The sequence below is a fragment of the Bacillus sp. D48C genome (assembly GCF_053345735.1).
In genome coordinates this window covers 1-52,181 of the sequence record NZ_JBKFAQ010000020.1, presented here as the reverse complement: position 1 = coordinate 52,181, position 52,181 = coordinate 1, and the positions used below count along the sequence as shown (strand labels likewise).

General features: G+C 35.5%; 79 protein-coding genes and 3 pseudogenes. 73 read left to right on the top strand and 9 right to left on the bottom strand.

Features of this window, described 5'->3' with window-relative positions; all coding sequences use genetic code 11:
* The first annotated feature begins 824 nt into the window (after nucleotides 1-824).
* The 43 genes and pseudogenes from ACLBXA_RS28290 to ACLBXA_RS28080 all read left to right on the top strand — a co-directional run bounded on the left by ACLBXA_RS28290 (nucleotide 825) and on the right by ACLBXA_RS28080 (nucleotide 28,946).
* Nucleotides 825-1,034, top strand: coding sequence for a hypothetical protein (locus tag ACLBXA_RS28290; RefSeq protein WP_345742617.1), 210 nt, complete (start codon nucleotides 825-827; stop codon nucleotides 1,032-1,034).
* Between the two features lie 33 nt (nucleotides 1,035-1,067).
* Nucleotides 1,068-1,262: a hypothetical protein gene (locus ACLBXA_RS28285; RefSeq protein WP_098039933.1), complete on the top strand. Its 195-nt coding sequence runs from the start codon at nucleotides 1,068-1,070 to the stop codon at nucleotides 1,260-1,262.
* Nucleotides 1,263-1,863: 601 nt separating this feature from the next.
* On the top strand, nucleotides 1,864-2,112 hold the full coding sequence (locus tag ACLBXA_RS28280; protein ID WP_100651078.1) for a helix-turn-helix transcriptional regulator: 249 nt from the start codon (nucleotides 1,864-1,866) through the stop codon (nucleotides 2,110-2,112).
* Nucleotides 2,113-2,129: 17 nt separating this feature from the next.
* Nucleotides 2,130-2,312, top strand: coding sequence for a hypothetical protein (locus ACLBXA_RS28275; RefSeq protein ID WP_447617680.1), 183 nt, complete (start codon nucleotides 2,130-2,132; stop codon nucleotides 2,310-2,312).
* A gap of 37 nt (nucleotides 2,313-2,349) precedes the next feature.
* Nucleotides 2,350-2,772, top strand: a complete 423-nt coding sequence (locus tag ACLBXA_RS28270; RefSeq protein WP_447617679.1) for a DUF1064 domain-containing protein — start codon at nucleotides 2,350-2,352, stop codon at nucleotides 2,770-2,772.
* 253 nt (nucleotides 2,773-3,025) lie between these two features.
* Complete coding sequence (locus tag ACLBXA_RS28265; protein WP_447617678.1) at nucleotides 3,026-3,409, top strand: ArpU family phage packaging/lysis transcriptional regulator; 384 nt, start codon at nucleotides 3,026-3,028, stop codon at nucleotides 3,407-3,409.
* 20 nt (nucleotides 3,410-3,429) lie between these two features.
* On the top strand, nucleotides 3,430-3,630 hold the full coding sequence (locus tag ACLBXA_RS28260; RefSeq protein WP_447617677.1) for a DUF1653 domain-containing protein: 201 nt from the start codon (nucleotides 3,430-3,432) through the stop codon (nucleotides 3,628-3,630).
* A gap of 1,027 nt (nucleotides 3,631-4,657) precedes the next feature.
* A complete protein-coding gene (locus tag ACLBXA_RS28255) occupies nucleotides 4,658-4,993 on the top strand; it encodes a hypothetical protein (RefSeq protein ID WP_447617676.1) in 336 nt (111 codons plus the stop codon).
* Between the two features lie 242 nt (nucleotides 4,994-5,235).
* The gene (locus ACLBXA_RS28250) at nucleotides 5,236-5,472 is read left to right on the top strand and encodes a hypothetical protein (protein WP_447617675.1); all 237 of its coding nucleotides are present in this window, start codon (nucleotides 5,236-5,238) and stop codon (nucleotides 5,470-5,472) included.
* 90 nt (nucleotides 5,473-5,562) lie between these two features.
* Nucleotides 5,563-5,784, top strand: a complete 222-nt coding sequence (locus tag ACLBXA_RS28245) for a hypothetical protein (RefSeq protein WP_335390784.1) — start codon at nucleotides 5,563-5,565, stop codon at nucleotides 5,782-5,784.
* A gap of 62 nt (nucleotides 5,785-5,846) precedes the next feature.
* On the top strand, nucleotides 5,847-6,041 hold the full coding sequence (locus tag ACLBXA_RS28240; protein WP_447617674.1) for a hypothetical protein: 195 nt from the start codon (nucleotides 5,847-5,849) through the stop codon (nucleotides 6,039-6,041).
* Between the two features lie 12 nt (nucleotides 6,042-6,053).
* Nucleotides 6,054-6,242 (top strand): hypothetical protein, encoded by a 189-nt coding sequence (locus tag ACLBXA_RS28235; protein WP_447617673.1) that lies wholly within the window; start codon nucleotides 6,054-6,056, stop codon nucleotides 6,240-6,242.
* A 276-nt stretch (nucleotides 6,243-6,518) separates the two neighbouring features.
* Entirely contained in the window at nucleotides 6,519-6,767 is a 249-nt protein-coding gene (locus ACLBXA_RS28230; protein ID WP_447617672.1) for a hypothetical protein, read from the top strand.
* Between the two features lie 36 nt (nucleotides 6,768-6,803).
* Nucleotides 6,804-7,064, top strand: coding sequence for a hypothetical protein (locus ACLBXA_RS28225; protein ID WP_447617671.1), 261 nt, complete (start codon nucleotides 6,804-6,806; stop codon nucleotides 7,062-7,064).
* A complete protein-coding gene (locus ACLBXA_RS28220) occupies nucleotides 7,061-7,378 on the top strand; it encodes a hypothetical protein (RefSeq protein ID WP_447617670.1) in 318 nt (105 codons plus the stop codon). The genes ACLBXA_RS28225 and ACLBXA_RS28220 overlap by 4 nt, the downstream gene beginning before the upstream one ends.
* 21 nt (nucleotides 7,379-7,399) lie before the next feature.
* Entirely contained in the window at nucleotides 7,400-7,603 is a 204-nt protein-coding gene (locus ACLBXA_RS28215; protein ID WP_098282746.1) for a hypothetical protein, read from the top strand.
* Nucleotides 7,604-7,609: 6 nt separating this feature from the next.
* Entirely contained in the window at nucleotides 7,610-7,822 is a 213-nt protein-coding gene (locus ACLBXA_RS28210) for a hypothetical protein (RefSeq protein ID WP_447617669.1), read from the top strand.
* Nucleotides 7,823-7,865: 43 nt separating this feature from the next.
* Nucleotides 7,866-8,168, top strand: coding sequence for an HNH endonuclease signature motif containing protein (locus ACLBXA_RS28205; protein WP_447617668.1), 303 nt, complete (start codon nucleotides 7,866-7,868; stop codon nucleotides 8,166-8,168).
* Nucleotides 8,169-8,170: 2 nt separating this feature from the next.
* Nucleotides 8,171-8,359, top strand: coding sequence for a hypothetical protein (locus ACLBXA_RS28200; protein WP_447617667.1), 189 nt, complete (start codon nucleotides 8,171-8,173; stop codon nucleotides 8,357-8,359).
* A gap of 102 nt (nucleotides 8,360-8,461) precedes the next feature.
* Nucleotides 8,462-8,836 carry a hypothetical protein gene (locus ACLBXA_RS28195; RefSeq protein ID WP_000985225.1) on the top strand — a complete coding sequence of 125 codons (375 nt, stop codon included), beginning with the start codon at nucleotides 8,462-8,464 and terminating at the stop codon, nucleotides 8,834-8,836.
* A complete protein-coding gene (locus ACLBXA_RS28190) occupies nucleotides 8,823-10,514 on the top strand; it encodes a terminase large subunit (RefSeq protein ID WP_447617666.1) in 1,692 nt (563 codons plus the stop codon). The genes ACLBXA_RS28195 and ACLBXA_RS28190 overlap by 14 nt, the downstream gene beginning before the upstream one ends.
* A 15-nt stretch (nucleotides 10,515-10,529) precedes the next feature.
* Nucleotides 10,530-11,741, top strand: a complete 1,212-nt coding sequence (locus ACLBXA_RS28185) for a phage portal protein (RefSeq protein WP_325764574.1) — start codon at nucleotides 10,530-10,532, stop codon at nucleotides 11,739-11,741.
* Entirely contained in the window at nucleotides 11,707-12,291 is a 585-nt protein-coding gene (locus ACLBXA_RS28180) for an HK97 family phage prohead protease (protein WP_070179834.1), read from the top strand. Before ACLBXA_RS28185 ends, ACLBXA_RS28180 begins: the two co-directional genes overlap by 35 nt.
* 13 nt (nucleotides 12,292-12,304) lie before the next feature.
* Nucleotides 12,305-13,471 carry a phage major capsid protein gene (locus ACLBXA_RS28175; RefSeq protein ID WP_447617665.1) on the top strand — a complete coding sequence of 389 codons (1,167 nt, stop codon included), beginning with the start codon at nucleotides 12,305-12,307 and terminating at the stop codon, nucleotides 13,469-13,471.
* Nucleotides 13,472-13,507: 36 nt separating this feature from the next.
* Entirely contained in the window at nucleotides 13,508-13,798 is a 291-nt protein-coding gene (locus ACLBXA_RS28170; protein ID WP_025921820.1) for a hypothetical protein, read from the top strand.
* Nucleotides 13,799-13,800: 2 nt separating this feature from the next.
* Complete coding sequence (locus ACLBXA_RS28165) at nucleotides 13,801-14,073, top strand: head-tail connector protein (protein ID WP_033695359.1); 273 nt, start codon at nucleotides 13,801-13,803, stop codon at nucleotides 14,071-14,073.
* Nucleotides 14,070-14,369 carry a phage head closure protein gene (locus tag ACLBXA_RS28160; protein ID WP_447617664.1) on the top strand — a complete coding sequence of 100 codons (300 nt, stop codon included), beginning with the start codon at nucleotides 14,070-14,072 and terminating at the stop codon, nucleotides 14,367-14,369. The genes ACLBXA_RS28165 and ACLBXA_RS28160 overlap by 4 nt, the downstream gene beginning before the upstream one ends.
* Nucleotides 14,362-14,718, top strand: a complete 357-nt coding sequence (locus tag ACLBXA_RS28155) for an HK97 gp10 family phage protein (RefSeq protein ID WP_447617663.1) — start codon at nucleotides 14,362-14,364, stop codon at nucleotides 14,716-14,718. Before ACLBXA_RS28160 ends, ACLBXA_RS28155 begins: the two co-directional genes overlap by 8 nt.
* Complete coding sequence (locus ACLBXA_RS28150; RefSeq protein WP_447617662.1) at nucleotides 14,715-15,044, top strand: hypothetical protein; 330 nt, start codon at nucleotides 14,715-14,717, stop codon at nucleotides 15,042-15,044. The genes ACLBXA_RS28155 and ACLBXA_RS28150 overlap by 4 nt, the downstream gene beginning before the upstream one ends.
* The gene (locus ACLBXA_RS28145; RefSeq protein ID WP_098013652.1) at nucleotides 15,045-15,614 is read left to right on the top strand and encodes a major tail protein; all 570 of its coding nucleotides are present in this window, start codon (nucleotides 15,045-15,047) and stop codon (nucleotides 15,612-15,614) included.
* Nucleotides 15,615-15,618: 4 nt separating this feature from the next.
* Nucleotides 15,619-15,981 carry a hypothetical protein gene (locus ACLBXA_RS28140; RefSeq protein ID WP_447617661.1) on the top strand — a complete coding sequence of 121 codons (363 nt, stop codon included), beginning with the start codon at nucleotides 15,619-15,621 and terminating at the stop codon, nucleotides 15,979-15,981.
* 241 nt (nucleotides 15,982-16,222) lie between these two features.
* Nucleotides 16,223-17,449, top strand: a pseudogene (locus ACLBXA_RS28135) (hypothetical protein); the annotation flags it as partial.
* A gap of 260 nt (nucleotides 17,450-17,709) precedes the next feature.
* Nucleotides 17,710-18,978 (top strand): annotated as a pseudogene (locus tag ACLBXA_RS28130) (tape measure protein); the annotation flags it as partial.
* Nucleotides 18,979-19,206: 228 nt separating this feature from the next.
* Nucleotides 19,207-20,646 (top strand): annotated as a pseudogene (locus ACLBXA_RS28125) (phage tail protein); the annotation flags it as partial.
* Entirely contained in the window at nucleotides 20,643-21,452 is an 810-nt protein-coding gene (locus tag ACLBXA_RS28120; RefSeq protein ID WP_447617660.1) for a distal tail protein Dit, read from the top strand. The pseudogene ACLBXA_RS28125 and the gene ACLBXA_RS28120, both read left to right, overlap by 4 nt.
* Before the next feature lie 13 nt (nucleotides 21,453-21,465).
* The gene (locus tag ACLBXA_RS28115) at nucleotides 21,466-23,019 is read left to right on the top strand and encodes an SGNH/GDSL hydrolase family protein (protein WP_447617659.1); all 1,554 of its coding nucleotides are present in this window, start codon (nucleotides 21,466-21,468) and stop codon (nucleotides 23,017-23,019) included.
* 75 nt (nucleotides 23,020-23,094) lie between these two features.
* Nucleotides 23,095-23,835, top strand: coding sequence for a GDSL-type esterase/lipase family protein (locus tag ACLBXA_RS28110; RefSeq protein ID WP_447617658.1), 741 nt, complete (start codon nucleotides 23,095-23,097; stop codon nucleotides 23,833-23,835).
* 75 nt (nucleotides 23,836-23,910) lie between these two features.
* On the top strand, nucleotides 23,911-25,854 hold the full coding sequence (locus ACLBXA_RS28105) for a phage tail spike protein (protein ID WP_447617684.1): 1,944 nt from the start codon (nucleotides 23,911-23,913) through the stop codon (nucleotides 25,852-25,854).
* A gap of 38 nt (nucleotides 25,855-25,892) precedes the next feature.
* Entirely contained in the window at nucleotides 25,893-26,384 is a 492-nt protein-coding gene (locus ACLBXA_RS28100) for a hypothetical protein (protein WP_447617657.1), read from the top strand.
* Between the two features lie 28 nt (nucleotides 26,385-26,412).
* On the top strand, nucleotides 26,413-27,378 hold the full coding sequence (locus ACLBXA_RS28095; protein ID WP_447617683.1) for a tyrosine-type recombinase/integrase: 966 nt from the start codon (nucleotides 26,413-26,415) through the stop codon (nucleotides 27,376-27,378).
* 46 nt (nucleotides 27,379-27,424) lie between these two features.
* A complete protein-coding gene (locus ACLBXA_RS28090) occupies nucleotides 27,425-27,913 on the top strand; it encodes a phage holin family protein (protein WP_088008832.1) in 489 nt (162 codons plus the stop codon).
* Nucleotides 27,914-27,915: 2 nt separating this feature from the next.
* Nucleotides 27,916-28,128 (top strand): hypothetical protein, encoded by a 213-nt coding sequence (locus tag ACLBXA_RS28085; protein ID WP_240383943.1) that lies wholly within the window; start codon nucleotides 27,916-27,918, stop codon nucleotides 28,126-28,128.
* Complete coding sequence (locus ACLBXA_RS28080; RefSeq protein WP_447617656.1) at nucleotides 28,128-28,946, top strand: GH25 family lysozyme; 819 nt, start codon at nucleotides 28,128-28,130, stop codon at nucleotides 28,944-28,946. Before ACLBXA_RS28085 ends, ACLBXA_RS28080 begins: the two co-directional genes overlap by 1 nt.
* A gap of 33 nt (nucleotides 28,947-28,979) precedes the next feature.
* Here the strand turns inward: ACLBXA_RS28080 and ACLBXA_RS28075 are convergent, their stop codons facing one another.
* The 3 genes from ACLBXA_RS28075 to ACLBXA_RS28065 all read right to left on the bottom strand — a co-directional run bounded on the left by ACLBXA_RS28075 (nucleotide 28,980) and on the right by ACLBXA_RS28065 (nucleotide 30,929).
* Complete coding sequence (locus ACLBXA_RS28075) at nucleotides 28,980-29,321, bottom strand: YolD-like family protein (protein ID WP_447617655.1); 342 nt, start codon at nucleotides 29,319-29,321, stop codon at nucleotides 28,980-28,982.
* Complete coding sequence (locus ACLBXA_RS28070; RefSeq protein ID WP_447617654.1) at nucleotides 29,318-30,583, bottom strand: Y-family DNA polymerase; 1,266 nt, start codon at nucleotides 30,581-30,583, stop codon at nucleotides 29,318-29,320. Before ACLBXA_RS28070 ends, ACLBXA_RS28075 begins: the two co-directional genes overlap by 4 nt.
* Nucleotides 30,584-30,695: 112 nt before the next feature.
* Nucleotides 30,696-30,929, bottom strand: coding sequence for a helix-turn-helix domain-containing protein (locus ACLBXA_RS28065; RefSeq protein WP_098832733.1), 234 nt, complete (start codon nucleotides 30,927-30,929; stop codon nucleotides 30,696-30,698).
* Nucleotides 30,930-31,230: 301 nt separating this feature from the next.
* Between ACLBXA_RS28065 and ACLBXA_RS28060 the strand changes: the two genes are divergently transcribed.
* The 6 genes from ACLBXA_RS28060 (at nucleotide 31,231) to ACLBXA_RS28035 (ending at nucleotide 35,152) form a co-directional block, all read left to right on the top strand.
* Nucleotides 31,231-32,526: an FtsK/SpoIIIE domain-containing protein gene (locus tag ACLBXA_RS28060; protein WP_447617653.1), complete on the top strand. Its 1,296-nt coding sequence runs from the start codon at nucleotides 31,231-31,233 to the stop codon at nucleotides 32,524-32,526.
* Nucleotides 32,498-33,043 carry a replication-relaxation family protein gene (locus ACLBXA_RS28055; protein ID WP_447617682.1) on the top strand — a complete coding sequence of 182 codons (546 nt, stop codon included), beginning with the start codon at nucleotides 32,498-32,500 and terminating at the stop codon, nucleotides 33,041-33,043. The genes ACLBXA_RS28060 and ACLBXA_RS28055 overlap by 29 nt, the downstream gene beginning before the upstream one ends.
* A 19-nt stretch (nucleotides 33,044-33,062) precedes the next feature.
* Nucleotides 33,063-33,551 (top strand): hypothetical protein, encoded by a 489-nt coding sequence (locus ACLBXA_RS28050; RefSeq protein ID WP_098322630.1) that lies wholly within the window; start codon nucleotides 33,063-33,065, stop codon nucleotides 33,549-33,551.
* A 68-nt stretch (nucleotides 33,552-33,619) separates the two neighbouring features.
* On the top strand, nucleotides 33,620-33,781 hold the full coding sequence (locus ACLBXA_RS28045; RefSeq protein WP_447617652.1) for a hypothetical protein: 162 nt from the start codon (nucleotides 33,620-33,622) through the stop codon (nucleotides 33,779-33,781).
* Nucleotides 33,782-33,884: 103 nt separating this feature from the next.
* Complete coding sequence (locus ACLBXA_RS28040) at nucleotides 33,885-34,472, top strand: DUF3967 domain-containing protein (protein ID WP_447617651.1); 588 nt, start codon at nucleotides 33,885-33,887, stop codon at nucleotides 34,470-34,472.
* 101 nt (nucleotides 34,473-34,573) lie between these two features.
* On the top strand, nucleotides 34,574-35,152 hold the full coding sequence (locus ACLBXA_RS28035) for an ABC transporter permease (protein ID WP_447617650.1): 579 nt from the start codon (nucleotides 34,574-34,576) through the stop codon (nucleotides 35,150-35,152).
* A 170-nt stretch (nucleotides 35,153-35,322) separates the two neighbouring features.
* Here the strand turns inward: ACLBXA_RS28035 and ACLBXA_RS28030 are convergent, their stop codons facing one another.
* The 3 genes from ACLBXA_RS28030 to ACLBXA_RS28020 all read right to left on the bottom strand — a co-directional run bounded on the left by ACLBXA_RS28030 (nucleotide 35,323) and on the right by ACLBXA_RS28020 (nucleotide 37,009).
* Nucleotides 35,323-35,646 carry a hypothetical protein gene (locus ACLBXA_RS28030; protein WP_447617681.1) on the bottom strand — a complete coding sequence of 108 codons (324 nt, stop codon included), beginning with the start codon at nucleotides 35,644-35,646 and terminating at the stop codon, nucleotides 35,323-35,325.
* 165 nt (nucleotides 35,647-35,811) lie between these two features.
* Nucleotides 35,812-36,186: a hypothetical protein gene (locus tag ACLBXA_RS28025; protein WP_447617649.1), complete on the bottom strand. Its 375-nt coding sequence runs from the start codon at nucleotides 36,184-36,186 to the stop codon at nucleotides 35,812-35,814.
* Nucleotide 36,187: 1 nt separating this feature from the next.
* Nucleotides 36,188-37,009, bottom strand: a complete 822-nt coding sequence (locus ACLBXA_RS28020) for a ParA family protein (RefSeq protein ID WP_447617648.1) — start codon at nucleotides 37,007-37,009, stop codon at nucleotides 36,188-36,190.
* 1,642 nt (nucleotides 37,010-38,651) lie between these two features.
* Between ACLBXA_RS28020 and ACLBXA_RS28015 the strand changes: the two genes are divergently transcribed.
* Together ACLBXA_RS28015 and ACLBXA_RS28010 are read left to right on the top strand one after the other, a co-directional pair.
* Complete coding sequence (locus tag ACLBXA_RS28015) at nucleotides 38,652-39,755, top strand: DUF4238 domain-containing protein (protein ID WP_447617647.1); 1,104 nt, start codon at nucleotides 38,652-38,654, stop codon at nucleotides 39,753-39,755.
* Nucleotides 39,756-40,037: 282 nt separating this feature from the next.
* Nucleotides 40,038-40,502 (top strand): SHOCT domain-containing protein, encoded by a 465-nt coding sequence (locus tag ACLBXA_RS28010; protein ID WP_098331237.1) that lies wholly within the window; start codon nucleotides 40,038-40,040, stop codon nucleotides 40,500-40,502.
* Nucleotides 40,503-40,527: 25 nt separating this feature from the next.
* On the opposite strand, the gene ACLBXA_RS28005 is transcribed toward ACLBXA_RS28010, so the two are convergent.
* The gene (locus ACLBXA_RS28005) at nucleotides 40,528-40,989 is read right to left on the bottom strand and encodes a DUF3862 domain-containing protein (protein WP_447617646.1); all 462 of its coding nucleotides are present in this window, start codon (nucleotides 40,987-40,989) and stop codon (nucleotides 40,528-40,530) included.
* Nucleotides 40,990-41,181: 192 nt separating this feature from the next.
* The gene (locus ACLBXA_RS28000) at nucleotides 41,182-41,526 is read right to left on the bottom strand and encodes a helix-turn-helix domain-containing protein (RefSeq protein WP_047387689.1); all 345 of its coding nucleotides are present in this window, start codon (nucleotides 41,524-41,526) and stop codon (nucleotides 41,182-41,184) included.
* A 499-nt stretch (nucleotides 41,527-42,025) separates the two neighbouring features.
* On the opposite strand from ACLBXA_RS28000, the gene ACLBXA_RS27995 reads away from it, so the two are divergent.
* The 3 genes from ACLBXA_RS27995 to ACLBXA_RS27985 all read left to right on the top strand — a co-directional run bounded on the left by ACLBXA_RS27995 (nucleotide 42,026) and on the right by ACLBXA_RS27985 (nucleotide 43,642).
* A complete protein-coding gene (locus tag ACLBXA_RS27995; RefSeq protein WP_447617645.1) occupies nucleotides 42,026-43,156 on the top strand; it encodes an AimR family lysis-lysogeny pheromone receptor in 1,131 nt (376 codons plus the stop codon).
* Nucleotides 43,157-43,196: 40 nt separating this feature from the next.
* The gene (locus ACLBXA_RS27990; RefSeq protein ID WP_447617644.1) at nucleotides 43,197-43,349 is read left to right on the top strand and encodes a hypothetical protein; all 153 of its coding nucleotides are present in this window, start codon (nucleotides 43,197-43,199) and stop codon (nucleotides 43,347-43,349) included.
* A gap of 158 nt (nucleotides 43,350-43,507) precedes the next feature.
* Entirely contained in the window at nucleotides 43,508-43,642 is a 135-nt protein-coding gene (locus ACLBXA_RS27985) for a hypothetical protein (RefSeq protein ID WP_447617643.1), read from the top strand.
* 26 nt (nucleotides 43,643-43,668) lie between these two features.
* On the opposite strand, the gene ACLBXA_RS27980 is transcribed toward ACLBXA_RS27985, so the two are convergent.
* On the bottom strand, nucleotides 43,669-44,010 hold the full coding sequence (locus ACLBXA_RS27980) for a helix-turn-helix domain-containing protein (protein ID WP_000142636.1): 342 nt from the start codon (nucleotides 44,008-44,010) through the stop codon (nucleotides 43,669-43,671).
* Nucleotides 44,011-44,184: 174 nt separating this feature from the next.
* Here ACLBXA_RS27980 and ACLBXA_RS27975 point away from each other — a divergent pair, with 174 nt between their 5' ends.
* From ACLBXA_RS27975 to ACLBXA_RS27885, 19 genes are all read left to right on the top strand, one after another.
* The gene (locus ACLBXA_RS27975; RefSeq protein ID WP_447617642.1) at nucleotides 44,185-44,406 is read left to right on the top strand and encodes a helix-turn-helix transcriptional regulator; all 222 of its coding nucleotides are present in this window, start codon (nucleotides 44,185-44,187) and stop codon (nucleotides 44,404-44,406) included.
* A gap of 17 nt (nucleotides 44,407-44,423) precedes the next feature.
* A complete protein-coding gene (locus tag ACLBXA_RS27970) occupies nucleotides 44,424-45,218 on the top strand; it encodes a phage antirepressor KilAC domain-containing protein (protein ID WP_447617641.1) in 795 nt (264 codons plus the stop codon).
* On the top strand, nucleotides 45,219-45,341 hold the full coding sequence (locus tag ACLBXA_RS27965) for a hypothetical protein (RefSeq protein ID WP_255259228.1): 123 nt from the start codon (nucleotides 45,219-45,221) through the stop codon (nucleotides 45,339-45,341). It abuts the gene before it with no gap.
* On the top strand, nucleotides 45,331-45,471 hold the full coding sequence (locus ACLBXA_RS27960; RefSeq protein WP_176518775.1) for a hypothetical protein: 141 nt from the start codon (nucleotides 45,331-45,333) through the stop codon (nucleotides 45,469-45,471). Before ACLBXA_RS27965 ends, ACLBXA_RS27960 begins: the two co-directional genes overlap by 11 nt.
* Nucleotides 45,472-45,666: 195 nt before the next feature.
* Complete coding sequence (locus ACLBXA_RS27955; protein ID WP_176518776.1) at nucleotides 45,667-45,843, top strand: hypothetical protein; 177 nt, start codon at nucleotides 45,667-45,669, stop codon at nucleotides 45,841-45,843.
* 17 nt (nucleotides 45,844-45,860) lie between these two features.
* Nucleotides 45,861-46,778, top strand: a complete 918-nt coding sequence (locus ACLBXA_RS27950) for a conserved phage C-terminal domain-containing protein (RefSeq protein WP_257132382.1) — start codon at nucleotides 45,861-45,863, stop codon at nucleotides 46,776-46,778.
* A complete protein-coding gene (locus ACLBXA_RS27945; RefSeq protein ID WP_098021144.1) occupies nucleotides 46,729-47,610 on the top strand; it encodes an AAA family ATPase in 882 nt (293 codons plus the stop codon). Before ACLBXA_RS27950 ends, ACLBXA_RS27945 begins: the two co-directional genes overlap by 50 nt.
* 13 nt (nucleotides 47,611-47,623) lie before the next feature.
* On the top strand, nucleotides 47,624-48,097 hold the full coding sequence (locus ACLBXA_RS27940) for a hypothetical protein (protein WP_447617640.1): 474 nt from the start codon (nucleotides 47,624-47,626) through the stop codon (nucleotides 48,095-48,097).
* On the top strand, nucleotides 48,084-48,275 hold the full coding sequence (locus ACLBXA_RS27935) for a hypothetical protein (RefSeq protein ID WP_146738596.1): 192 nt from the start codon (nucleotides 48,084-48,086) through the stop codon (nucleotides 48,273-48,275). Before ACLBXA_RS27940 ends, ACLBXA_RS27935 begins: the two co-directional genes overlap by 14 nt.
* Nucleotides 48,272-48,724 carry a cell division protein SepF gene (locus ACLBXA_RS27930; protein WP_447617639.1) on the top strand — a complete coding sequence of 151 codons (453 nt, stop codon included), beginning with the start codon at nucleotides 48,272-48,274 and terminating at the stop codon, nucleotides 48,722-48,724. Before ACLBXA_RS27935 ends, ACLBXA_RS27930 begins: the two co-directional genes overlap by 4 nt.
* Nucleotides 48,708-48,992 (top strand): hypothetical protein, encoded by a 285-nt coding sequence (locus ACLBXA_RS27925; RefSeq protein WP_447617638.1) that lies wholly within the window; start codon nucleotides 48,708-48,710, stop codon nucleotides 48,990-48,992. The genes ACLBXA_RS27930 and ACLBXA_RS27925 overlap by 17 nt, the downstream gene beginning before the upstream one ends.
* Nucleotides 48,993-49,004: 12 nt before the next feature.
* Nucleotides 49,005-49,322 (top strand): hypothetical protein, encoded by a 318-nt coding sequence (locus ACLBXA_RS27920; RefSeq protein ID WP_447617637.1) that lies wholly within the window; start codon nucleotides 49,005-49,007, stop codon nucleotides 49,320-49,322.
* A 14-nt stretch (nucleotides 49,323-49,336) separates the two neighbouring features.
* Nucleotides 49,337-49,792: a nucleoside permease gene (locus ACLBXA_RS27915; RefSeq protein ID WP_447617636.1), complete on the top strand. Its 456-nt coding sequence runs from the start codon at nucleotides 49,337-49,339 to the stop codon at nucleotides 49,790-49,792.
* Nucleotides 49,789-50,196 (top strand): hypothetical protein, encoded by a 408-nt coding sequence (locus tag ACLBXA_RS27910; protein WP_447617635.1) that lies wholly within the window; start codon nucleotides 49,789-49,791, stop codon nucleotides 50,194-50,196. The genes ACLBXA_RS27915 and ACLBXA_RS27910 overlap by 4 nt, the downstream gene beginning before the upstream one ends.
* Before the next feature lie 8 nt (nucleotides 50,197-50,204).
* Entirely contained in the window at nucleotides 50,205-50,339 is a 135-nt protein-coding gene (locus ACLBXA_RS27905; RefSeq protein WP_447617634.1) for a Fur-regulated basic protein FbpA, read from the top strand.
* Nucleotides 50,332-50,559: a hypothetical protein gene (locus ACLBXA_RS27900; RefSeq protein ID WP_447617633.1), complete on the top strand. Its 228-nt coding sequence runs from the start codon at nucleotides 50,332-50,334 to the stop codon at nucleotides 50,557-50,559. The genes ACLBXA_RS27905 and ACLBXA_RS27900 overlap by 8 nt, the downstream gene beginning before the upstream one ends.
* 67 nt (nucleotides 50,560-50,626) lie before the next feature.
* Nucleotides 50,627-50,794, top strand: a complete 168-nt coding sequence (locus tag ACLBXA_RS27895) for a hypothetical protein (RefSeq protein WP_447617632.1) — start codon at nucleotides 50,627-50,629, stop codon at nucleotides 50,792-50,794.
* Nucleotides 50,795-50,807: 13 nt separating this feature from the next.
* On the top strand, nucleotides 50,808-51,314 hold the full coding sequence (locus tag ACLBXA_RS27890; RefSeq protein ID WP_098331248.1) for a dUTP diphosphatase: 507 nt from the start codon (nucleotides 50,808-50,810) through the stop codon (nucleotides 51,312-51,314).
* Between the two features lie 378 nt (nucleotides 51,315-51,692).
* The gene (locus ACLBXA_RS27885; RefSeq protein WP_447617631.1) at nucleotides 51,693-52,097 is read left to right on the top strand and encodes a YopX family protein; all 405 of its coding nucleotides are present in this window, start codon (nucleotides 51,693-51,695) and stop codon (nucleotides 52,095-52,097) included.
* Nucleotides 52,098-52,181: the final 84 nt, after the last annotated feature.

Below are 52,181 nucleotides of genomic sequence, written 5' to 3'. Positions count from 1 at the left end.
TGGACAAAATAGTTATTTTGAGAAGATGGAAAATTAAAGTGTTTTATAAATTTTAGACTTATGTATAGAAAGAGTAATCATAAAAAGAATATTGCATACAAAAATGATGCGTATATAATCCAGCCGAATAAAAGTGCGGTATATTTTAAGGTTTTCATGATTACTCCTTTTTGGTTATAGAGTGCTCTATCCAGAAGAAATTTATTAATACTTAAACAAAATTCTTATTTAATTACAAATAAAGAGCGCCATAAAAGGCGCTCAATGACTACTTCTGAGTTGATCATGATTATTTTATGTCGGTTTCTAGTATAGGTGCGTTTTTTATAAAATCTTTATTTAAATATAAAGAGCGCTTTAAAAAGCGCTCTCTGACCAAGATTTTTAATAGAAAATAGGTGTCAGCTCACAAGGCCTAATTTGTAAGCATGAATACATGTGCAACCCATATTAATATATGTATTTTCTTATGAAGTGTGAAAAAACATATATAACAAAATCGTTATTTGAAAATAAATAAAAAAGAGAGCACACATATAAGTGTGCTCCTAGTTTAAAAGGTTTGAACTTATGGAATGGAGTGTTTCCATACAATAACATATGCTTGTCTGATTAAAAGGTGAAAAATTTTTATATAAAAACGCTATTTTATTAGAAAAGGAGAATGAATGATGAAAACATTTACTGTAACGTATACGGAAACTAAGGTGTATGAGGGAATTGTAGAAGCAGAAACATTAGAACAAGCAGCCGATCGTGTTCGTGATGGATATGTCGAAGAAGAGGTGCTAGTTGAAAAAGACATAACTATCGATGAGTTAAAACTGGAACAAACGGAAGAACCGGATAACGTTCGAAGTTTGGTTATAAATTACGGAGAACTTAGTTTTACGAATTTTGAACATGCTGTAAATGTTCTCGCAGAAGAGTATGGATATGAAGGTGAAGCTTGGGAAATGGTTGTGGCGAGTGGAGACTTAGAAATATTATGTGAGTTTCTAAGCGAAGATGGCATAAACGCAGAAATTGAATAAAAACTTCATTTTAGTAGAAACGAGGAATGAGAAATGAACTTAAAGGAGTACGTCGTTTATAAAGGTGAATCATTCGTATGTCTCGGGACCATAAAGGAATGCGCTCAACATATGGGCGTACTTCCTGAAACGGTTAAATATTACACAACACCAACTTATCAGAGAAGGTTAGCAAAACGGAAGAGAGCTAGGAATTACTTAACTGTTACGGTTCTTGAGGAAGATTAGTATAAAAATTTCATTTTGTCATAAATAAAAAGGCGGCTGTTTCCGCAACCGCCTTTTTATAAAACAGAGCCACTTTTTCATATATAACATATGTATGATTCTTGAAAAAAGTTATAGGATATAACGCTATTTTTATAACGAAATTGACGAGCTTAAGTTATAAGGACGGACTGGATATATTATATGAAATCTTGTCTAAAGTGTTCGCAAATAAAAGAGCAGCTAGCAAAATCTAACTGCTCGATACAGATAAGAAGTGAAGGAATACATGGACGGTTAAAAGAGTTCTGGCTTATCGCCCATATATAGTATGTGTTAAATATTAAGGAATATTCGGATGTGTAAAATTAAAAAAGAGCACCTTCGAACAGTGCTCTTTCTCGGAGTGAATTTAAAACATTTAAGCAGGCCTTATGAAGGTGTATTGAAAAGTGTTCAATACAAAGTATGCCACTTTATAAAAAAGGTGATGAAAAATAAAAGAACAGTTAGCAAAAGCTAACTGCTCGGTTCTCCAAGGGGAACAAGGAGAAAGTAACTTAATGGGTTGTCTACAGTATTGACGCGATATTGAGTTTTATTCAGAAGGGACTGAAATATTTTGAGTAATTTTAACGGGGAGAAGTTAACGGAACTTCGGCATTTATTCGGAATGACTCAAGGACAAGGTGCTGAATTGTTAGATGTTGATGTTAATAAGTTGATTGAGATAGAGCGATCAAGAATCACCCCAACATTTAATCAAATACAAGTACTTTGCAAGAGGTTTCATGTTAAACCAAAGTATTTTTATAGCGAATCATTTGTAACTAGTGTGGTAAATCTGAGTTATATTTCTTTTCGATATTAATAAGGAGGTAGAGGTAAATGATTGAGATTAATCTTAAAAGCGGAAGAAGTTTAGGGTGGATATTTGACACTGAACAGGAAATGCAAAAAGCGTGGGAACGAATGGGGACAGTGGATTATACCAAGAAAGGTGCTATTGAATGTAATGGAACTTTAATTCCTTATAGTAGTATTGAATTTCTAAAAATAAAGAAAAACTGAACAAAATAATCCTTTGAATAGAAAGTGAGGTTACTAGTTGATTAGAAAGAGAAAGGCAACAGCTAAGAAAAAGAATGCGCCACGAATCAAACAGAAGAAAGTTACTTATGACGGAATTAACTTCGATTCACAGTCAGAGATGAACTATTACAAGTACTTAAAAAGCAGGGGTGACGTCACTCATATAGAGTGCCACCCTAGTTATATATTAATCCCTTCTTTTGAGATTAAGAGCAGTATAACGAAGCGTGGTAAGTCTAAAAAGCCAGCCTCTAGGTTTACACCAGATTTTAAAGTGACGTACTCAGATGGTCGTGTAGAGGTTGTAGATGTTAAGGGGCATAAGAAGGCAATTAATGAAGGATTCCCATTAAGAAGAAGATTATGGGAGTTTCAAAATCAACAGGAGTTAATCGTTGTGATATGGGACAAGAAGTTAGGTGAATGGACAAGATCATAAAGGAGCTGAACGGATGACAAAGATATATGTTTGGGATCGTATTGAAGGTAACGATAGAGTTATAGATGTGTATTTTTCTAGACCAGCTAAATTTAGTTATATCGATTGGATTTAATGGATAGTGGAACCATGACTAACAGTGTGGTGGGGGCTGTATTGTAGTCATCGTTCCCTTATTCAACAAAGAGATAGTAAAATTTCACGTACCTTACGTGATGTTAAAAAGACAAATTCAAAAATAGGGGGATTACAGATGGAGCAATTAGCATTCTTTCCAGAAATCGACGACAAGACGCAAAAGACAATTGAAAAAGAGGTAATAAAGGTACTGAAAGAATATCGAGCTTTAAAAATTAGAATGGAGAACCAACAGGAAAACAGACTGGAAGGAATCAGCTTATTCCCTGAAATTAGAGATACAAGAAAGATAAGTGATATTAAGTTCAGACAAATAGATAAGGCGTTAACGTATTGTTTAGATGAAGACGAGAGCGAGATCATCAAGAAGAAGTATCTGAGTAACAAAAGATTAAAAGACGAGGTTATATATGAAGAAATCGGATTGTATAAGAATGCGTACTATGCGAAAAAACGAACAGCGCTACGCTTAATCGCTACATCATTAGGAATGATTTAAATAAGAAAGGAAGATGAAAAATGTTATATAGACACTACAAAGGTGGTTTGTATCGTACATTATCAGAATTTGCTTATCACAGTGAAACAGGTGAAGAAATGGTTGTATATATTTCTGTTGAGACAGGGAAGGTTTGGGTTAGACCATCAAAAATGTTTCATGAATCAGTTTTAGATGAAAATGATGCAATAGTACCTAGATTTAGGGAGGTTTTTGAGTGAAAAAGTGGGAGAAAAATAGGACAAAATTAGAGAGTTTTTTAGAGAACTTTGATAGTCAAATCAACAGTATTCTTAATGTACAAGCCCTTTGACAACCGCATATCGAAGAGGATTAGTACACCTATAAGTGAAACGTTCTTATGCGAGAATGTCACGGTAACGTATACCGCATAGTAGGGCGGGCAAGGCGGTAAGAACCCGCGTTAAGACGAAAAGACCAATTAAAACAAATGAAGACATATTCCAGTGTGGCGGGTGTGAAATAACTCGCATTCGTCATGCTGTTTCTAATTTGTATCTATCGTTCAACATAGAAGCCACCTTCTGCGTTGAAAATAGATATAAATCTATTATTCCTGTCATGTTGATTTCTACGAATGGGGGTGTTGCTCATGATTGAGTGAACTCGTTCTAGAAAATCTATATGTTTTGGATTAATACATTTTAAAAGATCTGCTGTATACGTAGCCTGATGATAGTTCATATAGTAATTACTCACGATTCTTACTACATGGGCGTGTAGCCAGGGTGTAAAGAGACTAGTCACCTCTTTACTACAGCCAATATACATCCTGTCGTGTTTAATCCCCTTTTCACGATACATCCCCTATATTGGTTGTAGTAAGGCGGTGGAAAAAGGCAATACCGTCTTGATGTGAATATAAAGATTGATTCCCTTTATATTCGACAATATTTATATCTCATCTGTCACGGGACGAAATATAATAAAAAAAGGTTTGCGAAGGCCATGCGACAGCCGAAGTATTGACCGACTCTACGGAGTATAAACGAGAAGATTCCTAGTCTTCTCCTAGCCACCGAACGTAAAGCGCGTAGCTAATAAGAGCTAAAAAATTATATGATGCGGTGGCTTGGAGAAGGTTGGGAGTACTCAGCCTTGATCTAAGAGAAACTTTGCTATTTGTTTTCTCTCTTTTCTCCCATCCCCTTTATAAAAAGACAAGGAATTATCTTTGTCTTTTTATTTTTGTTATAATTTGAATATAAAGACAAAGGGGCTGATAAGATGGAGAAAAAAGATTTTGTTCATGAAGAAATGAAGAATTGGAAAAGTACATTACAATCAGAGCAAAAAGATCGGTTGGAGGATTTAGAGGTCCTAAGATTACAATTAGAGGTTAGTAACGCTAAGATACATTGTTATAATGTTCTTTTAAACGAAGTGGATGGTAACACCTTTGAAGGTGCAAAGACAGCGCAAGAAGTTAATGATTTGTGTATGGGAGAAGAACAAAATAATAGAGAAATCATTGAAGAAATCCAAGAAATTGAAGAAAAAGTATTAATGCATGGAGCTTTAAATCAAAAGTTAATATCAATAATAGACAATAATTTACAATAAAGCATCCATTATGGATGCTTTTTTATTTGTTATATAGAAATTACACATTAAACAATAATGCGGTGGCGGAATAGGTAGACGAACACATGTAACAGTGTGGAGTGCGGTGTCATCACTCTGACAATGAACCTTGTTAACAGGTTTAATAAACTGACACTATAATCATTGTCATGTAAGGTGCAAATCCTTACCCGCATATAAAACTGAACAAAATGGACATTTGGTTAGGAGGATAATTATTAATGGCTAAGAACAAACTTACTATTAAGGTAGATGCCGACACTCAAGAAGCATTAAAACAAATGAGAGAATTAACTGAAGTGGCAAATGAATGTGTTAGTGCATTCGAGAAGCTAGAAAAGGTCATGAATAGGTTCGAAAAGAAACCAGTACAAATGGTTAATTTTAATCCAGTAATTAAGAATGCTACGAGTGCAAAAGAAATAGCTACAGCAATATGTAGAGGCACTCAAATATAAGTATGATTAAACCAATAGCAATTATCGTAGGCGCTACCGTGTTCTGGGTGGTGTCTTGTTTGTTGTTAAGGAAAGATAAGGGGTGAGGTAATGTTATACGGAGAAAAGTTGCATAAAGAGATTTCGAAGTTTCTTGATGATGTCGAAAATGGTGCTGAAAGACGACCAGATTTAATCGGTCAAACCGGCACTATTACACGTAACATCGAAATAATTGACGCAACAGAAACCGAGCATGGTGTATCAGTACGTGTGAGTGATAATGTAGGTGAGGTATATTGGACAGATTTGAACGATGTTGAGTTGAATTAAGGAAAGATAAGCGCAAACGTGTTGCATTTCACAAAACAAACGAAAATAGAGGAGGGTAACAGATGGAATTATTAAAATGTGATAATTGCGAGAAGGAAATGACACATAACGATAGGTATTACGAAATGAAATTTCATGCTGAACGCTTCTGTGGTCAAATTACGCATAACGAGACTTATTATAATTTCATTAATGGCGGTCCTCCTGTTTATCATTTTTGCAATAAGGAATGTGTATTAGAATGGGCACAAAAATAGAGGAGGAGGAAAATGGACTTAGAGTTATTTAAAGAGGAAGTTAATAAAAGAATGATGGAAAAGCATGCGTTAATGCCACTTGATAAAGACGGGTGGGTAACTGTTATCTATGAATGCCTTTATGTATATAGCGAGAACCGTGAAAAGGAAATATGTAAATCTGTTGCAAAAGAGATGAGAACTGCACAAAAGTATAGGTAGTTAATAAGGTTAAGTTTATGCAGGAAATAACGGTGATTAGATGCTGAAAACCCGCTAAACTACGTTGTGTATAAAAACATGCATAAAGAACTGGTATTATATGTTACAGGAAGTTAGTGTTATCAACGATTTCCCATAATATCGGTTTTTAAGAACTGCCGATAACAATAATTATGTAAACTAAATATAAAACTAGATGCATAGGATATTAATTTCCCTGTATAAATTGAATTTGACTATAAATAAATGAAAATGAGATTCTTTTGAGGTGATAAAGTGCTGATCTATACAGTTATGATGTGGGACCATGCTGATACGGATATTATGTTAGCTACCGCAGATAGAGAAGAAGCGTTAAAAGAATTCGAATCATGTGTAGCATTCTCCTTGCAGGTTTGGGAAAAAGGCGAAGTACTAATTGAAATAATAAACAGTGAAGGTGAATACTTTGCTGATGGTGGATTAGAAAGATATTCAGAAAAAGGGCAACAGTTATTTAATGAGATAGTTGAACAATTACAGTAGCTAATAAGCTGCTTTTTATTTTGTAAGGAGGATGAGATGACGGATTTTGAAAAACACATATTTGAAGAAGTTAAATTTAAAAAGAGAATCGAGTATTTAACTAATTTAGCTATGGAAAATGAAGAGTTAAAAGAATCAGTCAAATCATTATCTGCAACTGTGGATGAACTAAAAAAGAAAGTTGATATTTTAAGTGTACAAGTAAGTGAAAGTAATAGCGCAGATAATATCTTAGGTACTCTCGAGTACGCACTTACAAGAATGAGGGAATCTGAATTAATGGAGGATGAAGGATGAGCGAGATTAATCTCAATGTAAAACTCGGTATTCGTGAATGGTCTCAACCGATTCTTGAAGTTGTAGGTGAATCCATTCAACGAAGAGTAGGGTATGTATTGGATGAGGAAAATGCTATCGAGATGATAAATGGAATTGCTGAAGTTATTGTTAAACATGCAACATTTGTGGAGGGTCCTGTTTATATAAATCCTTATAAACATGATATTTCTATTAGTCCGAACGAATGGAATACTGGTCCTACAAAGACAGCAGGTGGTGGCTCTGGTAGTACTTCTTCTAATCCAAGAACGGTTTTTACTTCTAAAGCTTAAAGAAAGATAAGGGATGAGTAAATGGAAAGATTTCTTAACTCACTAGTAGTTATTTGTTTCATATTAGTTATTCTTGCGTTTATTGGCTTCTGTATAAGTGTGAAAGAGTGCCATGATAAAGGTGGGAAGATGGTTGGTACAGGAGAATATACAACAACAACTCAAATAGTAAACAATCAAGTAATTGTTAGTACGACTGAAAATATGGTTTGTGATAAGGAGTGAAGTTAGATGAAAGGGAGTATTCAAATCTTAAAAGAGATTCCACTTGTAGAAGGTCACACGGTAACTGAGAACGGAAAGAGAAGTACAATATCAGATGCTAAGATCATTATCTATAAAATAAATGAACATAAGGTTGGTACACCAATATTAGTAAAGTCTATGAAAGAAGAAGATTTGTATGCAGATAGTGATGATACCGAAGATTATAACAAAGATTAATTAATCACTAAATTTACAGAAGAGATTATCGTGAGGTGGGTGAATGGCTAAGGAATACAGTAAAAAGTTTTATAAGTCAACAGTATGGGAGAAGTGCAGAGAATCATACATCGCTACAACGTTAGATGGCATGTGTGAGCATTGCAAAGAAGTACCGGGATATATCGTTGACCATATTGTTGAGATAACACCAGAGACTATAGACAATCCAGATATCACATTGAATCATGAGAACCTACAGTACCTATGCTTACCTTGTCATAACACTAAGACGTTTGGTAAAGCTGTATTGATTAGAGAAGATGTAATGTTTGATGAGAATGGTGATTTGATTAGGAGGGATTAGTAATGAATCAATACAAAGTAAAACTTAGAGGTGAACAACCTATGATTGTAGTTGGAAATATTATTTTATTTGATAAAGCATTACCACTAAATAGAAAAGATATAACTCATTATTTTAATGTGGATGATGTTATTAGCATCATTGATATTTCAAACGAAAAAATATCAGATAGCCCCCCCTATCAAAAATAAACTAAGGGTCTATAGGGGGACCGAGAGGGGAGCTTCGTGTAACACACAGGTCATTCCGCGTGACCCCCCTACCCCAATACGAGAAAAAGTGAGGTGTTATTGATGGCAATAAAGAAAGAATTAACAAAAGAAGAACGAGTTAAGAAGGAAGTAAACAGACTTAAACGGATTTATAAAGAGATGCCAAAAGATACCCTCATGGTTGTAGAGGGGTTAATTGTTGAAGCAGCAGACTTAAGGGTTCGGCTAGAAGATATTAGAAAAGATCTTGATGAGAACGGTTATGATGAAATGTTCTCGCAATCAGAGAATCAAGAACCGTATGAAAGAGAGCGTCCACAAGCTAGGCGTTATATATCGATGAATAAAAACTACCAATCTATCATGAAACAACTTGGCGATTATGTTCCTAAAATACCACCAAAACCCAAGGAGAATAGCGACGGGTTTGATGATTTTGTAAATGGCCGTGATTAAGTACCCTCTATCTTATAATCCAATTTTGGAATACTGGTACAAAATAAAAACTAAACAAGAAATTGTATCAGACAAAGTAAGGCGGGTTTATAAAAAGCTCGTTACAGACCTTAGTAGTACAAAAAGTGAATGGGAATATAACGCCAAACGTGCAAATCATGCAATAGAATTTGTTGAGAATTTTTGCAAACACAGTAAAGGTAAAATGGGTGGTAAACCATTCTTATTAGAGTTGTGGCAAAAAGCTATGACAGCTGCTTTATTTGGGTTTGTTCATAAAATAGATGGTATAAGAAAATACCGTGAGTTTATGTTAATTGTTGCCCGTAAAAACGGAAAATCGGCTTGGGGTTCAGCAATTGCGCTTTATTTAATGGTTGCTGATAATGAACCAGGTCCAGAAATCGTATCGGCAGCAACTAAAAAAGACCAAGCTAAGATTATTTGGTCTGAAGCAAAGAGAATGGTGAAAAAATCACCAATCCTTTCTAAAAGAATTCGTACGTTAGTAGCTGAAATGATTTCAGATTTTAACGATGGTTCTTTCAAACCTCTTTCAAGCGATTCAAATACACTTGATGGACTTAACGTGCATTGTTCATTAATAGATGAACTACATGCTATTGAAGACAAGAATCTTTATGACGTTATTGTTGATGGTATGACGGCCCGTGAACAGCCAATATCAATTATTACAACAACTGCTGGTACGGTTCGTGAAGGGATTTTTGATATCAAATATGAAGAAGCTGAACGTATTATCAATGGTTACGATGATCCAGATGGTTATAAAGATGAACGAGTTCTTCCTATTATTTATGAATTGGATAAACGCGAAGAGTGGACAGAAGAGTCTAGTTGGAAAAAAGCGAATCCAGGATTAGGTACAATCAAAAATTTAGACCAATTAAGAAGCAAAGTTGAAAAAGCAAAAGCAAATGCTATGCTTGTTAAGAACTTACTTACAAAAGATTTTAATATTAGAGAAACGTCAACAGAAGCATGGTTAACATTTGAACAATTAAATAACACTGCAATATTTGATATTGCAGAATTAAAACCTTCCTATGGTATTGGTGGTTGTGATTTATCTTCGACAACCGACTTAACTGCAGCGAAGGTTATTTTTATGCTTCCAGATGACAAAAACATATATGTGAAGCAAATGTACTGGTTACCTGAAGATTTATTAGAGCAAAGAAGTAAAGAAGATAAAATACCATACGATTTGTGGTATGAACAAGATCTTTTAAGAACTACTCCAGGAAATTCAGTTCATTATAAGTATGTTACTGAATGGTTTTTAGAAATTAGAGATGAATACGGCATTTATCTCCCTTGGATTGGTTATGATAGATGGTCAGCGAAGTATTGGGTTGAAGAAATGGAAGGTTATTTTGGTAAAGAAGCTATGGTTCCAGTTGCACAAGGTAAACAAACACTTTCAAGTCCAATGAAATTATTAGGGGCTGACTTGGAATCAAAATTGGTGAATTACAACAACAATCCAATTGATAAATGGTGTCTTTCTAATACCGCTATTGATATCGATAAGAACTTAAATATACAACCAAATAAGACAAAGAACCAAAGACGCCGTATCGATGGAACGGCAGCGCTTTTAAACGCTTATGTAATCCTTCAAGAGAAGAGAAATGATTATCTCAACATGATTTAAGAAGGAGGTGAGAAATTGGGATTATTCGATAAGATATTTGGGAAGAAACAAGCTCCTACAACAACTCGTTTTGAAATGATAAACGACAATGGCGGAGGCTTTTTCTCATGGCATGGCGATATTTATCAAAGTGATATTATACGAGCCTGTATTCGCCCTAAAGCAAAAGCTGTTGGAAAACTTATTGCGAAACATATTCGTGATAATGGTAATGAATTTAAAATTAATCCAGAACCATATATAAGATTCATATTGGAAGAGCCTAATCCTTTAATGACAGGACAAATGTTTCAAGAAAAAATGGCCATTCAATTAGAGTTGAATCATAATGCTTTTGCCTATATTAAGCGTGATGATTATGGTTATGCTACCGAGATATATCCTATCCCCTGTACAACAGTAGAAGTAGTTGAAGGAGCATATGGAGATATCTTTTTGAAGTTCTACTTTAAGAATGGTAAACAAATGACTATACCGTATGCAGATGTAATTCATTTGCGTAAGGACTTTAATGATAATGATTTTTTCGGAGAACATCCAGGAAACGCATTGTCACAGTTAATGGAGATTGTTACAACTACTGATCAAGGTATTGTTAAAGCGATTAAAAATAGTGCAGTAGTAAAGTGGATTCTTAAATTTAAATCAGTATTAAAACAAGAAGATATTGATAATCAAGTTAAGAATTTCGTTAATAACTATTTAAATATTGCTAATGATGGAGGAGCAGCTTCTTCTGATCCACGATATGATTTAGAACAAGTTAAACCGGAAGCGTTTGTTCCAGACTCAAAGCAAATGCAAGAAACCGTACAGCGTATTTATAATTTCTTCAATACAAACGATAAGATTATACAAAGTAAATACAATGAAGACGAGTGGAATGCCTATTATGAATCAGAAATAGAACCATTTGCGATGCAGCTTGCTGGAGAATATACCAGGAAGCTTTTTTCACGTAAAGAAAGAGGATTTGGGAACAAAATCATTTTTGAATCTTCTTCTCTCCAATACGCTTCTATGAGTACAAAAATGAATCTAGTTCAAATGGTAGACAGAGGTTCGTTAACGCCGAACGAATGGAGAGCAATTTTATCGCTTGGTCCAATTGAAGGTGGCGATAAACCTATTAGAAGGCTGGATACAGCACTAGTTAAAGAAGGAAAAGTCGCTGATGAAGGAGGTGATAATAATGAACCAAACGGAAAAGAGGGAGCTACTGAGTAGTAACCTAGAAATAAGAGAAGTTGAAGGCGGTCTTCGAACAATTGTCGGATATGCAGTTAAATGGGAAATGAAGTCTGTGACAATGGGTTACTGGAGACGATTTAAAGAACAGTTTAAACGCGGAGCTTTTACAGATTCTTTAACACAGGATGATCAATTAGCGTTATGGAGCCATGATTATTCTCAAGTTTTAGGTAGAACTAAGAATGGGACTCTACGATTGTTTGAAGATGAAATTGGACTTCGATTCGAATTAGATTTAGCTGATACAACGCTAGGTGATGATACGTATAAAACTATTAAGCGCGGTGATGTTGACGGCGTTTCTTTTGGCTTCCAAATGGTAAAAGAAGAATGGGATGAATCTGATCCAGATAACATTGTACGTAGTGTTACAAGGGCGAAATTAGTTGAAATTAGCCCTGTCGCCTTCCCAGCTTATCCAGATTCTCAAGTCTCAGCCAGAAGTCATGATCCATATAAACAATTTGTAGATGAACGTAATCAAAAAGACTTACGAAAAAAACTAATTTTAAAAACTTACTTATAAGGGAGAGATTTATTTGAAAACACTACAAGAAATTTTAGCTAGAAAAGCAGAAATTCGCACTTTACTACAAGGTGACCAAGAAGTTGATTTAGCAGCATTTGAAACTGAATTACGTGAACTTGACGAAGCGCAAAAACAAATCGAAACTCGTCAACGTTTACTGAAAGAAGCTGAGGTTATTAATAACAATGCTGAAACAGAAACGCGTACAGTAGTTGAAACATTTAACAATGAGACACCTCAACCAGATGTAGAGTTAGAAGCTTCAGAAAAACGTGGACAAGCATTGATGGAAAACCGTGCTGTTACTGTAGGAAGCGGAAATGTAGTATTACCAAAACATAGCGCTTCAGATATTCGACCTACTTTTAATGAAGTTTCTACACTGATTGATCGTGTATCTACAAAAACATTAAAAGGTGGAGAAAGCTACCAACAACCATACCTCGAAAGCTATGGTGAAGGTGATTATACAACTGAAGGTAGTGATTATGCTAATACCGAGACAAAATTTGGATATGCAGACATCACTAAAGCAAAGGTTACAGCTTATTCAGAAGACACAGAAGAGCTTCAAAAGTTACCAGCAGCTGATTACGATGGTGAAGTAATGAAAGGTATCACTGTAGCTACTCGTAAAAAGTTAACTCGTGAAATTTTAATTGGTACAGGTGCAACTAATCGACTTGTTGGTATTTTTTCAGCAGCAGCTAAAGCGATTGATCCAGCAACAGATTTAGAAATCTCAAAAATTGATGCTTCCACTTTAGATGACATTATCTATAGCTATGGTGGAGATGAAGATGTTGAAGATGCAGCTGTTTTAATTCTGAATAAAAAGGATTTAAAATCATTCGCTAAACTTCGTAGTTCTGATGGTAAAAAAGTGTACAACGTTGTTTCTCATGGCAACTCCGGAACAATTGATGGTGTACCGTTTATTATTAATAGTGCATGTAAAGCAGTATCTGATGCAGCAACTACAGCTGGTCAATTTAATATGGCTTACGGTCCATTATCAAACTACCAACTTACTATCTTCTCTGATATGGATGTGCAACGTTCAACTGACTTCAAATTTAAGCAAGGTATGATCGCTCATAGAGGTTCAGTATTTGCAGGTGGTAATGTAATCTCTAAAAATGGATTCTTACGTGTTAAGAAAGCGGCTACTGTTTAATAGCCGCTTTTTCATTTGAATTAAGGAGGTATTTTTATGTCTGAAAAGAAAATGCAAGAATTTAAAGTAATTACAGCGTTCCGCGATAAGTTCTCCTATGTGCATTATAGTGTTGGAGAATCATATAAAACAGATGACCAAGAAAGAGTAGAGTTCTTACAAAAAGAAGGATTCTTAGAAACCGAACCAGTTGTTGATTATAAACCAGTTGTTCCTGAAATCGTCCATGTTGGCGGAGGGTATTATGAACTTCCTAATGGAGAAAAAGTTAAAGGAAAAGAAGCAGCACTTAAAGCATTAGAAGAACTTGAACCAGTTGGTGAATAAACATGATGCTTGAAGTGGTAAAAAAGGCATTGCGCGTTTCGCATAATGCTTTAGATGACGAAATTGATGATTTAATTGAAGCGGCCCGAACTGATTTGAAGTTATCTGGTGTTTCTGGTTTTAAATCAAATGATGATACAGATCCATTAATTAAACGAGCAATAATTATGTATACAAAAGCTAATTTTATTGCTGATGCTAAGGAAGCAGAGCGATTCCAATTATCGTATAACATGCTCAAGAATCATCTTACTTTAGCGGGTGATTATAAATGAACGATATTCTACACTTCCCAATAGTTACAGTCATGGAAGACGATTTAGGACAAAAAGAGGAAGTAAGAACGTTTAATAGACAAGTATTTTGTAAAAAGAAATCTGTCCCTCAATCAGAATTCTTCCAAGCTGGTCAAAGTGACATTAAAGCGAGTTGTGTTTTAATCGTCCACATTTTGGATTATCAAGATGAACGTGAAGTTATGTACCGCGAAAAAGAATATAACATATACCGCACATACGAACGCGAAGATGAAAAAATCGAATTGTATTGTGAGGTGTTAGCTGGTGGCTAGTATTGATAGTCTAGCAGATGATATTGCTAGAGAACTACAAAGGTATGGAAAAGAAGTAGAAGAAAAGTTAGAAGTTGAAAAAGAGGTAGTTGCAAATAATCTAGTGAGTGATTTGAAAGAAAACAGTCCTAAAAATACAGGTAAGTATGCCAAGGGATGGCGTAAGAAGAAGGAAGGCAATGGTTTTATTGTCCATAACGCATTAAAGCCTCAGCTTACACACTTATTAGAAATGGGCCATGCACAGGTAAATGGTGGGCGTGTTCCAGCTAAAGTTCATATCGCTCCAGCTGAAGAAAGAGCAGTAAACGAACTTTTAGAGCGAGTCGAAAGGGCGATTCAGCAATGACATTAAGTGAATTAAAGAAGATTCTAGATGCTACAGGTTATCCTGTGGCTTATTCGCATTTTACGGCTACAATAGTCAATCCTGTACCTAAACCGCCTTTCATTTGTTATCTTGTAACTGGTTCGCCAAACATGATTGCTGACAATAAGGTGCATTTAAAAATAAGCGATGTAAACATTGAGCTTTATACAGCCAAAAAAGACTTGGTTGCAGAATCCAAACTTGAACAAGTATTGGATGACAATGAGATCCCTTATGAGTCATCTGAAATTTATATAGATTCCGAGAAACTATTTCAAAAAATATACGAAACGAGGTTGATATGAATGGAGAATAAAGTTATTTTCGGTCTAAAGAAAGTACATTATAGCGTGATTACTGAAGATGAAACAGGGAAAATCACATATGGAACACCAGCTAAATTACCAGGTGCGGTTGAAATGAAATTGGAACCAAAAGGTGAACAATCGGACTTTTATGCTGATGATAGCAATTACTACACTGAATCAAGTAACCAAGGTTATGAAGGTACTTTAAATCTTGCTAAGCTCACAGAAGCTTTTCGAACTGAAGTGTTAGGAGAAGTTTTAGATGAAACTGACAAGGTAATTTCAGAAGTTGCAAATGCAAAAACAAAGAGAATTGCTCTTATGTTTGAATTTGATGGCGATGTAAAAGCGATCCGTCATTTACTTTATAACGTGACTGTATCACGCCCAGGATTTGGCTCTTCTACAAAAAGCGATAAAACAGAGCCAACTACAACAGAATTGAAATTCGTTGCATCACAGCATCCAGGAACATTAAAAGTGAAGGATTCAACAACTGTTGCAACACCAGCTGGTATTTACGACGCTTGGTATACAAAAGTATATGAGAAAGTTGTGGGGGCGTAACTAGATGGAAAAAACAATTGTAATCGATGAAAAGGCTGTGCTTTTGAAAAGTACTGCCGGTACAGCTATTCGCTACAAAGCCCAATTTAGGCGCGATATGTTTGCGGATATCCTTAGTTTAGGGGTGCTTTCTTCATATATTTCAACGGATGGCGACAAAAATAATATCGACCTTTCACAGGTTGATTTAAGTAAATTAGATTTTGAAGTTATTTATAACTTAGTATGGGCATTTGCTAAAACAGCAAATAAAGAAGTCCAAGACCCATTAACTTGGCTGGATACATTCGGAGAATTTCCGATTGCTGAAATTATCACCGAAATTCAGGACTTAATTAAAAGCACGGTTCAGTCAAAAAAAAACTAACAGAAAATGAACAAGAGCAAGGACGTAATGATGGGAAAGGTGGATTTTCCGTTGATACATTCCTTGCTCTTTGTTATTCATGCAAATTAGCAAAAGATGATTTAGAAGATATGACAATAGGTGATTGCTTGGATTATATCGATGAGTATGTTGAATTACGAAATCCGAAGAAAGAACAAGAAAATACAAGAACAGCTACACAAGATGACTTTAATAATTTCTAAGCAAGTAAGGTGATAACATGGCAGGAAGAATTAAGGGAATAACGATAGAAATTGGTGGGGAAACCACCGGTCTACAAAATGCCTTGAAAGATGTTAATAAAAGAAGTGGTGAACTATCTAAAGAGCTAAAAGATATTGAACGACTCTTGAAATTCAATCCAGGTAATGTGGAGGCACTAGCGCAAAAACAACAATTGCTTACACAACAAATTGAGAATACAACGAAAAAATTAGATAGCTTAAAAGCGGCTCAACAGCAAGTACAAGCACAGTTTGAAAGTGGCGCGATTAACGAAGAGCAATATCGAGCGTTTAGGCGCGAAATTGAATTTACAGAAGGGCAACTTAATGGATTCAAAAACAGTCTTGCAGGATTAAAGGCTGAGCAAGAAAAAGCAGCAAGTTCAACAAGACAATTAGAGACTTTATTTAGCGCCACAGGAAAAAGTGTTGATGATTTTGCGGATGCATTAGGGAATCGTCTTGTGAATGCAATTAAAAACGGTACGGCATCAAGTAGGCAGCTAGATCAAGCTATTGAGATAATCGGAAGAGAAGCACTAGGGGCCGAAGTAGATATTGGCAGGTTGCAACAAGCTCTTCGTTCTGTTGGTGATGGTAATTCTATTCAAAACATTAGAAATGATTTAAATCAGCTCTCTCAAGAAGCAGAGGAAGCTGGCGAAAGCGTTAAGGGATTAGGTGTTGAGTTAGAAAACGTAGTAGCTGGAATAGGTGCCGGTCTAGGACTTAAAGAAGTGGTCGAACAGGCTCTAGATATGTCTGAGTTAAAGACAAAAATTGATATTACTTTTGACGTTCCAGAATCCTCAAAGAGATCCGTGGAGGATGCAGTTAAAACTGTCACAGCCTATGGCGGTGATGCGGAGGAAGCATTGGAAGGTGTACGAAGACAATGGTCATTGAATAAAGATGCTTCTGATGCAGCAAATACGGAAATTATAAAGGGAGCAGCTAGTATAGCTAGTTCCTATTCGCAAATTGATTTTACAGAATTAATACAAGAAACTAATGAAATCGGTAGCGAATTAAATATTTCGAATAAAGAAGCACTAGGCTTAGTTAATTCACTCTTAAAAATCGGATTCCCGCCAGAACAACTCGATATCATTGCTGAATATGGCGCGCAGTTAAGACGAGTTGGTTATACGGCACAAGAAGTACAAAGTATTATGGCAAGTGCAGCAAAGGAAAAATCTTGGAATATTGATAACTTATTGGATAAACAATTGTCCCTATGAGTGGTGACATTCATAGTAAACTCCTCTAATTCGGTGAAACTCTCACATAAGAGACAATACCGAGCCAAGCCTATAAATAGGAAGTGTGTAACGACTAGTCGAAAGACGTAGGGTGTAAGCTAATGACATCCGAAATGGGGAGCATCTTATACAAAGATGATGATATAGTCTGGTCTGTATAGTGATATACAGAAGTTCATAAGAGAACTGGCAGGGACTTGCGAATCCTGTTGAACATATCGGGTTTAAAAGAAGGACGTATCCGTTCTGTTGAAATGTCGCGTGGGTTAAGTAATTCTATGAAGGATGCTGTCCGTGATGCTGTAGACGATACTGAAAAAATGTCTGATGCACAGATATCAGCGATGCAAAAGGGATTTGCTAAACAAGAATCTGCACTTGCGAATTCATTTAGTAATCAAGAAAAGGCACTTTCTAAAAGTCATAGTCAAAGACAAAACGCATTAGCTAAAAGTCTTGATGCTGAATACAATGCAGTTTCTAAAAGTTATGAAAATCAACAAAAGAATTTAGAGAAGAAACTTAGCGCTGAATATGATGCAGCATCAAAAAATTATGATAGACAACAAAAAGCACTTGAGAAATCGCTCGAAGCGGAAGTTAAAGCATTTGAAAAGTCGTCTGAACAGAAATTAAAGCTCATCGATAAAGAATACATGGAACGTATGAAATTAATTGATGAGGAAAAATATAATCGTCTTAAATCGGTAGACGATCAAATTAATTCTTTAGATGCGAAAACAGCAGCTGAAGATAAATATTTTAAAGACCGTGAGAATGCTGAAAAACGTGCTGATCTAAAAGTTAAAATAAGTAAAGCGAAAAATGAAGAAGAACGACAGGCGGCAATCAAAGCATTACAAGAACTTGAAGAAAAAATGCGTTTGGATAAGATACGTGAAGAACGTAAAAGTCAAATTGATAGATTGAAAGAGGAAAAAGACGGCATAAAAGAAGCGTCTGATGCGAAAAAAGAGGCACTGAAATCAGAGATAGATAGTCGTAAAGAACAAGTTAAAGAGCAAATAAACAATGAAAAGGAAGCTTTAAAAGAACGACAGCAAGAACAAAAAGAAGCTTTTCAGCAAAGTAAGCAAGAAAACTTAAAGGCTATTAGCGAATCAAATAAAGCGCAACTCGATTCATTAAGAGAAGTAAATCAAGCTAATTTATCAGCTTTAAAAGAAAATCATAATGACCGTAAACAAGCGTTAAGTGAACGTTTAAGTGATGAAATGGACGCTGTTCGCGAATCACATAGAGCTGAATTAGAGTCTTTCAAAGAAATGAATGCACAGAAATTAGAACTAGCAAAAAATCCACCAGATAGCGCAGCAGTACAAGAAATATTTGCTCAATTAGAGGGTTGGGGTAAAGCAATTGCTAAAGGTGGAGAAGAAGGTAAACAAGCATTTGTGGATATGGTTAAATGGCTAGATCAAATCCAGGATGCAGATTTGAAAGAAGCAATTGGTGTAGAACTTTTCGGTAGATGATAAATTGTGCCGAATTAAAATTGCGGTATGAAGCAAGAAGGGTGAGATTCCTGACTTGAACCGAAGGCTATACGAAGTATAGTCAGGGGCAGAGCATAGAGGGTGAAAAGATATAATCCCTCCACGAGACCGCGACACTTTATAAGTGAAAACGTATGCCGAGCTTGCATGAATAGGAAGTGCAAGAAGTAGAGGATAAAAAGCCTTTACGATAACAAAATGACAATGTGGGAAGACCAAGGTCAAAAAATCATAAATACTATTTTACAAACTGAACAAAAACAAGCCGACTTAAAACAAGGCATAGATGATTTACAACAGTCCGTAAGTAAAACGGATGCATCACCGATGGTCAAGTTGAAAGAGGCCATGAACGATTTAAAAGAAGCTCTTGAACCCGTGTTACTTGTAGTAGCTGATATTGTTTCTAAGGTAGCTGAATTTATCTCTGCTCACCCGGTGTTAGCAGCTGCTATTACAGGGATAGTTACTGTATTAGGGATAGTTCTTGGTCTGTGTGCTGCATTAGCACCACTACTTTTATTAATCACTACCCAAACTTTAACTTGGGCAGGAGTTATGGCTGTATTAACAAGTCCAATTACTTTAGTGGTTGCAGCCATCGCTGGATTAATTGCTATATGGGTATTATTCGGCGACAAAATCATGGCCATATACAACGAATATTTCAAGCCGACGATAGATCAAATAGTATCTATAATCACTGAAACACTGCAACCAGTGTTTGATAAAGGCTTCACAATCATAAAAGATATTGTCAAAGATGCATTTGATATTATCAAACGAGTTTGGGAAGAAATACTTTCACCTGTTTTTTCGAAAATTTCATCATTCATAGAAAATGTACTGTTACCAGCTTTTAAATTTGTGTTTAGTGCTATTGGTAGTGTTGTATCAGATGCATTTGATGGAATCAAAGTTGTGTGGGATACGGTCTTAAAGCCGATTTTAAACGGAATTATCGATTTCATTTCTGGTGCTTTCTCAGGAGATTGGGACAAAGCATGGAAAGGAATTGTGAAAATATTTGATGGAGTATTTAACGGAATAGAATTAGCAGCAAAAGCGCCAATAAATGCTGTTATTTCAATGATTAACGGATTAATTGAAGGTATAAATAGTATTGAAATGCCTGATTGGGTTCCATTTGCGGGCGGAAGTAAACCAAATATCCCTACAATACCAATGTTAGCGACAGGTGGACATGTTCTTGGTGATGGTTCATTTATTGCCGGAGAAGCTGGACCAGAGTTATTTACTAAAAGAGGTAATCGCGTTTCGGTAACGCCTTTATCGTCAAATGAAAAATCACTTGGTATTACAGGCACCATGAGTCGATTAATTGGCGATATGAGTTATTCGATGGCTAATTCTATGAAAGAGTTATCTGGATTAAAAAGTGTCATGAGCAATGTATATGGCAGTCTGGCTAACAGTTCAGAAGCGATGAGTCGAAACGCAAGCCAAAGAAATGGGGATGGAAATTCCTCTTCAAATGCAAATAAATCAGACTCCTATAACTTTGCTGATATGTTTAGAGGTTCTACTTTTGTAATTAGAGAAGAAGCCGATGTACAAAAATTAGCAGTCGAATTAGGAAAACATATTAAAACATCAGGAAGAAGGGTGGGGCAATTATGAGTTTAACTATAGATGGTAAAAGACTAAATGAATTAAATTTAGCTCTTTTATCAGGATTCCAACATCCAGCCGCTCCGCCAATTCGTGATTATACAGTATCTATTCCTGGGCGCCCTGGTGCTTATTATTTTGGTTCTGATATTGACCCATTACAGTTTAATTTACCATTAATCATTAAACCGCAAGAAGATAGACATAAATTAGCGGTAGCTATCAGAAAAATGGTAGCTGCTTTTATTGATCCTTATGGAAAACCAAAAGAAGTGAAGTTGATTTATGATTATGAGCCTGATAAATATTATCTCGCTCGATACAGTGGTTCAATTCCAATTGATCGTTATTTTAGAATGGGAAAGTTTGAATTACCTTTAACCGCATATGATCCACACGCCTATTCTATTTTGGAAAGTACGAAGGGAATCAAATGGGGTGACCGTATCCCTTGGATGTCTCAAATACCTATTGGTCTTGGAAGAACATCCTATACAATTACCAGCCCACAAACTTTATCAATTAATAATTACGGGTCGCTTGTTGTAAGGCCGACAATAGAGATATCGGGTAGTGCAACTTCATTAACTCTCACTATAAAAGGTGAGAATTTTTCTTTTGGAACTTTTGCAAATTCCACAATTTTAATAGATGCAGAAAGATATGCAGCAATAAAAAACGGTCAGAATTTCTTATTCCAACTACAGGGGAATTTAGAAAAATTAGAGTTTATGACAGGCGCTAATGCAATACAAATAGGCGGTTCTAACCTAAATATCAACATTGCATTCAAATACCGCGCTAAATATATATAAGGTGGTGACATAAATGGCTGATGCGCCTAAATTAAATGGTAATGAATTTCTTGATGAAAGTTATTGGAAAATAAACCAAGCTATAGAAAACGCGAATGTGTCCCTTAATCAAACGATTAAAAATACAGCAGATATCGTTAAGACGGAAATCTCGATTTTAAATTTAAATCAATTCGATGTAGTGAGTAATAACCTCATAAATAAAAAAGCTTTCCGTTTAGGTGGATACTTTAATGAAAGTGGTGTATGGGTAAACAATGCGGCCTTTGCCGTTTCGAATTATGTTGCTATGGTTGAAGGGCAAAGTTATACAAGCAAAGTAGATAAAGTGGTTACTTACTATGATAAAGATTATAAATTTTTAGGTGGTCGTCCTCCTGGGTTAGGGAAAACTATAACAATACCAGCAGGAAGCGGGATAGCGTACGCTATATTTACATTCGATATAAGTGATAGTACACCACAAGTCAATAATGGAAAAGTTCTATTAACCTATGATGATTATGCAGTCAAACAGAAAAGTTTGAAAGTTGTACAGGGGAATATTGAGACCCCTTCCGCCTTACCAAATATGATCTTAACGCCTTCCGAAAATTTATTTGATAAAACGAAGGCCATATTTGGTTATTACGATAGCACTGGTGCTTTTATTAATGACACAGGTTGGATGACTTCTGATTTTATTGAGGTTATTGAAGGTGAAACTTATACACAACTTTCATCTGGTTACCGTTCGTGCTGGGATAGCAATAAACAGTTCGTTCAAACAATACAAGGTAATCCACCTTTCGTTATCCCCACAGGGAAAGGGATAAGGTATATTCGTATTATCACTCAGATTGGAAGGTTAGATACAGAAATGTTTGTGAAGGGGAATGTATATCCATCTCAATACATCCCGTTCAGAAAATATAGTTTTGATCCTAATATTTATAACATCAATCCTACTTTAAAGAAATCTAAAATCGATGGACTTACATGGAACGCATACGGAGACAGTATTACAGATAATTTCCGTTCAGATAACTATGTTGCTTTAATCTCTAGATCACATGGTGTTATACCGAGAAATTACGGTTTGAGTGGAAGGACAATTGCATCACGTCCTGCTCAAGACCCTCAATATCCACCAGCTGTAACGGATTACGTAAATATGATTAACAATGCAGATGTTATTACGGTATTTTGTGGAACAAATGATTACGGGAACCAACTTGCATTAGGGACGATTAATAGTACTGTAAAAACAGAATTCTATGGAGCTCTTAATATACTAGCGTTGGGATTAATTGAGAAATTCCCTGGTAAGAAGATAGCTTTTATTACTCCTATGCAAAGACGCGGGCCTTCATTAGCTGTTCCTTTGTCTACCTATGTGAACGCAGTTAAAGAAATTGGTACGAAATACGGAATCCCAGTTCTTGATCTATACAACAACTGCGGACTTTATCCTAATTCGGATCTAATTAATAACACGTACTTTAGTAATCAAGATGGATTGCATCCAAATCCAGAAGGTTATAAAGTATTCGCTCCTAGAATTGCGACATTTTTAGAATCATTATAATAGAACATTATATTAATACATTGTTTTGTGTGGTAAATTTAACTTAACGCAATAAAATTAGGAGGATTTACCAAAATGAATTTAAAAAAGATAGCTATTATATCTATTGTATTTAATGTAATGTTTATTCTTTTTGGCGGTTATCTTATCTATTCAAAAGGAGGGATATCCTTCATCACCAATAAATTTTCAACAGTATTAGCAAATAGTAGCAGTGATAAAAATGAAGGCTTTTCTCCAGCTCACAAAGTGCGAGCATCTGTATTTGACAATGCTAAACCGATTGAAGACAGTGTTGTATTTTTAGGTGATAGTTTAACTGATAATAATGAATGGGTAGAGGCATTTTCAGATGTTAAAACATTTAATCGAGGAATCGGTGGTGATACAACGGTTGGAGTGTTGGATCGTATAGATCAAGTTATTTCACTTAAACCATCAAAAGTGTTCCTTATGATTGGGATTAACGATTTTTCTGTTAAAACTCCCAAAGAAGACGTATTACAAAACTATGATACTATTCTCAATCGTTTAAGTGCAGGTACACCTGATACAAAGGTATTCATTCAAAGTATACTTCCGATTATGAACATACAGGAATTATCAACTATAAGTAATAAAGATATTAATTGGACAAATGAGAAACTTAAAAAAGTTGCATCAGAAAAAGGATATACTTTCATAAACTTGCATCCTTTATTTTTAGATGGAAAAGGTGAATTAAAGAAAGATTTAAATGTAGATGGATTACATCTAAACGGTAAAGGTTACAAGGTGTGGGAAAATGAAATAAGAAATCATGTTATTAGTGATTAAATAAAAAGAGGGACAATCGTCTCTCTTTTTATTTTGAAAGCAGGTGATACATTGCTAAAACTCTACAACAAACAAATGCAACTCAAGGCATATCTTGAAAATGCATATAATATAAAATATAACCCGCCACTCAATGAACTTTGGACGGCGGGTTTTTCATTGCCATTCACTGACCCAAAGCGAGAAGAAATTGAAACGTTTGACTATGTAGAGATATTTGATAATGGCAAACGTATCGGAATGTTCCGTATTATGGACAGTGATGAAGAAAGGGAAGTACATGAAAAAATAATAACGTATGACTGTGAGCACGTTCTATCCACACTAATGGATAGCGTGCTTTTTGGTTATCACGAAAGAATTAATTTATCCACAAGGGAGAATATCGAGTATCTTCTTAGCAAACAAAGAATAAAGCATTGGAAACTTGGTCGATGTGATTTCACAAAATACTTTTCATATAGTTGGGAAAATGAAGATACTATATTAGGCCCTATATATAGTATTCCGAAGCCGTTTGATGAGAAATTCCAGTGGACTTGGGATGATTCTTCTTATCCTTGGACTTTAAACATCATTCGATATTCTGAAGAAATTACAGGTGAGCTCCGATATCGGAAGAATATGAAGGGCATTAAACGAAAAGTAGAAGCTAAAGATGTTATGACAAGGATTTATCCGCTTGGTTATGGCGAGGGAGTTAATCAGCTAACAATCAAAAGTGTTAATAATGGTCTCCCTTATATAGATGCTCCTGATTTTGTTAGAGAGTTGCATGATGGATTTGATTATATTTGGGTGGATAGACGATTTGAAGATGCACAATCGCTTTATGCCTCCGCTAGATCAATGTTGCTAAAAGCATGCATGCCAAAAGTTACGTATGAAATTGATGCAATTGATTATGAGTTAATTGATCCATACAAAATAGAAAAGTATGAGACTGGCAAGCTAGTACGCTTATATGATGAGGATTTTAATATATTTGTTGATTTACGGGTGATGGACCGTCAAAAAGATGATGTCACTGGAAATCCACTTGAGGTAAAGCTTGTGTTAGAAAATAAAGTAACTGATTTAGGGACGATACAAGCAGATATTGAAAAACGTCAGAAAGTTAATGAAGTGTATTCTCAAGGTACAACAAATATTGATAGTCGAGATTTCCAAGATAATTGCGACCCTGAACATCCGGCCATTATTAGGTTTCAAATACCTAACGATGTTAAGAATGTGAATGAACTGTTACTGACATTTGAGATATTAAGATTTAGAGCATTTGAACGCGCTATTAAAGGTGGTGGCGCTGTTGTAGGTTCAACAAGTGCTGGTGGAGCGACAGTTGGTTCAACTCAAGCGGGAGGCGCTAATGTAAGTTCCACAACATCAGGAGGTGCAACGGTTGGTTCAACAAGCGCTGGCGGTGGTACAGTAAAAGCTTCAAGTAGTGGAGGAGATCATGTTCATCAAATGTTTCTTGGTGGCGGGATTGTTCCTGCCGAACCTCCAACGATAGGATTGTATACGGCTTTTTCTGATCCTGGAAGAAATACATCAGCTTCATTTTACGCAAAAGGAACTGGTGCAAGCTTATACACGCATGGTTCTAGCGGAAATCATACGCATGATATTACATTACCAGACCATAGTCACAGTATCAGTATACCGAATCATAACCATAGTATTAGCATCCCTAACCATACGCATGACATCAGTATTCCAAATCATACACATAGCATAACATTACCGGACCATACACACGAAATTGAGTTTGGTATTTTTGAACTATATCAAACCCCATCAAAAGTGACAATTGAAGTAGATGGAAATACATTACCGTTTGATTCGATAAGGGGACAAGATATTAATTTGATCCCTTATTTAGCAAAGGATTCCGACGGGAAACTTCAGCGTGGCCGTTATGTTGAAATTAAAATAACGCCGAATAGTTTAGCTAGAATTAACGCTACTGTTACAGGACGCTTGTTTATTCAGTCCAGAAGTGGCGGTACGTATTAAGATAAATGATTAAAAATAGAGAAGGAGATTGATAACATATGCAAACAATCGAAATTCATACACAAGGCGGATTGAAACATACAGTACAAGCCGGAAAATACGATGCACAGGTGCTAAACGAACAATTAAATAGTAATGACCTAATCACCGTGCTTATCGGTGATTTTATTATTCAAAGAATTGATGTAAAACGTATTTTACCAATCAATTTACCTACTGTAGAAGGTACTAAGAAGCTAAAAGTTCATACAAACGGCGGGAAAGAAATTGAAATTGTAACAAATGATTATGATCCAATCTACTTAAATGAACAATTGAACAATAGTAATACCATTACAGTTGTAATTGGTGACTACATCTTCTCTCGAATCGATGTAAAACAAGTCGTTCCTGTAAAAGAAGAACCAAAAGAGCCGGAACTACCACCAGTAACAGAACCAGAGAAACCGACAGACCCGGTTGAACCGCCAAAAACTGAAGAACCATCAGAAGGAACTGGTGAAGAAACGGAACCTACAGAGCAGAAATAATCTGTTCTTTTTATTTTATCAGGAGGTGCTGATTATAGTTAAACGAATTGTAGATTCTGTAGTTTATGATAAACACGTTAGTTCAGATAATAAGAACCTAGTTAGAGACTTCCTGATTGAAAAGAAAGCGCAAGGAAAGGCAAAGAGTACTTTAAAGCAATATCAGTGGGACCTAAGAATCATAATGTATTTGCTTTATCAGCATTTTGATAACAAAAGAATCACAGAACTAACAAGAAAAGATATCCGCAATCTTTGTATTGTATTTCAAGAAATGGACATGTCTAATGCTCGTGTCAATGGATTAATGAGTGCATTACGGTCCACACTTGAGTTTTGTGCAGATGACGACGATTATGATTATGAATTTAATATTGATTCTAGGGTAAAAGGTTTACCGAAAAATCCAGTTAGAGAAATCACATTTTTAAAAGAGGAACAGATTGAATGGTTACTAGATGAACTAGATAAACAGAACCAGATACTTATCGCTGTATATCTCGCTATATCATATTACAGTGCAGCAAGAAAGAACGAAGTGCATCAGGTATTAAAGGACGGATTGGCTGAACGATATTATACAAACACCGTTATTGGCAAAAGAAGCAAGAAATTTAGGTTGTATTATAACGAACGTACTAGATTATTAATTTCGAGGTACCTTGAAGATAGAGGAGAAGATAATATTAATCAGCTATTTGTAAAGATATATGGCAATGGTCAAAAGAGAGTAGTTAATAAGAGTACCTTTAATTACTGGTGTGAAATTTTAGCCGGCATGTTGAGTAATAAGGAAGGTAAAACAATTTCAATTAATCCTCATGCTTTCCGTCATTCAAGGCTTGATAATCTACGTGAGCAAGGTATACCACTTGAAAAATTAAAGTCACTTGCTAATCACAGTGACGTATCAACAACAGAATCTTATTTATCTGATCGTAGCGAGAATGATATTGCAGATATATTTGGTATGGATGTTAGTTGTTTTAAGTAGGGACACAAAGGTGTCTTTTTTTTATTACGTAAAAGGAGGTGAACAATTGGAGCGAGTTCATGATATTTTCAGAAGTCTTAATATAATCGATATTTTTAATACGGCACAATTTAAAGCTGCTTCATTTGTAAGTGGCGGAGTAGGAACATTTTTAAGTCTGGTGTATGGAAAAACCAATCTTATCTGGATTTTTATCCTAATGATGGTTGTTGCTTTAGATTGGATTACAGGAAGCAAAGCTTCAAAATTAGATGGTTCGTATTCATCAGCATATGGAGTAGAAGGCATCGCGCGTACCGTGGTGCTTTTTTTATTGCCATGTTTGGCGCACATGTTTGATATCGCATTTAAATTACCAGATTTCTTTTTCTTTATGGTAACTGGCGGTTTAACATATCACATTTTCAACAGTTTCACTGCTAACTGCGTTCGTGTCGGATGGGACAAATGGATCCCGACATGGTTACTAGAAAGCGTAGCAAGTGAAATTGAAGCGAAAATAAAACGTTCTGATACAAGGAAACGGAGGAAGTAACGATGCAAGAGAAATTCAAGAATTATGGATTGTGGGTAGCGTTGTTCGCGCTTTTAGGGATGGTATTAATGGATACTGTGCCTCATTTTAACGCAGGTCGATATCAGGAATATGTAGATATGATTCTATACATTTTAATTGCTGCAGGTGTTGTATCTAACCCTACAGCAGGTAAATGGTTTGCGGATAAACGAAACAAAGGAGCGGATAAATAATGGGTTATATTGTTGATATGTCTAAGTGGAATGGTAGTCCCGATTGGGATACAGCAGCAAAACATCTAGATTTCGTTATTGCTCGAGTACAAGATGGTTCTAACTATGTTGATCCGGTGTACAAATCTTACGTCGCCGCCATGAAATCTCGAAATATCCCTTTTGGAAACTATGCATTCTGTCGTTTTGTTTCTGAAAATGATGCACGTATAGAAGCTAGAGACTTCTGGAATCGTGGAGACAAGAGTGCGACAGTCTGGGTTGCAGATGTCGAAGTGAAAACAATGAATGATATGAGAGCAGGCGCGCAAGCGTTTATCGATGAGCTACGCCGATTAGGTGCTCAAAAAGTCGGTTTATATGTCGGCCATCATATGTATGCTCCATTTGGAATGGCAAATGTGGTTGCTGACTTTGTATGGATTCCACGTTATGGTGGAAAAAGACCAGCTTACCCATGCGATATTTGGCAATACACTGAAACAGGAAATGTACCTGGTATCGGCAAATGTGATTTGAATGAATTAATTGGAAGCAAATCTTTAGCTTGGTTTACGGAAGTGCATCAGTCAGAACAAAACGTTTCTAATGGTGGATATCAATATGTTAAATCTGGTGGATTTGGCGTTTCATTAGTTCCGGAAGTATTAAATGCTATGGCAGAACGCGGAACCAAAGGACAAGTTATTTCTGATCCATCAACCGGTACAGCATACTTACAAACGGAAGTGTTACCCAATGCTGAATTAGATAAGATCACTTGGTGGATGGATACTCGACCAGATGGAAAGTGGTATTACGAGTATATTAAGAAGTAAACAACAAAAGCCGTCCTGTCGGGCGGCCTTTTTTCATTTTGCATCAACAATATCAATGAATTTCAACGTCATGTTATTGTAAAATGCATCCGTACAAATTATAGATTTATTCAACGGATCAATATCAATGACGGTCATATAGCTAGTAAGTAAAAATCCATCTTCATAATATGTAATCAATATTTCTTCTTCAGAAAGTAGCGAACATAATAGCGTATTCTCAATAAGTTCTTGTTCATCCTGGGTTAATGTAGGGCGTTCTACTTTTGTCTTGTCTTTAATAATCTCACGGATACCTGCGAACTGTTCTGGCATCGCTGCGAATGGAGTCCATTTAACCATTCCTCTTCCTTTTGGCATACTAGCGTTGTTCATGCTTTATGTCCCCCTAACAATGTGTTTCTGTATCTTGCTGTTGCACTATTTGTATACGAAATTCCTCTTAATATGCTGTTCTTACCAAATTTAGTGCGTATTTCATCCATTACTTTAGTTAGTCTCATTTCTTTTTCTCGTTGTACTACATTATCGAATAGTGAGATTTGTTCTTCGCCCTCATTGATTAAGTTAGTTAAAGAAACATTGATGGATCTAATGGGTTCTCCAGTGTAAAACTCGTGTAAAAAATATGTACAAATCTTATATATATCCATTGTTAAATTGGTCGGTCGGTTCATAGTGTGAGTTTTTCTGAAGCCACCAGCGTAATTTTTGCTATAACCAATGGAAAAATGAATAGTTTGAGCTAGTTTGTTTTGTCTTCGCATTCGATAACAAACTTCTTCTATATGCTCCAGTAGAATAATTGGAAACTCTTCTATTGTGTAATCACGCATAAGTATTTGACTCTTACCAATAGAAGTTGTTGCTGGAATGTATTTTTCTGATATGCGGCTAAAATCTATGCCGTTACTATGTAAGTGTAGTTCTTCGCCAATGACCCCAAAGCTTTGCTTTAGATATTTGAGTGGGTACTGCGCTAAGTCTCCAATTGAATGAATTCCTTTTCGGTTTAACTTCGCTTCTGTCTTACCCGAAATCCCCCAAAACTTACTAAGTGGTCGTATTGGCCATAATTTTATGGGTACATCTTCGTACTTCCAGTATGCTATGCAATCTTTCGTTTTCTTTGCTTCCACATCTAAAGCAACTTTACTCATTAAAGGGTTAGGACCAATTCCTATCGTGCATTCGATTCGTGTCTTTGCATATATTTCACGCTTGAATTTCAAGGCGAACTCATACGGATCGTTAGCAAACAAATGAATACTATCCGTAATATCCATAAAAAACTCATCGATGGAATATTGGTGGAAATCCTCAATAGGCACGTATTGCAAAGCTAATTTCGTGATAAAATTAGAGCATTTTATGTAAGTGCTCATAATTGGGTTCACCACAAGAATATCTTTGCGACGTGGTATCTCGTATAATCTTGCCATTTTCTTAACACCCAACGCTTTTAATGGTGGAGTTGCAGCCAAAACAATCGAACCACTCCTATTCACATCACCGACTACAGCTAATTTAGTATGAAGTGGGTCTAATCCCATCTTGATGCAACTGACTGAAGCATAGAAGCTACGAAGATCTACACATAAAACAATTCGGTTTGGCAATATTGAATAGTCATACACCGTTATTCCCCCTAAATAACAGAACGTTAGTTCTTATTATATACGAATGTATGTTCTTTTATGAAGAGGTTTTTTCAAAAAAAATAAAATAGCCCCACACGTTTAAGTGAAGCTACATCCAAAATTCATCTTCTTTTATGTTTTTACCTAACTTCTTTAATCCTTTTGTGATTTGAACTACAGTTGAAAATTTTGGTCTATACGTATGGTCATTACACAATTTTGAAATTGTTGCTCTACTCAACTTTGATTTTTCTCCTAATTCGGATTGAGAAATCCCTTGTCGATCTAACCACTTCCCAAATTTACTTCTATTGGTTTTCCCTAGTTTTAGCCAATCAAACATTACTGTCACCTCGGTAACAGCATGTACAAGAGTTAACTTTTTTATACGAGTGCAAAAAAAGATGCATATCAAACAAACAGTATGAAATACCTTTTACCATACCAAACAAATTACGATTCTCAGTTCCAATTTGATAGCCTTTTAAAACTTCGGTTCACCTATTCCAAATAGAATGCGTTCACAGAATATCGCTTCAGACATTTAAAGATTAGTATTTTCAACGATTCATAGTTGTTTTTATCTCTTCTAATCTTCAAGGACTATTCTTGCAGAATACATAAAGAAGGGTGGTGTTTTAACATTGATATTTGAATTAGTAAGTTCAGCTGCTGTCGGTGGTGTAGTCTTTCTATCGAAAATGCATCAAAAAGGAGCAACAAATGATGCCTCCAAGATTCAAAGGATCTGTGCTAACTGTGGATTAAAAGTAAAAGAAGGAAAAGAGACTAGGACTATACAGTTGCTTCGCAAAACAAGAAATGATTGGGGAGTTGAATATGCGTATAGAATTCCACTTGGTCTTAGTTTCTCCGATTTTGAACAAAAGATACAACATTTAGAAGATGGATTAAATCATAAGAGCAAAGTTTATGATTTTAAACTACAAGACTTCAAATCTCTTCGACTGCGAAAAGATATCTTAAAACAAATACAAAACATCATAAACAAGAAAAAACTCGTTAGAAAGGAAATTGAGCTGTCTTACGATGGGTTACTCAAAATACGAGTTTACGAGAAGGGGATTCCTGTTTTTGTGAAATTTGAGGAGGAAATGATGAGGCAGTGCAGAGGCTGGGAAGTTCCTATTGGTTATACAAGGGATGGATTAGTAAAACACGACTTTGACCAGTTATCACACATGATCTCGGCCGGCATGACGGATATGGGGAAATCAAATGTATTAAAGCTTATCATTACATCCCTGGTACGCAATCAATCAGAAAATATAAAGCTATTCCTTATCGATTTGAAGGGTGGTCTCTCTTTCAACCGATACCGATTCCTAAATCAGGTCGAATCAATTGCGAAGAATCCAGAGGAAGCCCTTGAGACTCTAAGGGAATTGCAAGATAAGCTGAATGCTAGAAACGAATACTTACTAGAAAAAGGATACGAAGATATAAAAGAAGCCGGGGATCCAGTACGGTATTTTGTAATCGTGGATGAAGCAGCCGACATAGCGCCATATCAGGAGTGTAGGGACATCATTGTAGATATAGGTCGTCGTGGCAGGGCAGCGGGATTTCGCTTGGTATACGCAACGCAGTACCCGACCAATGAGGCACTGCCGTCACAGCTAAGACAAAATATTGGTGCTCGTGTTTGCTTTAGATTACAGACGGAAGCAGGGAGCCGCGCTGTGTTAGACGAGGGCGGCGCAGAGAGCCTTCCTAACATAAAAGGAAGGGCTATATATCAAACGAACGAGAAAAAGGGCCTACAGACAATCTATATCGATAATAAGCAAATTGATAACATCATAAAGCCACACATCAATATCAGAGCGAGGAAGGAGCATCAAGATGCAAAAACTAGCCATGAAGGAAGCGAGAACGGAAAGTATACTCTTGAGCTTGAAGAAACTCGGCTTTCTTAGTAGAAAGCAAATCCAGGTACTTCACGATCTCGGTGGTGATAGGAATGCTTCTCGTGTAATGAAAGGTCTTGAAGAATATGTATCTAGCTTTAGAGATGGCGAGAAAATTTTCTATTTGAACAAGGAAGGGCGCGAGCGTATCGGGAGTAAGAAAATACTCAAGCGTTCGAATCAATTCCGCCATTATATTATGAGGAACGACATTTACATCGCTTACGAATGCCCGAAAACGTGGAAACAGGAAGTTAAGATGAATGTGAAAGGTATCGTTTCTATAATTGCAGATGCACTATTTACGGATAATGGCCGTTACCACATTGTAGAGGTGGATCATGAGCAAAAGATGAGCGCGAATCGTATCAAGATGCAGAAGTATCGCAAATTAATCGAATGTAAAGTATTTGAAAAGACACCTAAGTTTATTTGGTACACCACGACGGAATATCGTAGAAAACAACTCCAAAAACTTTGTGAAGGATTGGATTGTAACATATTTACGGTTACTGATTTCCATTAAAAACAGGGAGATGGTTCATATGGCAACTGAGACGATGAGCATCAAAGATTTTATGGATGGTAACTATGGAGCGAAGAAAAAGTGGAGCTTGTTCAAAAAGAAAGCAAAAAAATACGCACCCGTGGCGGCGCGAATAAGTATTGTGATCGGTAGTGCTATTATATTCAGCAATGTTATAGATATTCCTCATGTATTTGCTGATGGAAATAATCCAGACGTGAATGAAGTATTTAAAGATGTGCAGTCCAATGACGGGGCAATAAAAAATTATATAGATGGCCAGTTATACAATCGTATTGTAAATGCGTTTGAACCGGTTATCTTCTTGATTAAAGCAGTATCCTATCCTATAGCATCCGTTGTAGCGTTATGCGGTGGGCTGTTCATAATGGTTGGTAGCCAGGAACGGGGATTCAGTTTAATTTCAAGGGCTGGGATTGGCTATATAGTGGTTCAAATGATTCCATTGTTTATGAGGCTACTTGTTGAGATAGCTAAGGCTATATGACTTTTAATGGAATTTATATTAATTAAATAGATTATAATTGATGTATAAACAAGTTGAGGGGGATAAATTTGCCGATTTTCGTTATGTCACTTATTATTTTGGCAGGTGTATTTCTTATATTAGTGGGTTTAAATGCTAATAGATGGGGATATTACATTGGGCAACCAACAATGGGGTGTGGGATAGTACTTATTCTTTTTGGTGTAGTTCTTATAATTATATGGCCTTAAATATAACTTCTTAACAATTGAGCCCGATGCATACAGGGCTTTTTTCTTTGCAGGAAATTCTTAACCGTCATGGAATACTCTCACTAGGAGGTGTTGTGACGTTATGACGGACGAAATTGTTTATTCTGCTAGTGAAGTATATAAACGACTAGGAATTTCCGATAGCACCCTTAGAAAGTATATGGAAGTTTTACAGCGTGAGGGATTCGCAGTAAAGAAAGATAATCGCGGCAGACGCCAGTACACAGACAATGACATTATGGTGATTGAAAAATTAATTGAACTCAGCAAGCATGACGGTATGACGCTAGAAAAGGCAGCGAAGATGATAGCGCAGCAAATAGAGAAAGTTAATCCGGATCTGATTCAAGAAGAGTCTGAGGAAACGGACTTAGTGCCATTCCATATTAAACAGCAACTACAGGAACAGTACAGCGTTATGGCGCAAGAAATGAATCAGAGTATGTTAGCGATGGAGAAACGATTAAGTGAGCAGGCGAAGCAAAGTAACGAGGAAATCAAAGCGAGTGTAGAAGCGCACAATGAACGAGTGGAAAAACGATTGGAATCTAGGGACGAGACATTGATGAAGACGCTACGTGAGATGCAGGAAACGAAGAAAATGATGCAGGAATTTCGTGATGACGTTGCTGCTGCGAAAGAGAAGAAGCCGTGGTGGAAGTTCTGGTAAGAGATTGTACCTGAGGTATAGAAGAATCGATGGAATGATTCTTCTATACCTTTTAATATGTTAAAATTGTATTATATATATAATCAATATCGGAGGTAACTATGAATAAAACGCTTAAAATAACACTTACAGGATTATTGGCAACAACGTTACTTGTTGGTTGCGGTTCAAAAGAAGAACCTAAAAAGGAGCACTTGAAGCAAGAAGCTAAACAGGAATCTAAGAAAGATAATAAGAAAGACACTAAGTCTGACGCGGAGAAAGCTGCCATTGCTGATAAATTTCATCCTGCTGTATATCCTCGTAAGAAAGATGGAACAATTGAATTATCTGTGTGGATGACTAGAAAAGAAAAGATTGAGTTATATAATTATGTGGAGAAGAAAGCTAAAGCTGAAGGAATGACTCCAGAGGAATATAGTAAAGTTAAAGGCGAGGAGAATGACCAGAGAGCTAGGGAACAAACTCAAGCTCAACAGGAACAAAAAGCTCAAGAAACACAGACTAAGACACAAACTAAGACTGATCTCACCCAAGATCAGTGCGATACTGTAAAATCAGAAAATGAAATGATGAAAAAGGCAATTAATCAAGGGAGCAGTAATAGTACGAGCGCAAGTGAATACACAAAGAATCAACAAAAATTAGAATTATGTAAGAAGCAGGGGATGGTTGAGTAAAGAACGTTCCTATGCGTTTACATGTTAGCAAGCACGGGATGAGGTTGCTGCGGCGAAAGAGAAGAAAAAGCCGTGGTGGAGGTTCTGGTAAAAATCTAATCGTTTAAAACAATAAGCCCTACAGAAAGCAGGGCTTATTTTCTTGCAGAAATAATTTTATACACTCATACCTATTCTTGACTTTTCTTTACTTCAAGTACTTGTTTTACAGCATTTCTTACTAGATTTTGTTTTGGTGCAGGTAATGCGGCAACTTTTTCTTCGATTAACATATTTATAACTTCATAAATTTTCATATCTTCAATTGTAGCAAGTGTTGAAATTGCTGTATGTGTTTCTAATGATACACGGAAAGATTTCGGCAACTCTTTCGTAGTAAGTTTTCTCTTAGGCTTTTCAAAAAGCTTGTCTTCTTCTGGGGAAGTTCGGTCTTGCTTTTCCTTTTCCATGTCAGTATGGTCGCTTTGAATAGTTAAATCTAAACTTTCGGCAATAGGCGTCAAAGTCACTACAAAAGAATTACTCTTATTTTCCACAGGTACCACTCCTATTTAGTTTTTTATCTTAAACTGATAAAGCTATTTTGCTTGTTATATAGAGGGGGAGGACGGAAATATAGAAATATCCCTTTATAGAAATAGGGATATTTCTATATTTTTTTAAATCTCTGTTAAGAGTTTGAATTTCCTTTTCTGCTCAGGTGTTAGTTCGTTTTCTACATATCTATCTATAAGCAAGTCGATGATTTCATAAGCGAATTTTGTGTTTGTAAGTTTCATTAATACTTCTAGTTCTTCTTTTGATTGATTAGAAATTTTAATGCTGCCTTGCTGATTTTTAAATTTCTTTTTTGATTCAGTTTTTTCGTTTCTTTTTTCTTTTCGAGTTACTTGTTTTTCTTCAGTCTTAGATTGAGAAGGAGTAGCTAGAACCTCGTTTTTTTCCACTACAGCTTGTCCTTGCTCTGGTACATAAGGCTCAGTAGGTTCAAAGTTACTTTTCTTTCTACCTAGTAAACCAGGAGTTCTCGTCATTTTACACACCAACCTTCATTTTTTCGAACATGTCGATACGAGATAATAACTCATCACTAATTGTTTCGTATAGTTCAATTACATTCATATCATGTCTGTCTTTTTCAGTAATACCATTCACATCAAATCGTTTAATACGTTCCATTTGCGGGACAATGTTTTTGAATAGGTTTTCTTCACCGAAAATTTCACGAGCGTTTTCCATGATATATTCGTCAACCTTACCGTTGTTTTTTAACAGGACAGGAAGAACACCAACTACTTCAATATCAAGATCATATTGCTCTTTTAGTTTAATAAGTTCATTAACATAATTCTCAGCACCAGTTAGAGAACGTTCTTGAGTTTGCAAAGCAATTAGAACATAATCAGAAGCAACAACGGCGTTCTTTGTAACTTCTAGTGACATTGGGGGCACATCGATAAATATGTAGTCATATTTATGCTTTATCTTTTCAAGCAATCCCTTAAAGTAATGATCTTCTTCAGCTTCCGAAGAGCAATTTTTATAAAGGAATTTCGCGAAATCCTGAAAATCAACATAAGAAGGAAGTAAATGTAAGTTATCCATAATTTCCACTTCTAGGCCATCTAAGTTCCCCTCTTGTATACCTTTCATTAATGTTTTTTCAACAGTAACAATTTCATCAGGGTTAAGGATTGATTTTGTTAACATTAAGGACTTTGTTGCGTTACTTTGTGGATCAAGGTCAACAAGTAATGTACGTTTGCCTTTTTTAGCAAATTCATAAGAGTTCAATACAGCATTAGTGGTCTTACCGACGCCACCTTTGTAATTACCTACCGTAATTGTAATAGCCATTTTTAACACTCCAGTTATATTATTTAAAATTTCCCTATATCCCTTTATAGAAATAGGGAAAAATAGAAATAGGGAATTAGGGATATTTCTAACTATAGAAATAGGGATATTTCTATATCTTTAAAGAAATTATAACAATGAAGTACGGTATATGCAATAGAATCATAGAGTTAGTAATTAATAACAAAAACGTTGGTATCAAAAGGTTCTTCTGATGTATGAAGTAGAAAGAGTTAAGAAATAAATATGTAATTTCATAGAGAAGTTAGTAGATAAAAAAATAATGAAAATAGGGAAATATAGATATAGGGAAAAGGGGAAATATCCCTATATCTATAAGTGGAAATAGGGAAATAGGGAAATAGGGATATTATTCGGAAAGTGCGCGAATTCGCTGTTTACAAAGGATAATGCTTGTTGTAACGTAATAAACAACAAGCAACATTCTACAAAACTAAACATAGTTTGATATTTTACATAAACGAAGAACGATACAACAATTGAATATGAACACAAAACAAAAAGCCACTCCCATATGCTATTGGCGCCAACCATTAGCGGGAATGACTTATCTAGCTAGTGTACCACCACTTGGCTAGAAACGAACTGTATTCAACCACAGTGTTAACGTTTAAGTAGTGCACCAACACTATCCTTAAACAACTATGCCTTTTCACGAGGCTTCTTTGATATACCCATTTTATCTATTGTTTGACTAAAATTCAACTAGTAAATGCTAGAATTGTATTTTTTGCAGTCAAAAGATATATAGCGGGCATCTCTAAACCTAGAAGTCTTGTGGATCTACAGGCCATTTAGGAATTGGGATGCCTTTTTGTTTTTTGTTCGCGTGGAATTGCCTGATACCACGTAAATAAAAACTGATAAGCCGTAATTCCGTGCTGCTATACATATAGGAGGAACGTATTACGTGCGTGGCTAGCTGTTGGTCGTGCAGGGGGTACAGAGTATACGCCTACAAAAACAGCACCCCTCATTGGAATCCTGTTCTTCTGGTGAGGGAGGGCGAGAACTTGCCCAGGGACGAATCCCTAAAAGGTTCGGGTGGTTATCGTTAGCATCAAGGTGCTAGGGAGTACATTCAGTTTGTCGTGTAGGGACGATATTACAAGGACAAGCCATAGTAAAAGGATGTATGCGGTGAAAATCGCTGAGTGAACAGGGTCTATACATACGGATACCTTATAAGTGCCCGCATGGCGAAAACAAGACGCTTATCCATCTATTTTGATCGATTACTTTTTTGTAGTCTTTCAAAGTAGGGGATAAATCTGCCTTCCAGCCGTATTCCATAATCGCTCCCACATGATAAAAACCATCAAGACCTTCAGTCAAGTTTAATTACGAAGAAAAGTAGAAATATATGAGATTGTTTAAGATCTGGGGGAATTACTTACTAAGATAGAGGAATAAATAAAGGATTTACTACTTACTTGGTTAGAGCATAAGGGAATGGATGGTAGAATAGGTCTTATTGCTGAATTTGATTTAATACAACATGTATAGTACGTGAAATTATTGGATAATATAATATTATATCTTTAATATGTGTTTTAATGTTATGGGATATGTTGGTTTATTATAAGGTAGTAAATATATTTTAGTATAAGGTGGGGGAATTATGGCAGAAAAAAATAGACAACATTATGTTCCGCAATTTTATTTAAGGAATTTTTCGAATACAGGTAAAGCTATTGGTACTTTTCATATCGCTAGGTCTAAGTATATTCCAAATGCTTCAATAAAAGATATGTGTCAAAAGCATAACTTTTATGGTTCAGATAATGAAATTGAAAATTTTTTAGATAAAGAGATTGAGCGAAAAGCTGCGATTATATTAAAAGGGATATTGGAAACTGATACTTTTCCTAGAAAATCTACAGAAGAATATAGACATTTAATTAGATTTTTACTTGTCAGTGAAGGCAGAAATTTAAAATTTGCAGATTCACATAATAATATTGTTGATTTTATTATGAAATCTATACTGAAGGAAACAACAGAATTTAAAGATAAAAATTTGGATGATATTAAAATTGGATTGAAACAATCGCCTGTATTAGGTATACAGTATTCGTTAGATATGGTTCCTTTTTTAATGGATTTAAAACCACTTTTAATTGTAGAGAAAACAGGAGCAAGAAAGTTTATAACATCGGATAATCCTTTAGTTAGGTATAATCCATTTTATATAAATAAACGTTATGAATGTGGTTTTGGCTATCCAAATAGAGGTATACAATTGTTTTTTCCTATTTCTCCTGAAAAATGTATTTTGTTATACGATCAGTATGCGTATGATATTCCAGAGGAGAATAATGGAGTTTTGATATTAAAGAAGGCTAGAGATGTAGATAAGTTAAATGAGCTATTTTATTTAAATGCTTATAATAATATATTTTTCAATCAAATTACAAAAAGGAATTTGATTGATAGAATTCACACTGAAAATAAGAGTGAACCAAAAACTAAAGAATTAGAAAGAGAAATTTCTACTCTTAAATCTACTGATTCAAATAATGAATTAATGCTAATTAGTAAAAATAGTGTGAGAAAAGATATTAATTTTGCATGGATGAAGATTTCTGAGTATGCAAATAGTTTAGAAATCCCATCTCATATGGGTGGAATTCACAGAATGGAATCTAGATTTATTAGGGATAATTTAAAACGAAGACAGCAAGAATATAAGGATTTTAAACTGTCTTTTGACAATTTAATTTAAGGAATTCAAAACTGTTCTATCTTTTAATCGATAAACTCCTTAGTATATGAATGCTTAGGAGTTTTTTTATAATAAATAAAGAAAAGACACCCTAAGGTGCCTTCCTCCGACTTGAACCATCTTAATTTTAATAATATGTATTGGACGCCAATCCAAATATTATTTTACCACGTTAAGTTGTTTTGTACATTGAGAAATGTTATTAAAATCTATATTTTGTAAATAAAGATTCAGAGTTATAATATTTGAGTAATACATTATATAATTATAGGGGTGGAGAGCTTGGATAGAACTTTTGAGTTTAAAGGGGCAGGGAAAACAGTAGTAAGAATAGAGGGTAACTTCATTCGACTGAAGCGAAGAGGAGCCTTGAACTTTTTAAATCATGGATTAGATGGCGAAAAAACAATTGATATTAACAACATGACTGGTATCCAAATTAAAAAAGCCAATTTCTTCACAAATGGTTACATACAATTTATTTTCATGGGTAGTCAAGAAAGTAAAAAAGGAGTTATGGCTGCAGCTGCAGATGAAAACACAGTTATGTTTACAAAAAAAGAAGAAAAAATGGCTGTAGAAATTAAAGAGTATATCGAGAGTATCTTAGCTAATAAAAGTAAACCTCAAGTTTCTGCATCAGTAAGTGGGGCGGATGAAATATTGAAGTATAAAGAGTTGTTAGATCAAGGAGTTATTTCTGAAGAAGAGTTCCAAGCGAAGAAAAAGCAATTATTAGGAATTTAAAAAAGCACTCATATGAGTGCTTTCTTTATTTTAAACCGAATTGAGATTTATTTTGTAATTTACCTTCTTGGAACATGAAGTTCGCATTAGCGCCAAATCCTTTTTCTCCATCCCATTTATACATAATTGTATGGAATTGATCGCCGGCTTGACCTGTTTCAGATAAAACTTCCCCGTCACTACCAATAATAGCTTTAACTTCGTCATAACTCATTCCGTTTTGAATTTGATCGAACTCAGCTTTGCTAATTCCAGGTTTGTTCTTCGGAGCTTCTTCTTTCTTAGGCTCCTCCTTTTTAGGTTCTTCCTTTTTTACTTCTTCTTTTTTAGGCTCTTCTTTAGCAGCAGGAGTTTGTGTTTCTTGTTTTGGTTCAGTAGAAGCCTTTTCTTTCTTGTCGTCGTCTCCTCCGCTTAATGCCGCTCCAATAGCACCAAGTACGATTAAAGCAATGATTCCTAAACACCCAAACTTAAAAATTTTCCCCATTATGTAGTCCCCCAATGATAAAATGTAAGATTTTCGTGTTTATCATAACAGAAACAGTTACAACTATTATGTCATATTTTGTCGAAGAAAAATAAAAAACAGGACTAAATAGTCCTGTTGGTAGGATTGGTAAAATTATGTAAAATTTTACCTCTTTCCTTTGGAAAAGATTTCTTTTATGATGAAATCAAATCACAATATTTCATTATTCTCACCTAAGAACTTTACATAATGATCAAGTTGCTTACAGAAGTTCTCTCTTTGGCTTTCAGATAACGCCCCATACGTTTTTTGAACACCAATCAGAGTATTATGTAGCCTTTCATCATCAGTAGCGTCAGTGCGACCAGTAAGCGCATCTAGCGATACATTAAAGAAGGAGGCGAGACGAAACAAAGTTGTAAGATCTGGTTCAGAAAAACCATTTTCATAGTTGTTAATTTGACTACGACTAAGGTTTAGCTCATGAGCCAAATCAGCTTGTCTAAGCGAACGACTTTTCCTAAGATTTTTTAAAGTTTCACCTAAAGTTTTCATACTATTAGTATAGTTATAGACATATCGATATACTATAAATGATAGATATATTGTCTAATGTAGTATAATGATAGAAAAATAATCATAATCCCAAAATAAAATAGAACAAAAGTTCGATTTTGTGGTAAAATATGCATGTGAGGTCTTTATTACATTACATGCATAATTGCATATTTTATTTTCATGTCAGCTGATAAACGTTGGTATATAACGGTTTTACAACTTTCTCAACAATTATCAGATAACTGCATGACTGAAATTTGCCAAAAATGTGATATTATGAAAATAATAAAATAAACGGACGTAAAAAAGACTCACAGCGTGTATAAGTAGTGTTAGCGCACTCTTATACCGCTTTCCCTACCTCAGCTAGGGAAAACACTTACTGCAAGTCTTACATAAATTATAACACATCTTTTGAATGTAGTGACGCGTTTTCCTCTAAATGTAACAAAATGGGTATAACGTGTCTTTTTGTTCCGACAAGGGGGACAACATCTTGCAAGAATTATTAAATAGTCTTAAAGGGGATTTGTGTTTAGCTGGAATTACGAATGGTAAATTAGCTACATGTTGGGGTATATCTCCTAGTGGCGTATCTGATGTATTTAAAGGGAGAAGACAAATGCGCTTCTCATACTTGTCTGCATCATTAGCTTTGTTGAATAAAGGAACAAAAACAGAGAGAGAATTTATTTCTAGATACGCAAAAGTAGCGAAACCTAAAAACAGAAGAGAAATCATGGAGTATTTATCTTTGCGCGGTGATTTCGATTCATTAAAAGTAATCGTAGATCAAGAGAAAGAATCAAAAACTGCTGTAAATAGAGAATGGTCTAACGTCTATGATTTAATCCATAAAAGATTTACTGAAAAAGTTGAACTACTTGAATTTTATAATTTGATGCGAGAAAAAAATAAAAAGACAAGTTGTTTAGAAATGAAAATTCTAATCGATTTGTTGTTATGCCAATTGCTATACCAAACAGGTAACCATAATTTAATTTCTGACAAGATGGATGAAATCCAGAACAATATTAAAGAAATATCAAATGAATTTATAGAAAAGACATTTGACTTACGCTTAAAAGAAGCAGAAGCGGTTCTCTTATTGAGAAATGGCAATATTGTTGAAGCACGAAAGAAATGCAATGAAATGTTAAGTGTATGTCAACTCAATCCGTATTACTTATTACCTGAAGCTATAGCCTATTTCAAGTTAGGGGAATCATATATTTTTGAGGATTATGAGAAATCAAAAAAATATTTAATTAAGGCATATGAGGTATTAAGCGATTTAGATTATGTTGGCGTTGAAGAGAAAAAGAAAATGTTCCAGTATACTTTATCTTTTTTGAAGATATATCATTCAAAAGATTTGGATACATTAACTGAAATTCATACAGCTGAAATGGCATTCTTGAAGATAAGACAAGGTTTTAAAAAAGAGGCAGAACAAATGCTAATAAATCTTAAAACTGAAACCGGATCATTAAGCGCTATACAAACTGTCTACCTAGCAATGGCACAAGATAATGAACGTTTGATGAAAGAAGCTCATGAAAAATTATTACGAAAAGGCGATATATTTTACTCGCAAATAACAAAAATATACTTGGGCTTATCTTGAAAAAATGGTATAATTATCTTTAAAGGTAGGTGAATCAAACTTGAAAAAACTTTTAGCAATTATACCTATGTTAGCTGTATTAGGAGGATTTTTATTAAACTCTTCTAATGTGCCGAATGAGCAAACAAAACAAACGGCAGCTGAAGCTAAACAACCTATAGTTTTATATTCTCAGGATCCAGGTGGCTGGTAAGGCTTTGGATATTTAATATACGATATAAAGAATGCGATCATCCTTCAGGGGTGGTCGCATTCGTGGTTTCTGGAGATTTTCTGTTTTTTTTAGATTATATAAAAACAGAATTAATTCCAAAAAAATACAATTATTTGGGGATGTAGGGGGAATTAGAAATGACAAAAGAGAAATTAGCAAGAGAATTAATGGTTAAATGGCTTTTAGAAAACAAGGGAACTAATCCAGGAGAGGTTTTAGAAGAAATCACTTCTCATACATATACAGAAGAGAAATTAAAAGAAGCTAACTGAGTAGTTAGCTTCTTTTATGATGTATATTATTTTTGATTTTTCGTGAAGTTTACATACATTGCTGCTTGTTTCCATGCATTTTCTTGCTCTTCTTTAGGTAAATCAGCCACTAATTCCATAAATCTTCTAGCCATTTCATCAGCTGTTTTATCTTGTTCTTCAGTTAAGCGTGGATCTGATGATCTTCCTAATAAGTAATCCGTTGAAACACAAAACAGATCCGCAATAGAGTTCAATACAGTCATACTAGGTTCAATTCGGTTATTTTCTAAATGTGAGTATGTTGCTCTTGATATGTTTAATAGGTTAGCTACATCACCTTGTGTACGCTTGCCCCTCAGTTGTTTTAGTTTTTCTCCAAAAGTCATTTTAAATTTTCCCCTCTCAGTAAATCCTTAATTACATTATAGATACAAATTTTATCACTTTAAACCCCTTTTCGTAAAAATGATAAAAAATTTATAAAATCTGTTGACGATAAAAAATTTATCATTTATACTGAAGTCAACAAAGAAACGCGAGTTGAAATGGAAGGTGGTTAAATGAATAACATCTTAAGAATTGAAAGAAAAAAGATGAAATTCACACAAAAGCAATTAGCTGAAAAGTTAGGTATATCAACGGTTTATGTTCGTAAAATTGAGAGCGGATATATACCGAGGCCAGATATAATGGTTAAGTATCAGGATGTTTTTAGTGTAAGTGTTAAAGAACTTTTCCCTGATTATTTTTCGGCATTTGATGATAAAAAATTTATCATTTAAATGGAGGAGGAAAGCAAATGAATCAATTACAAGTTTTCAATAACGAAGAGTTCGGACAGGTTCGAACGGTAGTGCAAGGTGAAGATGCTTGGTTTGTAGCAAAAGATGTATCTGACATTTTAGGTTTTAGCGAAGCAAGCTCAATGACAAGAACATTAGATGAAGATGAAAAGGGTCTGCATAATATACAGACCGTTCAAGGAGTACAAAAATTAACGGTTATCAATGAATCTGGACTATATTCTTCAATCTTACGATCACGCAAACCACAAGCGAAAGCGTTCAAAAAATGGGTAACAAGTGAAGTGCTTCCTTCTATTAGAAAACATGGAGCATACATGACACCGAACACAATTAATGCTCTACTTCAAGATCCAGACTTAATTATCGGTCTTGCATCACAACTTAAGCAAGAACAACAAGCGAGACAGGTTGCAGAGCAAAAGAATCTTATGTTAACACAACAAATTGCAGAAAACGCATCAAAGATTACATATCTAGATCAAATTCTTCAATCACAAGATACAGTAACGGTTTCACAGATTGCAGCTGACTATGGTTTATCAGCAATGAGGCTAAATAAAATCCTGAATGATGAAAAAGTACAGTACAAAGTAAATAATCAATGGTTACTTTATTCCAAACACCAAAACAAAGGTTACACAAAATCGAAAACAGTTGATGTAGTGCATACAGATGGAAGCAGATCAGTAAAAATGAATACTCGTTGGAAGCAAAAAGGAAGAATCTTCATCCATGAACTTCTAAAGAAACGCGGAATCATTCCAGAAATGGATAGGGAGGCGGTTTAAATGATGGAAGAAAGCACATTATCACTGTTAATCGTATCAGCAGCAATAAGTTTATCAGTATACCTGGTACACCGAATAGATGTTGTAGCAAAGAGAGCAGGATGGCTTGAAGATGACAAGTAGAGAGCAACGCGATAAGGAAGAGAAACAGAATATCATCAAAATGATACGCAGTTTAAGAGCTAGAGGGATACATAACAGCGCAGATAAGGTTGAGGAAATGCATAAAGAGTTTATCACTCTAGCTAAATAGGACAGGCTCTTGCTTGTCGGAATATCCAGGAATCTAATGTTGGTCCCCACCTTACCGAAAGGTTCCTGGATATTCCGATGCGTGAAAGCATCAAAATAAAATAAAAACCAGCCGATTACCCCTAATCGACTGGTTCAAGAAACGACGCAATATTTGTACCTCTATTATATCACAGTCAACAAGGAGTGAGAACCTATGTTAGATAAAAACCAATCAAAAGTCGTCCTTCCTTCATGGGTATGGGAGGGCGTAAAAAACGAAAGAGAAGTGAAAATGAAGGCGATTGAGTACATTACTCCTGATCGCTATCCAGGATACAAAATCATTGAGATTCAAGGCGATATAGCGTTATGCGAAAGAGAAAGCGTCTAATGAAGAAGGTGAACTGAATGAACAACAATGTGATGAAAATCGCAAGAATAAACTTACGTGGTAATACGATGGATCAAGGTTGGTTTAAACACCTTACTTTAGATAACGGTAAGCCGTACATGGTTGCTATTACTGTATTAAGTGAAATTTTTTATTGGTACAAACCAACTGAGATACGCGATGAGAAAACAAATGAAATTCGTTATAAACAAAAATTCAAGGCGGACAAGCTTCAGAAGAGTTATCAGCAGCTAGCGGATTCATTTGGCTTTACGAAACGACAAGTATTGGAAGCGTGTAAATACTTGTTAAAAAAGAAATTAATTACTATTGAATTTCGCACCATCATAGTTAACGGAACTAGGCTCAACAATGTTATGTATGTAGAACCTGTGGTAGAAAATATTCAAAAAATATCCATTTTATATCAGGACCCTATCACATTAGAAAGAGATACCCTCCCACATTATAACGAGGGAGGCTCCCACACTGAAAAGGGAGAGGCTCCCACACTGGAACGTGGGACAAATACAGAGATTACTACAGAAACTACTACAAAGATTACTACATTAAAAGATAATAAGTCTTCTGGCCAAAAAGAGCAGCCAAAAGACAACATCCCTTATGAAGATATCGTTTCTTATCTCAATGAAAAAGCAGGTAAATCTTTTAAACATAAAACAGCGAAAACTAGAACGTTAATAAAGGCTAGATTTAAAGACAGTTTTACTATAGATGATTTTAAACGAGTTATTGATATAAAAGCAGCACAATGGTTAAATGACTCGCACATGAGTCAGTACTTACGACCAGAAACGTTATTTGGTACAAAATTCGAAAGTTATTTAAATGAAAGAGGAGCGAAAAACAATGTCGGCAACAGCAATGCAACGAGTAGCCCAATCCCTGGATTTAAAGGTGAACTTCCATTCTGATACATGCATGAAACATTCTTATGGAACTGGTAACAAAAAAATCATTAAACCAATTCAGATGATCGAATTCGAAGGACAAGTTGTCTGCCCACGGTGTGTCGTTGAGGAAAACGACAGAGTGTTAAAAGAACAGGCGAACAATCATTACAAGAAAATTAAAAGAACTAAGAAATTCAACATGCTTGCAAAGCACAGCATCATTAGTAACGAAGAAATTCTCGAAGCTACACTTTCCAATTACAGAACGGAATGTAAAGAGACTAGAGCGAACAAAAAGATCGTAGAGGGCATTGTAGAGCGGCTGAAAAAAGGTGAGGTAAAAAACGTATTTATTGTAGGTGTGCAGGGTGCAGGTAAAAGTCATTTAGCTTATTCAATCCTAAGAGAATTAAGAGGATACTTCTATGAAATATCAGATGGCGAGAAAGATAACGACGAACTAACTTATTCAAAAATGAAAAGTTGCTTGTATGTAGAGATTGAACAATTAATGCGACTTATCAAGGATTCATTTAATAACAAAGATTCTAAGTATACGGAAGAGTATTGTGTAGATCTTCTGACAAGTGTCGATTTCCTGGTACTTGATGATTTAGGTGCAGAAAGCGGATCAATGAACAGAACGGATGAAGCTAGCAACTTTATCCAACGTGTACTTTATGCAGTAACGAACGGAAGACAAGGGAAAGTAACTATCACAACAACTAACTTATCAAGTGGAGATATATTCAAAAAATATGATAAGAAGTTAGGCAGCCGAATTTTAAATAAAGCTGAAGCAATTGTATTTAAGGAAACGTCAGATAAACGTATTGAGCATTTAGGATTCTAAGGGGGATATGAAAATGTTGTTTGATGATGTACAAGCTCCATCTAAACCATATTGCGATATATGCGGTGCCGCCATTGATAACATCGACATTCATGAAGTGTACATTGAAGAAAAAAATATTACAGCTTGCTCAATTTGTTACGGCGATCCTACCGTAAGAAGAATTGAAACGAAGACACTGTTTGATTTAATAAAAACAGTAGGTAAGCATTACGGGTACCGTAAGAGCATAAGGGAAGTGCACCAGTTAATTGAGGAAGAAAAAATCAGTATTGAAATTGATGTGTTAGAAAAAACGGAAGGGCAATTATTGCGACAGCCAACAGATAAAAAGATTGAATTTTCAGATAAAGAATTACTATACATCTTCAATAAATTACGTTTAAACATTGCTGGTCATAACAATATGGCTTTTGCAGTAGCTCAGATATCAGATCATGGACTGGAAGTTGTAATAAGAAAGGATGACGATTATGTGCGCGTGTAACGGAACTGGAGTAATTCAAAACGACATTGGAACGGGGATGTATCAGTTTGGGCCATGTATTTGCGAAGTAGCGAATCAGACGCCAGAAGAAGTGGATAAAAAGCGTCATACCGTTATAGCGAGGTTAATGGAAATCCATCGTATGCAGCAGGAAGAGAAAAAAGGCGATGTGGCATGAAGCAATTAACGTTAGAAGATGTCGTTGGAAGTTTTGATTATAAAGCTATTAATACGTCTGAAAAGTTCCTAAATCAAAATCAAGAACCGTTAAAAGGATCTGTTTTCGACAAGAAGAAAGCACATATTAAAAACAAACCAGGGAACAAAGGATTCACAAATGTTCGCGCTATGATTCCAAAGCAAGCTAAGAGCTCACAGGAGCTTTCAAGCAAAGAAAAGATAGATCATAAGTTTGATATGTTTATAGACTATGTCACGGCGATATGGCGCTATAACAGGGACATAAATAAAGATTTCAGTTGGGATGAGGCAGAAGCGCTCTTTAAAAAACATCGAGATCAAAAAAAGTCGATAGCAATGCGAATTCTTTTAGATGATGGATTTGAACCACAGTTTGTCACTAGATATTTGAAATGGGAGGGGAATGAAAATGTCAACGGCTTATGATGAGGTGATCATGTATGAACATTATGAAATCGCAGAGAAAAATGGAATCAGTAAGGAAAACGTATACCAACGTGTGAAACATTATGGATGGACAATAGAGCGTGCCATAAAAACGCCTATAGCTACTCAATGGTTAGGTAAGTACAAGGGATTCCACAAAATCGCATTAAAGAACGGAATTAGTTTGAACGTATTTTATGCAAGGATGCGAAAGGGATGGAAATTAGAAGATGCAGCTACTAAACTAACCGGAACTAACCGTAATTAGGAGGGCGTGATAATGAACTTCTTTATCTTGGACGAGCATTATAAAAAAGCTGAATTAAATGGGATTGACAGAAGAAGGTTGCAAGAACGGATATACCGTTATGACTGGGATATCGAAAGAGCGACAACACAACCAGTTGGCACAAAGAAAATGGACTTTGATAGAAAACACGGAGAGTGGATGCATATCGCCGAACAAAATGGCGTATCACGTTTTACATTCTATAGCCGATTAAAAAGAGGTTGGTCATATCATTTAGCAGCTACGAAGCCACCAGGAAAGCAAGGGAATCGCTACGATGAAAACGGAGAATTAAAAGAAATTGGTTAAGGGAGGGGAAAGGGATGACTTTAAATCGCTGGTTAACCGATGAGGAGCGCGCAAGAGCAAAAGCTAACGGAATAAGCAGACATACACTATACTATCGAATCTATAAAACAGATAAATGGGAGTTAGAGGAAGCGTTAACCGCTCCACCTGGAACGATTAGACATAATTACAAAGGAAGATATGAGAAATGGATTAGAAAAGCTCAAGAAAACGGAATAAACGCTAGTACTTTTTATAGCAGGATAAATGTTCTTGGATGGGGATATGAAGAAGCGGTTACAAGACCAATCAACGGAGCTAAAGCTGAGAGAAGGTGTTGGATAGATATCGCAAAACAGAACGGTATTGGTTACTCAACTTTTATATCGAGAGTAAATATTCATGGTTGGGATTTAGAAAAGGCGGCAACAAAACCAGTAAAAAATACAGGGAAACGTTGCTCAGTAAAAGATAAGGAGGAAATATCGTGAGGTATTACGGCCCTGTTATCACTGATGAAAATTACGAGAAAGCAGCTAATAATGGAATTAGCAAATTAAATGTATATCAACGCGTTAATAATTACGGATGGGAATTAGAACGCGCTATAACAGTTCCGGTTAGAAGGAGAAAAGGCGAAATTAAAGCTAGTATGGTTATGATCGCTGAACGTAATGGAATCAGTAGGATAACCTTTTGGAAAAGAGTTAAAGGTGGTATGGATCTGTATGAAGCGGCAACGAAACCGAAAGGGTATGCGGCACACTTGGAATTAGCAAGAAAAAACGGAATCAAGGACGTTACTTTTTACCAACGGGTTAAAAGAGGAATGGATCCTTACGAAGCGGCTACGAAGCCAGTAATGAATCGTAGAGAAGTACAGCAGATAAGTTAGGAGGCAACATGGAAAGGCAAGACGTTTTAATCAACAAATTAATCGATATTAACATATACAAGCTACCGGATGGGCGCGACTTATTTGAAGGGTCGATTGAAGAACTGACGGGGCTGTTAGAAAGGGATGGGGAAGATGAATAAAACATTTGAATACGGGTTCGGAGCGATTGCAGTAACAAAATCTAATATGATATCACGTGGAGAAAATATGGAGTCTCTGTGCTTGGTTGATATCACTGAATGTGTAAGTGACGATGAAATATCTACAATGGATCAGAAAGAAATTGGACAGTATATAGATTTTCTGCAAGAGGTACGTAATGAAATGATTGAGATTGATAAGAAGGAAGGTGAAAAGTAATGAAATCAAAAGAGAATGGGGTTTATGAAATCACTAAGTTAATTAGCGAAGCAAAGGGAGGTAAGTGATGAAAAAAGAAACCGCAATGCAGGTGCAAAGCGAACTTGAGGTAGTAGAGGATGAGATTCGCAAAATGGAATATCACTTGGTTGGATTGGATAACGAGAAGCGGAAGACGAAGCTTTCATTGGAAGTGTTGAAGAAACAGAAAGAGAAATTGAAAAGTTACTTATAAGGAGCGAAACGGAATGTTAAACATACAAAAGATTTTTGAAGCACAGGACAAGCTAGATCGTAAAGTTGTTGAGGTTCATGGGTTAGAAGGCAAAAACCTAACTGGCGATGTTACACACGCATTATTTACGGAGTTAGGTGAGTTAAGTAATGAGATTGGGTTCTTCAAGTATTGGAAGAAGAACAAAAAGAATGATAAGGCGCGTCAGTATGATGAATGGGCGGATTGCATGCACTTTATGGCTAGTTTGGGTAATAAGTACGGACATTTAGAAATTCTGCTGAACGAAGATTTACAGGCAGCTATTGCTGATGATATAAACAACACTCAATCACTCTCATATCATAGGTTGTTTGAAATAGTCTATACGGCAGATTTTAGTGTTCCGAGAGAGTACACAATTTCATTAGCTTCAATAGTAGTAATCGGATTGAAATTAGGCATGACATTTGAAGATATGGAAAAGTCGTACTTTGATAAGAACCAAGTTAACTATGATCGACTAGCGAGCGGATATTAAGACAAAATTTGAATTTTGTACAAAAATACACAGAGTGATAAGTACAGTTCTATAAATAAAAGCTCCACTCTCAAAAGGGTGAGAGTGGAGCCTATGGATGAAATTACTGAGTTCTTGGGATGGTGAACATCAGCACATAAATAATAGCATGAGTATTCGGAAAAAACATTGAATAAATGTTTCCGATTTTTCAAATTATAGTTAATTAATTTTTATTAAACAAAAGCGTTATTTGGTCGGAAATGGCAGGTAATTGACCAAATTACCTGCCATGTGCCTAAACAGTCCGGAGGGGTAAAACTCCGTTTTGAAAGAGTGTAGCTGACTCATAGATAGTATGTGTAATGTGGAAAAGATTATTCGTAAAGGGGAATGAAGATGGACGATATTAAGTTCCGAGCATGGGACAAAGTAATGGAGAAAATGTATGAAGTCGGATTTATAGACTTCGCTAAAGAAAGAGTGCAATTAGCACATATCGTTGATGGTATTTGTTATGCGGCGTACATCTCTCCTTTAAAAGATGTTGAGCTACTTCAATACACGGGAATTAAGGATGTAAAAGGTAAAGAAATTTACGAAGGGGACATTGTCTATCAAGAATTTCATGATCGTATGGAAGAAACAGATGGATTCTCAGGAGCAGTTAAGCAGATGGAAGGCGCTTGGTGGATTTGCAACGGGGTAGATCACGCTGAATTATTGTGGAGTGAATTAAATCTAAATCATGTAAAAGGTAATATCTATGAGAATTTAGAGCTATTAGAAAACTGGACAAAATAGTTATTTTGAGAAGATGGAAAATTAAAGTGTTTTATAAATTTTAGACTTATGTATAGAAAGAGTAATCATAAAAAGAATATTGCA

Excerpts from the sequence above, each read along its gene's own strand:
- ACLBXA_RS28285 (WP_098039933.1), top strand. The coding sequence starts at position 1,068 with ATGAACTTAAAGGAGTACGTCGTTTATAAAGGTGAATCATTCGTATGT.
- ACLBXA_RS28275 (WP_447617680.1), top strand. The coding sequence starts at position 2,130 with ATGATTGAGATTAATCTTAAAAGCGGAAGAAGTTTAGGGTGGATATTT.
- ACLBXA_RS28265 (WP_447617678.1), top strand. The coding sequence starts at position 3,026 with ATGGAGCAATTAGCATTCTTTCCAGAAATCGACGACAAGACGCAAAAG.
- ACLBXA_RS28260 (WP_447617677.1), top strand. The coding sequence starts at position 3,430 with ATGTTATATAGACACTACAAAGGTGGTTTGTATCGTACATTATCAGAA.
- ACLBXA_RS28255 (WP_447617676.1), top strand. The coding sequence starts at position 4,658 with ATGGAGAAAAAAGATTTTGTTCATGAAGAAATGAAGAATTGGAAAAGT.
- ACLBXA_RS28250 (WP_447617675.1), top strand. The coding sequence starts at position 5,236 with ATGGCTAAGAACAAACTTACTATTAAGGTAGATGCCGACACTCAAGAA.
- ACLBXA_RS28245 (WP_335390784.1), top strand. The coding sequence starts at position 5,563 with ATGTTATACGGAGAAAAGTTGCATAAAGAGATTTCGAAGTTTCTTGAT.
- ACLBXA_RS28240 (WP_447617674.1), top strand. The coding sequence starts at position 5,847 with ATGGAATTATTAAAATGTGATAATTGCGAGAAGGAAATGACACATAAC.
- ACLBXA_RS28235 (WP_447617673.1), top strand. The coding sequence starts at position 6,054 with ATGGACTTAGAGTTATTTAAAGAGGAAGTTAATAAAAGAATGATGGAA.
- ACLBXA_RS28225 (WP_447617671.1), top strand. The coding sequence starts at position 6,804 with ATGACGGATTTTGAAAAACACATATTTGAAGAAGTTAAATTTAAAAAG.
- ACLBXA_RS28220 (WP_447617670.1), top strand. The coding sequence starts at position 7,061 with ATGAGCGAGATTAATCTCAATGTAAAACTCGGTATTCGTGAATGGTCT.
- ACLBXA_RS28215 (WP_098282746.1), top strand. The coding sequence starts at position 7,400 with ATGGAAAGATTTCTTAACTCACTAGTAGTTATTTGTTTCATATTAGTT.
- ACLBXA_RS28210 (WP_447617669.1), top strand. The coding sequence starts at position 7,610 with ATGAAAGGGAGTATTCAAATCTTAAAAGAGATTCCACTTGTAGAAGGT.
- ACLBXA_RS28205 (WP_447617668.1), top strand. The coding sequence starts at position 7,866 with ATGGCTAAGGAATACAGTAAAAAGTTTTATAAGTCAACAGTATGGGAG.
- ACLBXA_RS28200 (WP_447617667.1), top strand. The coding sequence starts at position 8,171 with ATGAATCAATACAAAGTAAAACTTAGAGGTGAACAACCTATGATTGTA.
- ACLBXA_RS28195 (WP_000985225.1), top strand. The coding sequence starts at position 8,462 with ATGGCAATAAAGAAAGAATTAACAAAAGAAGAACGAGTTAAGAAGGAA.
- ACLBXA_RS28190 (WP_447617666.1), top strand. The coding sequence starts at position 8,823 with ATGGCCGTGATTAAGTACCCTCTATCTTATAATCCAATTTTGGAATAC.
- ACLBXA_RS28180 (WP_070179834.1), top strand. The coding sequence starts at position 11,707 with ATGAACCAAACGGAAAAGAGGGAGCTACTGAGTAGTAACCTAGAAATA.
- ACLBXA_RS28170 (WP_025921820.1), top strand. The coding sequence starts at position 13,508 with ATGTCTGAAAAGAAAATGCAAGAATTTAAAGTAATTACAGCGTTCCGC.
- ACLBXA_RS28165 (WP_033695359.1), top strand. The coding sequence starts at position 13,801 with ATGATGCTTGAAGTGGTAAAAAAGGCATTGCGCGTTTCGCATAATGCT.
- ACLBXA_RS28160 (WP_447617664.1), top strand. The coding sequence starts at position 14,070 with ATGAACGATATTCTACACTTCCCAATAGTTACAGTCATGGAAGACGAT.
- ACLBXA_RS28150 (WP_447617662.1), top strand. The coding sequence starts at position 14,715 with ATGACATTAAGTGAATTAAAGAAGATTCTAGATGCTACAGGTTATCCT.
- ACLBXA_RS28145 (WP_098013652.1), top strand. The coding sequence starts at position 15,045 with ATGGAGAATAAAGTTATTTTCGGTCTAAAGAAAGTACATTATAGCGTG.
- ACLBXA_RS28140 (WP_447617661.1), top strand. The coding sequence starts at position 15,619 with ATGGAAAAAACAATTGTAATCGATGAAAAGGCTGTGCTTTTGAAAAGT.
- ACLBXA_RS28120 (WP_447617660.1), top strand. The coding sequence starts at position 20,643 with ATGAGTTTAACTATAGATGGTAAAAGACTAAATGAATTAAATTTAGCT.
- ACLBXA_RS28115 (WP_447617659.1), top strand. The coding sequence starts at position 21,466 with ATGGCTGATGCGCCTAAATTAAATGGTAATGAATTTCTTGATGAAAGT.
- ACLBXA_RS28110 (WP_447617658.1), top strand. The coding sequence starts at position 23,095 with ATGAATTTAAAAAAGATAGCTATTATATCTATTGTATTTAATGTAATG.
- ACLBXA_RS28105 (WP_447617684.1), top strand. The coding sequence starts at position 23,911 with ATGCAACTCAAGGCATATCTTGAAAATGCATATAATATAAAATATAAC.
- ACLBXA_RS28100 (WP_447617657.1), top strand. The coding sequence starts at position 25,893 with ATGCAAACAATCGAAATTCATACACAAGGCGGATTGAAACATACAGTA.
- ACLBXA_RS28085 (WP_240383943.1), top strand. The coding sequence starts at position 27,916 with ATGCAAGAGAAATTCAAGAATTATGGATTGTGGGTAGCGTTGTTCGCG.
- ACLBXA_RS28080 (WP_447617656.1), top strand. The coding sequence starts at position 28,128 with ATGGGTTATATTGTTGATATGTCTAAGTGGAATGGTAGTCCCGATTGG.
- ACLBXA_RS28075 (WP_447617655.1), bottom strand. The coding sequence starts at position 29,321 with ATGAACAACGCTAGTATGCCAAAAGGAAGAGGAATGGTTAAATGGACT.
- ACLBXA_RS28065 (WP_098832733.1), bottom strand. The coding sequence starts at position 30,929 with ATGTTTGATTGGCTAAAACTAGGGAAAACCAATAGAAGTAAATTTGGG.
- ACLBXA_RS28050 (WP_098322630.1), top strand. The coding sequence starts at position 33,063 with ATGGCAACTGAGACGATGAGCATCAAAGATTTTATGGATGGTAACTAT.
- ACLBXA_RS28040 (WP_447617651.1), top strand. The coding sequence starts at position 33,885 with ATGACGGACGAAATTGTTTATTCTGCTAGTGAAGTATATAAACGACTA.
- ACLBXA_RS28035 (WP_447617650.1), top strand. The coding sequence starts at position 34,574 with ATGAATAAAACGCTTAAAATAACACTTACAGGATTATTGGCAACAACG.
- ACLBXA_RS28025 (WP_447617649.1), bottom strand. The coding sequence starts at position 36,186 with ATGACGAGAACTCCTGGTTTACTAGGTAGAAAGAAAAGTAACTTTGAA.
- ACLBXA_RS28020 (WP_447617648.1), bottom strand. The coding sequence starts at position 37,009 with ATGGCTATTACAATTACGGTAGGTAATTACAAAGGTGGCGTCGGTAAG.
- ACLBXA_RS28015 (WP_447617647.1), top strand. The coding sequence starts at position 38,652 with ATGGCAGAAAAAAATAGACAACATTATGTTCCGCAATTTTATTTAAGG.
- ACLBXA_RS28005 (WP_447617646.1), bottom strand. The coding sequence starts at position 40,989 with ATGGGGAAAATTTTTAAGTTTGGGTGTTTAGGAATCATTGCTTTAATC.
- ACLBXA_RS28000 (WP_047387689.1), bottom strand. The coding sequence starts at position 41,526 with ATGAAAACTTTAGGTGAAACTTTAAAAAATCTTAGGAAAAGTCGTTCG.
- ACLBXA_RS27985 (WP_447617643.1), top strand. The coding sequence starts at position 43,508 with ATGACAAAAGAGAAATTAGCAAGAGAATTAATGGTTAAATGGCTTTTA.
- ACLBXA_RS27980 (WP_000142636.1), bottom strand. The coding sequence starts at position 44,010 with ATGACTTTTGGAGAAAAACTAAAACAACTGAGGGGCAAGCGTACACAA.
- ACLBXA_RS27975 (WP_447617642.1), top strand. The coding sequence starts at position 44,185 with ATGAATAACATCTTAAGAATTGAAAGAAAAAAGATGAAATTCACACAA.
- ACLBXA_RS27970 (WP_447617641.1), top strand. The coding sequence starts at position 44,424 with ATGAATCAATTACAAGTTTTCAATAACGAAGAGTTCGGACAGGTTCGA.
- ACLBXA_RS27965 (WP_255259228.1), top strand. The coding sequence starts at position 45,219 with ATGATGGAAGAAAGCACATTATCACTGTTAATCGTATCAGCAGCAATA.
- ACLBXA_RS27960 (WP_176518775.1), top strand. The coding sequence starts at position 45,331 with ATGACAAGTAGAGAGCAACGCGATAAGGAAGAGAAACAGAATATCATC.
- ACLBXA_RS27955 (WP_176518776.1), top strand. The coding sequence starts at position 45,667 with ATGTTAGATAAAAACCAATCAAAAGTCGTCCTTCCTTCATGGGTATGG.
- ACLBXA_RS27950 (WP_257132382.1), top strand. The coding sequence starts at position 45,861 with ATGAACAACAATGTGATGAAAATCGCAAGAATAAACTTACGTGGTAAT.
- ACLBXA_RS27945 (WP_098021144.1), top strand. The coding sequence starts at position 46,729 with ATGCAACGAGTAGCCCAATCCCTGGATTTAAAGGTGAACTTCCATTCT.
- ACLBXA_RS27940 (WP_447617640.1), top strand. The coding sequence starts at position 47,624 with ATGTTGTTTGATGATGTACAAGCTCCATCTAAACCATATTGCGATATA.
- ACLBXA_RS27935 (WP_146738596.1), top strand. The coding sequence starts at position 48,084 with ATGTGCGCGTGTAACGGAACTGGAGTAATTCAAAACGACATTGGAACG.
- ACLBXA_RS27930 (WP_447617639.1), top strand. The coding sequence starts at position 48,272 with ATGAAGCAATTAACGTTAGAAGATGTCGTTGGAAGTTTTGATTATAAA.
- ACLBXA_RS27925 (WP_447617638.1), top strand. The coding sequence starts at position 48,708 with ATGTCAACGGCTTATGATGAGGTGATCATGTATGAACATTATGAAATC.
- ACLBXA_RS27920 (WP_447617637.1), top strand. The coding sequence starts at position 49,005 with ATGAACTTCTTTATCTTGGACGAGCATTATAAAAAAGCTGAATTAAAT.
- ACLBXA_RS27915 (WP_447617636.1), top strand. The coding sequence starts at position 49,337 with ATGACTTTAAATCGCTGGTTAACCGATGAGGAGCGCGCAAGAGCAAAA.
- ACLBXA_RS27905 (WP_447617634.1), top strand. The coding sequence starts at position 50,205 with ATGGAAAGGCAAGACGTTTTAATCAACAAATTAATCGATATTAACATA.
- ACLBXA_RS27900 (WP_447617633.1), top strand. The coding sequence starts at position 50,332 with ATGAATAAAACATTTGAATACGGGTTCGGAGCGATTGCAGTAACAAAA.
- ACLBXA_RS27895 (WP_447617632.1), top strand. The coding sequence starts at position 50,627 with ATGAAAAAAGAAACCGCAATGCAGGTGCAAAGCGAACTTGAGGTAGTA.
- ACLBXA_RS27890 (WP_098331248.1), top strand. The coding sequence starts at position 50,808 with ATGTTAAACATACAAAAGATTTTTGAAGCACAGGACAAGCTAGATCGT.
- ACLBXA_RS27885 (WP_447617631.1), top strand. The coding sequence starts at position 51,693 with ATGGACGATATTAAGTTCCGAGCATGGGACAAAGTAATGGAGAAAATG.